Genomic DNA, 55867 nt, shown 5'->3' on the forward strand with positions numbered 1-55867 from the left:
TCGCGTATGTAGATACACAAAAATGCGTTTGGTTCGACGTGACATCAGCGGTCTGCCAGCAATGCGCCACACGCGGTGCGCAAGACCGGGCAAAACTACCACACGAAGCGATAAATATCCGCCTCCCACAGGCCAAATGTTCTGGTTTTTCGGGGGTTTGCAGCAAATTTCGCAAAAAATCGCACAAAAAATGAACAACCCTTGCGTCGACACACATCCATACCCTGCTCAAGCCCCCGGCTGGGTTACACTTGGCCGCTTTGCAGCGCTGTATGTCGCGCCCTATTTTCAGCCGAGAATCCCATGCCGATCCGTCATTGCATCGTCCACCTGATCGACAAGAAACCCGATGGCAGCCCTGCCGTGCTGCACGCACGCGACTCGGAACTGGCCGAGTCGACCGCCATCGAGAACCTGCTGGCCGACCTCAACGACAGCTACAACGCCAAACAGGGCAAAGCCTGGGGCCTGTTCCACGCCGAGTCCGGCGCCCATCCGTTCAGCGGCTGGTTGAAGGAATACCTGGATGAAGGCAAGACCTTCACCGCCTTCAGCCGCGTGGCCGTCGAGCACCTGCAGAAACTGATGGAAGAGTCGAACCTGTCCACCGGTGGCCACGTACTGTTCGCCCACTACCAGCAAGGCATGACCGACTACCTGGCCATCGCCCTGCTGCACCACAGCGAAGGTGTGGCGGTGAACGCCGACCTGGACGTGACCACCTCGCGCCACCTGGACCTGGGCCAGCTGCACCTGGCTGCTCGCATCAACATCTCCGAGTGGCAGAACAACAAGCAGTCCAAGCAGTACATCTCGTTCATCAAAGGCAAGAACGGCAAGAAGGTCTCGGAGTACTTCCGCGACTTCATCGGCTGCCAGGAAGGCGTCGACGGCCCGGGAGAGACCCGCACCCTGCTCAAGGCCTTCAGCGACTTCGTCGAGAGCGAGGACCTGCCCGAGGAAGCCGCCCGCGAAAAGACCCAGACCCTGGTCGAGTACGCCACCAGCCAGACCAAGGCAGGCGAGCCAGTGACCCTGAGCGAGCTGTCGGAACTGATCGACGAGGACCGCCCACGGGCCTTCTATGACCATATCCGCAACAAGGACTACGGCCTGTCGCCGGAGATCCCGGCCGACAAGCGCACCCTGAACCAGTTCCGCCGCTTCACCGGCCGCGCCGAGGGCCTGTCGATCAGCTTCGAGGCACACCTGCTGGGCTCGAAGATCGAGTACGACGAAGAGGCCGGCACCCTGATCATCAAGGGCCTGCCCACCCAGCTCACCGATCAGCTCAAGCGTCGCAAGGACTGAGCCCCGTCCAGGAGGCCACCAGTGCCTCCTTGGCCGACTTGCGCAGCTTCTTCACCAGGCGTTCCTGGCGCAGCGCCTCGGCCTTGTCCGGCCAGGCTTCCACATACACCAGCGCCACTGCCGGGCTGGTGCTGAAGTAACGCGCACCGCGGCCGCTCTGATGGGCATTGAAACGGCGCTCGGGGTTGTCGCTGATGCCGCAGTACAACGAACCGTTGGCGGTGCGTACCAGATAGACATACCAGGGTTTGCGAGAGGTGGGGGTTTCGGTCACGGGCATCTGCGTACAGGGGTGAAGGCGACAGCTTACCCCGTCAACGCCCGGCCTGAAATGCGCGCAGGCCTTTTGCCGCCTGTTGGCGAATCTTGCCCTGTACCAGCGGTGTCCAGCCCAGCAGCAGGCCCTTGGTACCCAGCGCCTGGCGGGCCCAGCGCCACAGGTCGAAATGATCGTGATGCTCGACGATCAACCCGTCGCGGATCACGAAACGTGCCTGAATGTCGTTGACCACCACGCGACCGGTCTGGCTGAACAGGTAGGTGGCCACCCAGTGCGCAGTGGCGCTGCGCTCGTCGGCGCGCACGCTGTCGAAGGTCAGGGAGAAATCCTTGGCGCGACTGGCGAGCATGCGCCACATGTCGGCGGCGTCCTTGCCACGCAGGGTACCGAAGGCCGGGTCGCTGAACACCACCTCGGGGCTGTAGCAGGCGACCATGGCCTCGGCGTCGAGGCGCTGGAAGGCCTGGTAGAAACGTGTGATCAGCGCGATGTTGGCGTCGCTCATGGGCGCGGTCCATTACAGGGGAACGGACGTGAACGATAGGCCGAGTGATGGCTGAAAGCTACGGGTATCTACGGTGCGAATGATGTGCCCCATCGCGGGTCAGGCCCGCTCCCACAGGTGCAGTGCAGACCCGCGATGGCAGCCACGCGAAGTCAGACCCGTTCGCTGACCACACCCACCTGCAACGCCCGCCCGGCCTTGAGCCCGAAACCGATCGCACCCACGCCCAGCACCGCGAAGATCCAGCCCACTGCGTCCCAGCCACCGGTCACGTCATGCACCAGGCCCACCGCGAACGGCCCCATCGAGGCCAGGGTATAGCCGATGCCCTGGGCCATGCTCGACAGGTTGGCCGCCACATGCGAGTCCTTCGACCGCAACACGATCAGGGTCAGCGCCAGGGCAAAGGTGCCGCCCTGCCCGATACCCAGTACCACCGCCCAGCCCCACAGCCCGCCTAACGGGGCATACAGGCAGCCGAACAGGCCGGCCAGGGTCAGCAGCATCACCAGCACGATGGCCAGGCGCTGGTCCTTGCCACGGGTGGCCAGCCACGGCGCGGTCAGGGCACTGGCCAGTTGCACGATCACCGAACCGGACAGCACCAGCCCGGCCTCGGTCGGGCTCAGGCCACGGCCGATCAGAATCGAGGGCAGCCAGCCGAACACGATGTACGCCAGCGACGACTGCAGGCCCATGTACAGGGTCACCTGCCAGGCCAGCGGATCGCGCAGCAGCCCCCTCACCCGATAAGCCACCGCATGCTTGCCATGCCCGTGGCGCGCCTGGGGCAGCCAGAACAGCGCCGCCACCACCGCCGGAATCAGCCAGACACCCAGGCCCAGCGCCCAGCTGTCGTCGAAGTGCTGGCTCAACGGCACGGTGGCGCCGGCCGCCAGGGCCGCGCCCAGGCACAGGGCCATGGTGTACACGCCGGTCAGGGCGCCGGCATGCTTGGGGAAGTCACGCTTGACGATGCCCGGCAGCAGCACGCCAATCACGCCGATGCTGGCCCCGGCCAGGATGCTGCCGGCAAACAGCCCCACACTGCCCAGCGAGCTGCGCAGCAAGATACCGCACGCCAGCGTGAGCAGAATGCCCAGCACCACCCGCTCGCTGCCGAAGCGACGCGCCAGGATCGGTGCCAGCGGCGCGAACAGGCCCAGGCACAGTACCGGCAGCGTGGTCAGCAGGCCGGCCTGCGAAGCACTCAGCCCCAGGCTGTGGGACACCTGCCCGAGCAACGGCGCCATGCTCGACAGCGCCGGGCGCAGGTTCAGTGCCACCAGTACCAGCCCCAGCAGCAACAGCCACGGGCGCTGCAGCACGGCGGGCGGTTGCAGCTGGGCGTCGTCGGCTTCGGCGTCGATCAGGAGTTCTTCGAGCGGCGGGTTGGGTTTGGGCATGGCTGTCTCTGCGTCAGGCTTCATTGATAAGGGTTCTGCTCAGGGCCTTGGCCCGTTCCGGGTCGCGTTGCTCGACCGCCTGCAGGATGTCGCGGTGCAGGTCGAACACGCCCTGGCAACGCGATTCGCGCATGTTGTGGTGCACGGCGCACGCCACCACGGCGGAGAAGTAGCGGTACAGCTCGCTCAATGCCGGGTTGTGTGCGGCGTCCACCAGGCGCTGGTGAAACACCAGGTCGCAGGCCACGTAGCTGTCGAGGTCGTCGTGAAAGTGCTCGGCGCTGTGCTGCAGGGCTTCATGCAGCCCCTTGAGGTCGTCGTCGGTGCGGCGCAGCGCCGCCAGCCCGATGGCCTCGGCTTCGAGGATGTGCCGGGTTTCGCGGGCCTGCTCGAGGCTGCAACGCGACAGCACCTGCACGGTGGCCAGCGGGTCGACATTGGCGCGCAGGTAGGTACCGTCGCCCTGGCGCACTTCGACCAGGCCGCTGAAGGCGAGCACGCGCATCGCTTCACGCACGGTATTGCGGCTGATGCCCAGTTCCAGGGCCAGTTCGGGCTCGGTGGGCAGGCGCTGGCCGACGGCCCAGGCGCCATCGGCGACGCGCTGGCGCAGTTGTTCGACGGCCTGCTCGACAAGGGAGCGTTTGATGAGTTGAGTCATTTGACGTGCTTACATCCAATCATCGGACGAATCTGAGGAACGGAGAATAGCCTGTCGGGCCACGTCGATGCAATCGCCAGCTAGGCGGGCTCCCGCAGGAGCCCGCCTAGCTGGCGATTGCAAGGCGCTATCAGTTCAAGGCGTCAAGCAGCGCCTGGTTCTGCTCGGGCGTACCGATGCTGATACGCAGGAACTGCGCGATGCGCTGCTGCTTGAAGTGGCGCACGATCACGCCCTGCTCGCGCAACTTGGCCGCCAGCGCAGCGGCATCCTGCTCGGGGTGACGGGCAAAGATGAAGTTGGCCGCCGACGGCAGCACCTGGAAACCGCGGTCGGTCAACTGCGCCACCAGCTGCTCCCGGCTGTCGATCACCTGACGGCAGGTCTGTTCGAAATACGCCTGGTCCTCGAACGCCGCCGCCGCGCCGACGATGGCCAGGCGATCCAGCGGATAGGAGTTGAAGCTGTTCTTGATGCGCTCCAGCGCCTCGATCAGGTCCGGGTGGCCGACCGCCAGCCCGACCCGCAGGCCGGCCAGGGAACGCGACTTGGACAAGGTCTGGGTCACCAGCAGGTTCGGGTAGCGGTCCACCAGGCTGATGGCGGTCTGGCCGCCGAAGTCGATGTAGGCTTCGTCGACCACCACCACCGAATCAGGGTTGGCCTGCAGCATCTGCTCGACTGCCTCCAGCGCCAGCAGGCAGCCAGTGGGTGCGTTCGGGTTGGGGAAGATGATGCCGCCGTTGGCGCGCTGGTAATCCTCGACACGAATCTGGAACTGCTCGTCCAGCGCTACCGCCTCATACGGGATGCCGTACAGGCCGCAGTACACCGGGTAGAAGCTGTAGCTGATGTCGGGGAACAGCAGCGGCGCATCGTGCTGGAACAGGCCGTGGAAAATGTGCGCGAGCACTTCGTCCGAACCGTTGCCCAGGAACACCTGGCTGGCCTGCACGCCGTAGTAGCTGGCCACCGCCTGCTTGAGCCGGTCGCCATTGGGGTCCGGGTACAGGCGCAGGTTGTCGTTGAGCTCGCCGCGCATGGCCTCCAGCGCCTTTGGCGAAGGGCCATAGGGGTTTTCGTTGGTGTTGAGCTTGACCAGCTTGCTCAGCTTGGGCTGCTCGCCCGGCACGTAAGGCACCAGGTCCTTGACGAAGGGGCTCCAGAATTTGCTCATGCTCAGTTGCCCTCTTTATCGACAGGGGTGTGATCGCCAAGGATGCGGTATTCGGCGCTGCGTGCGTGCGCGCTCAGGGATTCGCCACGGGCCAGCACCGACGCAGTGCGACCCAGGTCCGAAGCGCCCTGCTCGGAACAGAAGATGATCGAGGAACGCTTCTGGAAGTCGTACACCCCCAGCGGCGAGGAGAACCGTGCGGTACCGGAGGTAGGCAGCACGTGGTTGGGGCCGGCGCAGTAGTCGCCCAGCGCCTCGCTGGTGTGGCGGCCCATGAAGATCGCACCGGCGTGGCGGATCTGCGGCAACCAGGCCTGCGGGTCGGCCACCGACAACTCCAGGTGCTCGGGGGCGATGCGGTTGGCCACCTCGATGGCCTGCTGCATGTCGCGCACGTGGATCAGTGCGCCACGGCCATTGATGGAGGTCTGGATGATCTCGGCGCGGTCCATGCCCGGCAGCAGCTTGTCGATGCTTGCGGCCACGCGGTCGAGGAACTCGGCATCGGGGCTGACCAGAATCGCCTGGGCGTCTTCGTCATGCTCGGCCTGGGAGAACAGGTCCATGGCGATCCAGTCCGGGTCGGTCTGGCCGTCGCACACCACAAGGATCTCCGACGGGCCGGCAATCATGTCGATGCCCACCTGGCCGAACACATGGCGCTTGGCGGTGGCCACGTAGATGTTGCCCGGGCCGACCACCTTGTCTACCTGCGGCACGCTCTCGGTGCCGTAGGCCAGTGCGGCAACCGCCTGGGCGCCACCGATGGTGAACACCCGGTCGACCCCGGCGATGCACGCCGCAGCCAGCACCAGCTCGTTGATTTCACCACGCGGGGTGGGTACCACCATGACCACTTCGGACACCCCGGCAACCTTGGCCGGAATCGCGTTCATCAGTACCGACGAAGGGTACGACGCCTTGCCACCCGGTACGTACAGCCCGGCGCGGTCCAGCGGCGTGACCTTCTGGCCCAGCACGGTGCCGTCGGCCTCGGTGTAGGTCCAGGAGTCCTGCTTCTGCCTTTCGTGGTAGCTGCGCACCCGGCGGGCGGCGGTTTCCAGCGCCTCGCGCTGCGCCGGGGTGATGCGACTCAGGGCCAGCTCCAGGCGCTCGCGCCCCAGGATCAGGTCATCGATGGAGGTGGCCTGGACGCCGTCGAAACGCTGGGTGAATTCCACCAGCGCCGCGTCGCCGCGCTCGCGCACGGCCTTGATGATGTCCAGCACCCGCTGGTTGACCGCATCGTCAGACACGCTTTCCCAGCTCAGCAGATGATCCAGATGTCGGGCGAAATCCGGGTCAGCAGCGTTGAGTCGGCGAATTGCAGTGGACGTGGTCATGGCTAAGGCCTCGGTAAATGGCGGATGCTCAGGCGCCCTAAGCTACCAGTCCATCCGCGCGGGCACCCGAGAAAATTGGCTATGACGCGGATAGACGGGCGCGACAGCGAAGGTCGCGCGCAGAAGTCAGCCGCGGTGTCGCGATTCCACGGCCAGACGCAAGGCGTCGATCAGGCTCTGGATGCGTGCGTGCTGCATCTTCATCGAGGCCTTGTTGACCACCAGCCGGGAGCTGATGGTGGCGATCAGTTCCTGGGGTTCCAGGCCGTTGGCACGCAGGGTATTGCCGGTGTCGACCACGTCGATGATCTTGTCGGCCAGGTTGATCAGCGGTGCCAGCTCCATCGAGCCGTACAGCTTGATGATGTCGACCTGACGGCCCTGCTCGGCGTAGTAGCGCTTGGCGACGTTGACGAACTTGGTGGCCACGCGCAGGCGCCCCTTGGGTTCGGCAGCGCCGATGGCACCGGCGGTCATCAGCTTGCATTGGGCAATCTGCAGGTCCAGCGGCTCGTACAGGCCCTGGCCGCCGTACTCCATCAGCACGTCCTTGCCGGCCACGCCCAGGTCGGCGGCGCCATGCTCGACGTAGGTCGGCACGTCGGTGGCACGCACGATCAGCAGGCGTACATCGTCCTGGGTGGTCGGGATGATCAGCTTGCGGCTTTTGTCCGGATTCTCGGTAGGCACGATGCCCGCCTCTGCCAGCAATGGCAGGGTGTCGTCGAGAATGCGGCCCTTGGACAGCGCGATGGTCAACATGGGAAACGTCAATCCTTAAGCGGCTTTAGCCGCCGGACCCGTGCAGGCGCCCGACGGCAATCGATTCTTGTGGCGCGTCCCTGCGCCGAGTGCAGGGCTAGCCCGGTACGCGACGGATCTTCGCGCCCAGCATCTGCAGTTTCTCTTCGATGCACTCGTAGCCACGGTCTATGTGGTAGATGCGATCGATCAGGGTGTCGCCCTCGGCGACCAGCGCCGAAATGACCAGGCTGGCCGAAGCCCGCAGGTCGGTGGCCATGACCGGAGCGCCCTTGAGGGTCTTGGTGCCGGTGACGATGGCCGTGTTGCCTTCGACCTGGATCTGCGCGCCCATGCGGTGCATCTCGTACACGTGCATGAAGCGGTTTTCGAAGATCGTCTCGATCACCGCGCCGGTGCCTTCGGCAATGGCGTTGAGGGAGATGAACTGCGCCTGCATGTCGGTAGGGAACGCCGGGTACGGGGCGGTGCGCAGGTTCACGGCTTTTGGCCGCTTGCCGTGCATGTCCAGCTCGATCCAGTCTTCACCGGTGGTGATTTCGGCACCGGCTTCCTTGAGCTTCTCCAGTACCGCCTCGAGGATGGTCGGATCGGTGTCCTTGACCTTGACGCGACCGCCGGTCACGGCAGCGGCCACCAGGTAGGTGCCGGTCTCGATACGGTCGGGCATCACGCGGTATACCGCCGAACCCAGGCGCTCGACGCCGTCGATGGTGATGGTGTCGGTACCGGCACCCTGCACCTTGGCGCCCATGGCGTTGAGGAAGTTGGCCAGGTCGACCACTTCCGGCTCGCGCGCGGCGTTCTGCAGCACGCTGCGGCCCTTGGCCAGGGCAGCGGCCATCATGATGTTCTCGGTACCGGTCACGCTGACGGTGTCGAAGAAGAAGTGCGCACCGCGCAGGCCGCCTTCAGGCGCCTTGGCCTTGATGTAGCCGCCTTCGACTTCGATCTTCGCGCCCATCGCCTCGAGGCCGCGGATGTGCAGGTCGACCGGGCGCGAGCCAATGGCGCAACCGCCAGGCAGGGCCACTTCGGCCTCGCCGAAACGGGCGACCATCGGGCCCAGCACCAGGATCGAGGCGCGCATGGTCTTCACCAGCTCATACGGCGCGACCAGGGTCTTGATGGTGCGTGGGTCGATCTCCACCGCGAGCTTCTCGTCGATCACAGGCTCGATGCCCATGCGACCGAACAGCTCGATCATGGTGGTGATGTCGTGCAGGTGCGGCAGGTTGCCGACGGTGACCGGGCCGTCGCACAGCAGGGTGGCCGCCAGAATCGGCAGCGCTGCGTTCTTTGCGCCGGAAATGCGGATTTCGCCATCGAGACGAACGCCGCCAGTGATAATCAGTTTGTCCATTGGAATCTCGCCGCCAAGTTGGCTCAGGTGCGCTCAGCCCAGGCTGCGCTGCTGAAAAATTTCATGGTTACCGCATGGATGCTGCCATCGGTGATCCACGGGTTCAGGTGAGCATAGATCTGCTGCTGACGTTTGACCGGGCTCAGGGCCGCCAATTCGTCACTGATTACGTTCAGCTGGAAGTTGCAGCCTTCGCCTTCAACTTCGACCCGGGTTCCCGGCAACTTTTCTTCAAGGAAGTTCTTAACTTCTACGGCCTGCATGCTCAACCTCAATCGGCGCCCTGTGCGCGCGGGTCGGCCATCATACAAAAAAGCCCCTCGCCTGCGAACCCCGTAAACGAGGACTCTGACAGAGGGGCCCGTCGCGCACCCGTATTTATTGACCGGCCAGCAGCTCGCCGAGCCCGTACACCTGAGCGATTTCGTGCATGCCATGGGGCATGCCGCGCACCTCGATGGTCTTGCCCGCCGCCTGCCCGTCACGGGTGAAGGCCAGCAGCAGGGACAGACCCACGCTGCTGGAAAGCTCCACCGCCGAACAGTCCAGCACCAGCGAAGGCTCGCGACTGGCAGCAATCAGGGCCCTGCCCTGCTTGCGCAGCACCGGGCCGGTGCGGTAATCCAGCACACCGGACAGGCTCAGCACGCCGGGTGCGGCAAGGGAGACTGCCGCACTCATTGGGCCTGCTTCTCGGCCGCTTGCTCGGTGGTTTCCTTGGCCTTGGCCACTTCGCCGGCCCAGCCGTCGATGGTCTTGTCCAGGTCGTTGCCGTTGCGCTGCATGGCGTCGGCGAACTGGTCACGGAACAGCTTGCCGATGTTGATGCCGTTGACGATGACGTTACGCACCTTCCACTCGCCATTGAGCTTGGTCAGGGTGTAGGAAACCGGGTAGACGGCGCCGTTGTTGCCCTTGACCGTCATGTCGACGCTGGCACGGTCGTCGCCGTCCTTCTTCTCGGCGCCTACGGTGATGCCCTGGTTGTTGTATTCCAGCAGGGCGTTGCCATAGAACTGCATCAGGCTGCGCTTGAAGTTTTCCTGGAAGCGCTGCATCTGGGCCGGGGTAGCCTTGCGCGAGTACTTGACCGTCATGATGCTGCGGGAGATGCCATCGGCATCCACCACCGGTCCCAGGTTGGCGTTGAGCGCATCGTAGAACGCGCTGGGGTTGGCCTTGTACTGCTCCTTGTTCGCCTTGAGGTCGGACAGCAGTTGCGTGGTGGTGGTCTGGATCACTTCTTTGGGCGATTGAGTGGCCGCAACGGCCATCAACGGCAGGCTCGCCAGCAATACCAACAGGCCGCGTCGCAGGATGGAAATCATGGAAACTCCTTATTTAGCTTCTTTGCCAACGGTATTGAGCAAAAACTTGCCAATCAGATCTTCCAGTACCAGCGCCGACTGGGTGTCATGGATGGTTCCACCTTCCTTGAGCACCGCCTCCTCACCGCCCACGCTGATGCCGATGTACTTCTCGCCGAGCAACCCGGCGGTCAGGATCGAGGCGGTGGAATCGGTCGGCAGGTTGTCGACGCGTTTTTCCAGCTGCAACGTCACCCGACCGGTATAGGTATCGCGGTCCAGATCGATGGCCGTGACCTTGCCGATGGTTACACCGGCCATGGTCACTTTAGCTCTGACAGTCAAACCGGCGATATTGTCGAAGTAGGCGTAAAGTTTATAGGTATCGCTGCTCGGGCTGGCGGACAGGCCGCTGACGCGCAGGGCCAGCAGAAGCAGTGCCAGGATCCCGGCCAGGAGGAACAGGCCGACACCGATTTCCAGGGTGCGGTTTTGCATCAGAAATCTCCAAACATCAAGGCGGTCAGAATAAAGTCCAGACCCAGGACTGCCAGCGAGGCATAGACCACGGTCTTGGTAGTGGCACGGCTGATCCCCTCTGAAGTGGGCTCACAGTCATAGCCTTGGAATACGGCAATCCAGGTGACGACGAAGGCAAACACGAGGCTCTTGAGCACCCCGTTGAGTACATCGTCGACGAACGAAACGCTGTTCTGCATGTTCGACCAGAAGGAACCTTCATAGACTCCCAGCCAGTCCACCGCCACCCAGGACCCGCCCCAGATGCCGACCACGCTGAAGATCATCGCCAGCAGCGGCAGCGAGATGAAGCCGGCCCACAGGCGCGGTGCAACGATGTACTTGAGCGGGTCGACGCCGATCATCTCCAGGCTCGACAGCTGCTCGGTGGATTTCATGTTGCCGATTTCGGCCGTCAGCGCCGACCCGGCCCGCCCGGCGAACAGCAGCGCGGTCACCACCGGGCCCAGTTCACGCAGCAGGGTCAGGGCAACCATCTGCCCCACCGCCTGTTCCGAACCGTACTTGGTGAGGATGCTGAAGCCCTGCAGGGCCAGCACCATGCCGATGAACACGCCGGACACGACGATGATGGCCAGCGACATCACGCCGACCGAGTACAGCTGCTTGACCAGCAACTGGAACCCGCCGCCAATCCCGCCGCGCCCCACCAGGGCATGCAGCAGGAACAGGCAGGAGCGCCCCAGCACGGCCACCACGTCGATCGCGGAGCGACCAAACAGACGAATACGTTCGAGCAATGACTTTCTGCGCATCAACGCTTCCCCAACAGATCGGCGCGGTAATCAGGCGCAGGAAAATGAAAGGGCACCGGGCCATCCGGATCGCCTTTCATGAATTGGCGGATACGCGGGTTGCCCGACTCCATCAGCTCCTGCGGCGTACCCTGGCCCAGTACCTGGCCGTCCCCCACCACATACAGGTAGTCGGCAATGCTCGCGGTTTCTGCAAGATCGTGCGAAACCACGATGCTGGTGATGCCCAGCGCATCGTTGAGCAGGCGGATCAGGCGTACCAGCACGCCCATGGCGATCGGGTCCTGGCCGACGAAAGGTTCGTCGTACATGAGGATCTGCGGGTCCAGGGCAATCGCCCGGGCCAGTGCCACACGGCGCTTCATGCCGCCGGACAGTTCGTCGGGCATCAGTTCGATGGCGCCGCGCAAGCCCACGGCCTGCAGCTTCATCAGCACGATGTCACGGATCATTTCCTCGGGCAGCTGGGTATGCACCCGCAGCGGGAAGGCGACGTTCTCGAACACGTCGAGGTCGGTGAACAGTGCACCGCTCTGGAACAGCACGCCCATGTGCTTGCGCGCGTCGAACAGGTCGCTGCGCGACAGGGTCGGCAGGTTTTGCCCGGCCACCCACACCTCGCCGCTGGCAGGGCGCAGTTGCGCGCCCATCAGACGCAGCAGCGTGGTCTTGCCGCACCCGGAAGGCCCCATGATGCCGGTAACCTTGCCGCGGGGAATGCGTATGTCGACATTATTGAAGATGCTGCGCGCGCCGCGCTTGAAGGTCACGCCCTTCAATTCGACCGCGTAGGCGTTATCAACGCTCATCTAAACTCCTTGCGATGCAGCCTTTTCACTCAGACGCCAACCTCCTTCATGGAGGCACGCACGCTCCGAGCGGGCCGAACAGGCGGCGAACTATAGCACCGCTGATAGAGCCACCCCAAGGCCATCACCGAGGCTGTTCAGCTCAAGTTAAGGCTCACTTAAGGTTTCTGGCAGAGCATCCTTGCAATCACAGGTGAGGCTTTGGCGCATTACCGCTATAATCCCCGCCTTTTCATCAGGCAATCCGATCTACGACATGAGCCAATCCACCGACCTGATCCAATCCGCACAGCGCACCATCCGTCTCGAGATCGAAGCGGTAGAGGGCCTGCTGGCCCATATCGACGCCGATTTCGTCAAGGCCTGCGAGCTGATCCTGGCCAGCAAGGGCCGGGTCGTGGTGGTGGGCATGGGCAAATCCGGGCACATCGGCAACAAGATTGCCGCCACCCTGGCCAGCACCGGCACCACGTCGTTCTTCGTTCACCCCGCCGAGGCCAGCCACGGCGACATGGGCATGATCACCCGGGACGACATCATCCTGGCACTGTCCAACTCGGGCACCACCAACGAAATCGTGACCCTGCTGCCACTGATCAAGCGCCTGGGCATCAAGCTCATCAGCCTCACCGGCAACCCCGACTCGCCGCTGGCCAAGGCCGCCGAGGTCAACCTGGACGCCCGCGTGGGCCAGGAGGCCTGCCCGCTGAACCTGGCCCCGACGTCCTCCACCACCGCTGCGCTGGTACTCGGCGACGCCCTGGCCATCGCCCTGCTCGAGGCGCGCGGCTTCACCGCCGAAGACTTCGCCTTCTCGCACCCGGGCGGCGCCTTGGGCCGACGCCTGCTGCTCAAGGTCGAGAACGTGATGCACGGCGGTGACGAACTGCCCCAGGTTCAGCGCGGCACGCTGCTCAAGGACGCCCTGCTTGAAATGTCTCGCAAAGGTTTGGGCATGACCGTGGTGCGCGAAAGCGACGGCCGCCTGGCCGGGGTGTTCACCGACGGCGACCTGCGCCGCAGCCTGGATCGCAACATCGACGTGCACACCACGCTGATCGACGAAGTGATGACCGTACACGGCAAGACCGCCCGCGCCGAGATGCTCGCGGCCGAGGCCCTGAAGATCATGGAAGACCACAAGATCAGCGCGCTGGTGGTGGTGGACACGCTCGACCAGCCGGTCGGCGCCCTGAACATGCACGACCTGCTGCGCGCCGGAGTGATGTAAATGAACGACGATCTGCTGCAACGCGGCAAGGCCATCAAGCTGGCGGTATTCGATGTGGACGGCGTGCTGACCGACGGTCGCCTGTACTTTCTCGAGGACGGCAGCGAATTCAAGACCTTCAACACCCTCGACGGCCAGGGCATCAAGATGCTCATGAACTCGGGCGTGACCACCGCGATCATCAGCGGGCGCAAGACGCCGGTGGTCGAACGTCGTGCGAAAAACCTCGGCATCCCGCACCTGTACCAGGGCCGCGAAGATAAACTGGTGGTGCTCGACGACCTTCTTGGTCAACTGGGCCTAAGCTATGAACAGGTTGCCTACCTGGGCGACGACCTGCCAGACCTGCCGGTGATTCGCCGGGTCGGCCTGGGCATGGCCGTAGCCAGTGCCGCTCCGTTCGTGCGCCAGCACGCCCATGGCGTGACCCTTGCGCGCGGTGGCGAAGGCGCAGCCCGCGAGTTCTGCGAACTGATCCTGCAAGCCCAGGGCAACCTGGACGCGGCGAATGCCAACTACCTGTAGAGCGATCCATGTTCAGTAAAAAGATCCGCAATATCGCGCTGTTCAGTGTGATCGCTGCCTTGTTTGCAGCGGTCGGCTACTGGAACATCAGCCCCGAGACGTTCCTCGACGAGCCCGCAGCGCAGGTCGACGAAAGCGCCATCGACTACTACGCCATCAATGCCCACAGCGTGCAGTTTCTGCCCGATGGCAAGCTGCAGTACGAGATGACCGCCGACAAGGTCGAACACCTCAAGGCCAGCGAAGTGACGCTGCTGACCACGCCGGACCTCAACATGTACCGCGGTACCGCCTACCCGTGGCACGTGCAGAGCACCCGCGGCGAGGTCAACCCGGACGGCACCGAAGTGGAACTGATCGACAACGTGCGGGTTGCCCGCACCGACGACCAGAACCGCGAAACCATCATTACCACTACCCGCATGACAGTCTTCCCGCAGAAGCAATATGCGCAGACCGAGCAAGCCGTTAGAATCGACGGCGCCGGTGGCACAACTACGGGCAAGGGAATGAAAGCGTATCTGAAAGACGGCAGGATGAACCTGCTGTCCAACGTAAGAGGACAGTATGAGGCTCGTTAAAACCCTCCCCTTTTTGCTCAGCCTGAGCGCAGCACTGGGAAGCGCGAGCGCCTGGGCCCTGCCGAACGACCGTGATCAGCCTATCCGTATCCAGGCTGACCAGGCTCAACTGGATGACAAGAAAGGCGTTGCCACCTATACCGGTGACGTGATCATCACCCAGGGCTCGATGATGATCAAAGGCAACACCGTGACCATCACCCGCACTGCCTCCGGCGATATCGACGTCGTGACCTCGGTGGGCAACCTGGCCTACTTCGAGCAGCAGCAGAGCGCAGCCAAGCCGGACAAGATGCAGGGCTACGGCAAGACCATTCAGTACAATGCGCCACAGAACCGCATCGTGCTGATCGACCGCGCCAAGGTCATCAATGAAGGCAACACCACCGAAGGCGAGAAAATCGTCTACGACACGGTGAAGCAGATCGCTACCGCTGGTCGCGGTGGCAAAGTCACCGAGTCGCGTCCGCGCATCGACATGGTGATCCAGCCGAAGAAGAAGGCCGAGTAGATGGCAACCCTCAAAGCCCAGCACCTGGCCAAGGCCTACAAAAGCCGGCAAGTCGTGCGTGATGTCAGCCTGTCCATCGACAGCGGCCAGATCGTCGGCCTGCTCGGCCCCAACGGCGCCGGCAAGACCACCTGCTTCTACATGATCGTCGGCCTGGTACAGGCCGACCAGGGCCGCGTGCTGATCGACGACCTGGACGTCAGCCACCAGCCCATGCATGGTCGCGCACGTGCCGGCATCGGCTACCTGCCGCAGGAAGCCTCGATCTTTCGCAAGCTGTCGGTGGCCGACAACATCATGGCGATCCTCGAGACCCGCAAGGAGCTCGACCGCGATGGTCGCCGCAAGGAGCTTGAAAGCCTGCTGCAGGAATTTCACATCAGCCACATCCGCGACAACCTGGGCATGAGCCTGTCCGGTGGTGAGCGGCGCAGGGTGGAGATTGCCCGGGCACTGGCCACCGCGCCCAAGTTCATCCTGCTCGACGAACCTTTCGCCGGTGTCGACCCGATCTCCGTGGGCGACATCAAGCAGATCATCCACCACCTGAAGGCCAAGGGCATCGGCGTGCTGATCACCGACCACAACGTCCGTGAAACCCTGGATATCTGCGAAACCGCCTACATCGTCAACGATGGCCAGTTGATCGCCGAAGGCGATGCACAGACCATCCTGGCCAACGACCTGGTGAAAGAGGTGTACCTCGGCCACGAGTTCCGCCTGTAAGCTGCGGCACATGGCTGAACATGGCGCTGCCTGGGCGCTGGCAAATGGCTCCACCCGGGGTTAATTGTTCCAGCGCTCTAGGCAAACGCTTTGATTTCAGGCATATAATTTGCTTAAAGTTGGCGCCTCTCGCGCCCTTGTAGTAGATGGCGCCTGTGCGCCGGCGAATAAGGTGTTAAGCCCCAGCCATGAAACCATCGCTCGTCCTAAGAATGGGCCAGCAACTGACGATGACTCCTCAGTTGCAACAGGCTATCCGACTGCTCCAGCTCTCCACCCTGGACCTGCAACAGGAAATCCAGGAGGCGCTGGAGTCCAACCCGATGCTCGAACGCCAGGAAGAAGGCGAGGATTTCGACAACAGCGACCCGATGGCCGACAACGCCGAGACCAAGCCGGTTGCCGAACCTCAGGAGAGCAGCTTCCAGGAGTCCGCCCCCACGGTGGACAACCTCGAAGAAGGCGAATGGAACGAGCGCATCCCCAACGAACTGCCGGTCGACACGGCCTGGGAAGACATCTACCAGACCAGCGCCAGCAGCCTGCCCAGCAATGACGATGACGAGTGGGACTTCACCACCCGCACCTCCGCCGGCGAGAGCCTGCAGAGCCACCTGCTGTGGCAGCTCAACCTGGCACCGATGTCCGACACCGACCGGCTGATTGCCGTGACGCTGATCGACTGCATCAACAACCAGGGCTATCTCGAGGAAACCCTCGAAGAGGTGTGCGAGTCGTTCGACCCGGAACTGGACATCGAACTCGACGAAGTCGAGGCCGTGCTGCACCGTATCCAGCAGTTCGAGCCCGCCGGCATCGGTGCCCGCAACCTCAGCGAATGCCTGCTGCTGCAACTGCGCCAGCTGCCGCCGCGTACGCCGTGGATGGCCGAGGCGCAGCGCCTGGTCAGCGACTACATCGACCTGCTCGGCAGCCGCGACTACAGCCAGCTGATGCGTCGCATGAAGCTCAAGGAAGACGAACTGCGCCAGGTCATCGAACTGGTACAGAGCCTCAACCCGCGCCCCGGCTCGCAGATCGAGTCCAGCGAAGCCGAATACGTGGTGCCCGATGTCATCGTGCGCAAGGATTCCGACCGCTGGCTGGTCGAGCTGAACCAGGAAGCCGTGCCGCGCCTGCGGGTCAACCCGCAATACGCCGGTTTCGTGCGTCGCGCCGACACCAGCGCCGACAACACCTTCATGCGCAACCAGTTGCAGGAGGCGCGCTGGTTCATCAAGAGCCTGCAGAGCCGCAACGAGACGCTGATGAAGGTGGCCACGCAGATCGTCGAGCACCAGCGCGGCTTTCTCGACCACGGCGACGAGGCGATGAAACCGCTGGTACTGCACGATATCGCCGAGGCGGTGGGCATGCACGAGTCGACCATTTCGCGGGTGACCACGCAGAAATACATGCACACCCCGCGCGGCATCTACGAACTGAAATACTTTTTCTCGAGCCACGTGAGCACCTCCGAGGGCGGCGAATGCTCGTCCACGGCGATCCGCGCGATCATCAAGAAACTGGTCGCGGCTGAAAATCAGAAAAAGCCATTGAGTGACAGCAAGATCGCTGGTTTACTGGAGGCACAAGGCATCCAGGTAGCCCGTCGCACCGTCGCCAAGTACCGCGAGTCCCTTGGCATTGCACCGTCGAGCGAACGCAAGCGATTGATGTGACATCCCCTGAGATGTGCCACCGCAATTCAGTGGCAGGCGCAACACCTGCCTCTTATGCACCGGCAACAAAAGGAGAAGCTGTATGCAAGTCAATATCAGTGGACAGCATGTAGAAGTCACTCCGCCACTGCGCGAGTATGTCGAGCAGAAGCTGAAACGACTGGAGGGTCACTTCGACAAGATCACCAACGTGACGGTGATCATGAAGGTCGAAAAGCTTCAGCAGAAAATTGAGGCTACCTTGCAGATCCCGGGCGGCGAAGTGGTTGCCAACGCCGAACATCAAGACATGTATGCAGCGATCGACGCCCTTACCGACAAGCTCGACCGCCAACTGAAAAAACACAAGGAAAAACAGCAAAGCCTCCTGCAAGGTGCAGCGGCCCGCTGATCCCCCCCACCCATGATCCGACTAGAAGATATCCTGACCCCCGGCCGTTCCCTCGTGAACGTGCCGGGCGGCAGTAAAAAGCGTGCGCTCGAACAGATTGCCAATCTGATCGGCAAGGAAGTACCCGAGCTGGACACCCAAACCGTGTTCGAGAGCCTGATCGCCCGTGAAAAACTGGGTTCGACCGGCTTCGGCAATGGTATCGCCATCCCGCACTGCCGCTTGAAAGGTTGTGAAAAACCGGTAAGCGCCCTGCTGCACCTGGACGCTCCCATCGACTTCGACGCCATCGATGGCGCCCCCGTCGACCTGCTGTTTCTGCTGCTGGTCCCGGAAGCCGCCACCGATGCGCACCTTGAGCTGCTGCGCCAGATCGCCAGCATGCTCGACCGCAAGGACGTGCGCGACAAACTGCGCGCGGCCACCGATAGCCAATCCCTGTACCAGGTCGTACTGGACGTGCAAAACGGGCACTGAACATGCGCTTGATCATCGTCAGCGGTCGCTCCGGCTCCGGCAAGAGCACCGCGCTCGCGGTACTTGAGGACAACGGCTACTACTGCATCGACAACCTGCCTGCCGGGCTGTTGCCGCAACTGGCCGAAAACGCACTGATCAATACCGAGCTGCTGCAGCCGCTGGTGGCCGTTTCCATCGACGCGCGCAACCTGCCCAGCCACCTGAGCCGCTTCCCCGAGCTGCTGGAGGATGCCCGCAGCAAGCACATCCATTGCGATGTGGTGTACCTGGACGCGGACGAGGAAACCCTGCTCAAGCGCTTCTCGGAGACGCGCCGACGCCACCCGCTGACCAACACGCAACGCTCCCTGGCCGAAGCCATCCGGGTAGAGAGCGACCTGCTGGGGCCGATCGCCGACCTGGCCGACCTCAAGATCGACACCACCAACCTCAACCTGTACCAGCTGCGCGACTCGATCAAGCTGCGTCTGCTCAACCAGCCCGAGCCGGGCACGGCGTTTCTGGTGGAGTCGTTCGGCTTCAAGCGTGGCATGCCGGTCGACGCCGATCTGGTGTTCGATGTGCGCTGCCTGCCCAACCCCTATTGGAAGCCCGAGCTGCGGGATCATTCGGGGTTGGAGCAACCGGTCATCGACTACCTGGCCGCGCAACCGGACGTCGAGGAGATGTTCCAGGACATTTCGTCGTACCTGCTCAAGTGGCTGCCACGGTTCGCCGCCAGCAACCGGGCCTATGTCACCATCGCCATCGGCTGCACCGGCGGTCATCATCGCTCGGTGTACATCACCGAACGCCTGGGCCAGGTGCTGCAACAAACATTGAAGAACGTCCAGGTTCGCCACCGCGACCTCTAGCCCTCAGGATCCCGCCCGCGATGCCCGCAATTGAAATCGAGATTATCAACAAGCTGGGGCTGCACGCCCGGGCAGCGGCCAAGTTCGTTGGCGTGGCGGGCAAGTACCCGTGTTCGGTGCGTGTAGGCCGTACCCCGGAGTCGATGGTCGATGGCAAGAGCATCATGGCCGTGATGATGCTCGCCGCCGGCAAGGGCACGAGCATCCACCTCAAGACCGAAGGCGAACAGGAAGCCGAAGCGCTGCAAGGCCTGGTCGAACTGATCAACAACTATTTCGACGAAGGCGAGTAACCTCGCCTTCTCGCTTCAGGACAACGCGGTATCCATCACCATCATCAGGCAGAACCCGATGCACAGCCCCAGGCTGGCCAGGCGATGATTGCCGTTGCTGCGTGACTCGGGAATGATCTCCTGGGTCACCACCAGCAACATGGCCCCGGCAGCGAAAGCCAGGCCCAGCGGCAGCATCAGTTCGGCGACGCTCACCACCCACGCGCACAGCACCGCCGCCAGTGGCTCCACCAGCCCGGATGCCGCGCCGATCAGAAACGCCTTGAAACGGCCCATCCCCGCTCCAGCCAGCACCAGCGCGATCACCAGCCCCTCTGGCACATCCTGCAGGGCGATACCCATGGCCAGGCTGTCGGCATCCGGCATGCCGCCACCGGCCGACACCCCGATGGCCATGCCTTCGGGGATGTTGTGGGCAATGATGGCAATCACGAACACCCAGATGCGCGCCGGAATCACCGGCCTGCCGGGCACGGCGACCAGGTCGTCCGGTGTTGCGCCCGAGACCCTGCGGTCCACCAGGTAGATGCAGAACGCACCGAACAGCAGGCCGAAGCTGATCAGGCCACCTGCCCCCCATTTGCCGAAGCCGACCGCCTGTGCGGCGTCCAGCCCCGGGATGATCAACGAGAACGCCGTGGCGGCCAGCATCACGCCTGCACCGAACCCCATCAGGGTATCGGCCACGGCCACCGGCATGCTGCGAATCACCAACACCGGCACTGCGCCCAGGGCAGTGCCCAGCGCACACATGGCCCCACCCTCAAGCGCACGCAACATCCGCGGTTCCAGGTCCAGCCAGGCGAAGCCCTGTACCAGCAGCAACGCCGTCCCCACCAACAGCAACAGTGTGCCCAGCGCCAACCTGAACAGGCGCACACCGCCAATGGCCATCACCTCCGAGCGCATGCCGCTAGGACTCACACCAGGGCAGCAACGTAGCGACGCTCTACTTCGGACCAGTTGATCACGTTGTAGAAGGCGCCGATGTATTCGGGGCGACGGTTCTGGTACAGCAGGTAGTAGGCATGCTCCCACACGTCCAGGCCAAGAATGGGCGTATTGCCATTCATCAGCGGGCTGTCCTGGTTGCCGCTGCTCTCTACCACCAGGGTTTTCTGCGGCGTTACGCTCAGCCACGCCCAGCCACTGCCGAAGCGGGTCAGCGCAGCCTTGGTGAACGCATCCTTGAATGCCTCGAAACCGCCCAGCTGGTCATCGATCGCCTCGCCCACCGCGCCGTGGGGCTGACCGCCGCCGCCGGGCGCCATCACCGTCCAGAACAGACTGTGGTTGGCGTGCCCGCCACCCTGGTTGATCACTGCGGCCTGCAGATTTTGCGGCAGGCTCTTGACGCTGGCGACCAGCTGCTCGATCGGCCACTCGGCGTATTCGGTGCCCTCGATGGCGGCATTGAGGTTGTTGATGTAGGTCTGGTGGTGCTTGCTGTGGTGAATCTGCATGGTCTGGGTGTCGATGTGCGGTTCCAGCGCATCGTAGGCGTACGGCAATGCAGGCAAGGTATGCGGCATATCAGTGGGTTCCATAATGAAGGGCTGGGGGCTGTAGTTGTTCCTGGCCGGCAAACAGCGCCGGCTGCGCCCCCTGGCGGTAGAGCAGGCGTTCGGTACGGGGGTACTGGCCATACTCGCTGATGAAATTGAGCAGTTCGGTGTAGGTCTTGCTGCTCTGGCGCAGCGCCGCATCGCGCAGCAACGGCGAAAGGCGCTGATCCTGGCTGGCCTGCAACAGGCGCTGGTGGATGGCGCACAGGTACTCGGCGCTCTCCTGCGGCTGCTTGAGGCGCAAATGCAGGTCGGCCAGGTTGTGGTGCGAAATCACACAGGCGGCCACCGCCTCGTCGGCGTCCTGCCAGCGCTCGAACAACACCTGGGCCAAGGCCAGGGCCTGCAAGTACAACTCGCGGGCATCCACCAGATCGCCCTGTTGGAACAGGCGGTTGGCTATTTCAGTGGTGCGTTTCCAATGCTGCATGACAGAAACCTCCGAAGCGGTGGGCGGTGTCAGATACCGCCGGCCGTGAGTTTTTCAGGGTCGAGCAGGACTTCCAGCTGGCTGCGCGGCAGGTCGGTGTGTTCCAGCGCAACCTCGATGATCGGGCGCCCCTGCTTGTAGGCGGTCTTGGCGATTTCGGCAGCCTTCTGGTAGCCGATGATCGGGTTCAGCGCGGTCACCAGGATCGGGTTGCGCGCCAGGGCTTCCTTGAGCTTGGGTTCGTTGACCTTGAAGGTGGCGATGGCCTTGTCGGCCAGCAGACGGCTCACATTGGCCATCAGCTCGATGCTGCCCAGCAGGTTCTGCGCAATGATCGGCAGCATCACGTTCAGTTCGAAGTTGCCCGACTGGCCCGCCACGGCGATGGCCGCATCGTTGCCGATGACCTGCGCGGCCACCATGGCGGTGGCTTCCGGAATCACCGGGTTGACCTTGCCCGGCATGATCGAGGAGCCAGGCTGCAGCCCTTCAAGCTGGATCTCGCCCAGCCCGGCAAGCGGGCCGGAGTTCATCCAGCGCAGGTCGTTGGCGATCTTCATCAGGGCCACGGCGGTGGCCTTGAGCTGGCCGGAAACAGCCACGGCGGTGTCCTGCGAGCCGATCAGGGCAAACAGGTTTTCCCCCGGCACGAACTGCACCCCGGTCAGGCCGCTCAGTTGCTGGCTGAAGCGCGCGGCGAACGCGGGGTGGGCGTTGATCCCGGTGCCCACCGCAGTGCCGCCCTGGGCCAGGGCCTGCAGGCTTGGCAGGGTGTCGTTCAAGTGACCGATGCCCGCCTTGACCTGTGCCGCCCAGCCGCCCAGCACCTGGCTCATGCGCACGGGCATGGCGTCCATCAGGTGGGTGCGACCGGTCTTGATGAACGGGTGCACCTGCTCGGCCTTGTGCTCGATCACCTGCACCAGGTGCCTGAGCGCCGGCAGCAGTTGTTCGTGCAGGGCCAGCGCGGCGCTCACGTGGATGGTGGTGGGGATGATGTCGTTGCTGCTCTGGCCGCAGTTGACATGGTCATTTGGGTTTACCGTGTCGCCCAGCACACGGCTGGCCAGGGTCGCGATCACCTCGTTGGCATTCATGTTGGAGCTGGTGCCGGAGCCGGTCTGGTACACGTCGACCGGGAAGTGCTGCATGAAATCGCCAGCCAGCAACTGTTCCACGGCGGTGACGATGGCAGCGCCCTGTGCCTGGCTGATCTGCTCCAGCTCGACGTTGGCCTTGGCGGCGGCGGCCTTGGCCAGCAGCAGGGCCCGGATGAACTGGGTCGGCATGCGCTGCTGGCTGATCGGGAAGTTGTTCACCGCGCGCTGGGTCTGGGCGCCATACAGGGCCTCGGCCGGCACCTGCAGCTCACCCATGCTGTCACGCTCGATACGGGTATTACTCATCATCAAGTCCTTGCATCAGTTCAGCGAAAGAAATCGAAGGCAGCAGCGTGCAGTTCGCCAGTTGCAGGGCGAAGGGCTGCCAGCGCTGGCCGTGCTCGCCGCCGTCGAGCTTGCGCAGCTGCAGCAGCGGCTTCCAGGCCTGGTCCAGGCACAAGCAGCGCCAATGCCACGGCAGCATGCGGTCGCACGCGGTGTCGAGCAGCAGGCGGAAGGAAGTCAAGGCGACGGTCCAGGCCGAGGTCTCGGTGCAGCAGACCAGGTAGCGACCTTCGGCCAGGTAGTGTTCGATCAGGCGCGGCTCGTCGGGCTCGAGGGCACAGCGAATTCGCCGGCTCAGCCAGCGCCAGTTTTCGAGGTAGGGCAATTCGTGAAGGACAGGTCTCATGAACATCATCGCCTAGATAATGATAGTCATTATTAAGTGATAATCAGAATCAGTTCAAGTGCGACCAAAGGCGAAAAGCAAAAAGCCCGGCACGGGGCCGGGCTTCGATGTGTAACCGGAGGTGGCCCCTTCGCCGGCAACGCCGGCGCCTACGGGGACCGCGCACAGGCCGGCGGTGTCAGCTGCCGGCGACCGTCATGCGCTCGATCAGCACCGAGCCTGTGTGAATATTGCTACGGGTTTCAAGATCGTTGCCGATAGCGACAATCTGCTGGAACATGTCCTTCATGTTGCCGGCAATCGTGACTTCCTGAACCGCAAACTGGATCTCGCCGTTCTCCACCCAGTACCCCGCTGCGCCGCGCGAATAGTCACCGGTCACCATGTTCAAGCCATGCCCCATCAGCTCGGTCACCAGCAACCCGCGCCCCATGCGGCGCAGCAATGCAGCCTGATCTTCGACCCCATGCGTGACGAACAGGTTGTGCACGCCACCGGCGTTGGCGGTGCTTGGCAGCCCCAGCTTGCGTCCGGAATAGGTGCTCAGCACATACGACACCAGCTCGCCATTTTCGACGAACGGCTTGGCATAGGTCGCCAGGCCGTCCCCATCGAACGAGGCACTGCCCAGGGCACGCTGCAGGTGCGGCCGCTCGTCCAGAGTCAGCCAGCTGGGGAACAGGCGCTGGCCCATGCAGCCTTCCAGAAACGACGACTTGCGGTACAGGTTGCCGCCGGAAATCGCCGACAGGAAACTGCCGAACAACCCGCCGGCCAGCTCCGCCGAGAACAGCACCGGTACCTCGCAGGTCGGCACCGGACGTGCGCCCAGGCGCGCCGCCGCACGCTGCGCAGCGCGACGCCCGATGCTCTGCGGATCGGCCAGCAGCTCGCCCTGGCGGTTCACGTCATACCAGTAGTCACGCTGCATCTGCCCGTCACCTTCGGCGATCATCACGCAGCTCAGGCTGTGGCGGGTGGAGGCGTAGCCACCGATGAAGCCGTGGCTGTTGCCGTACACCCGGCATCCCTGGTGGGTGCTGAGTGTGGTGCCATCGGCGTTCTTGATGCGGGCATCGGTGTCGAACGCCGCAGCTTCGCAGGCCAGGGCCTTTTCGATGGCCTGCTCGGGGGTGATGTCCCAGGCGTGATAGAGGTCGAAATCCTGCAGGTCACGGGCCATCAGGGCCGGGTCGGCCAGGCCCGAGCATTCGTCCTCGGAGGTGTGCTTGGCGATGGCCAGGGCCGCCGCCACGGTTTCGCGAATGGCATCGCTGCCACTGGCCGAGGTGCTTGCCGAGCCCTTGCGCTGGCCCACATACAGGGTGATGCCGAAGCCCTGGTCGCGGTTGAACTCCACCGTCTCCACCTCGCGCTGGCGCACCGAGGTCGACAGCCCCTGCTCCAGCGATACGGCCACTTCGCAGGCGCTGGCGCCCTGGCGCCGGGCTTCGGCGATGATCTGTTCGACCTGTTCCTGCAACGCCGGCAGGGCCTGCGGACCTACGCTCTGGACTGCACTCATGGTTTTCTCCACTCAAATTCTGCGTTCGGCTCGGGTCAATCTACGACCGGACCGGACAAGCGGCCCCCGACTGGTTATCATGGCGGCGATTCTCAGCGGACTGCCCCCATGGTTGATTCTTACGACACCGCCTTCGACGGCGAAAAAAGCAAAACCCAAATCAAGCGCGAGATGCAGGCGCTGGTTGATATGGGCGAGCGCCTTACCACGCTCAAGCCCGATATCCTGGCCAAACTGCCCTTGACCGACGAACTGCGCGCGGCCCTGGAAGAGCACAAGCGGCACACCGCGAACGAAGCCAAGCGCCGTCACAAGTCGTTCATCGGCAAGCTGATGCGCGACCAGGACATCGACGCGATCCTCGCGCTGCTCGACCAGCTCGACGCCTCTTCGCGCCAGTACAACGAACGCTTCCACAACCTCGAACGCTGGCGCGACCGGCTGATCGGCGGCACCGACGACGTACTGGAGAAGTTCGTCCAGGAATACCCGGACGCCGATCGCCAGCAGCTGCGCTCGCTGATCCGCCAGGCCCAGCACGAGCTGGCGCGCAACAAGGCGCCCACCGCCAGCCGCAAGATCTTCAAGTACATCCGCGACCTCGACGAAATCCAGCGCGGCCTGCGCTGATTCTCGCCACCGGGCAGGCACCCTGCCCGCCCGGTTTCATGCTCATGCGCCCGTGCCACCCACGGTGATCGCATCGATCTTCAGGGTCGGCTGGCCAACGCCCACCGGCACCGACTGCCCATCCTTGCCACAGGTACCCACACCACTGTCCAGCGACAGGTCGTTGCCGACCATCGACACCCGGCTCATGGCCTCGGGGCCGTTGCCGATCAGCGTCGCACCCTTGACCGGCGCGGTGATCTTGCCGTCTTCGATCAGGTAAGCCTCGCTGGTGGAGAACACGAACTTGCCGCTGGTGATGTCCACCTGGCCACCGCCGAGGTTGGCGCAGTAGATGCCACGCTTGACCGAGGCGATGATCTCAGCCGGGTCGCTTTCGCCGGCGCGCATGTAGGTGTTGGTCATGCGTGGCATCGGCAGGTGCGCATACGACTCGCGCCGCCCGTTGCCGGTGACTGCCATGCCCATCAGGCGGGCATTGAGCTTGTCCTGCATGTAGCCCTTGAGAATGCCGTTCTCGATCAGTGTGGTGCATTCGGTCGGGGTGCCTTCGTCATCCACGCTCAACGAACCGCGGCGCCCTTCGAGGGTGCCGTCGTCGACGATGGTGCACAGGCTGGACGCGACCTTCTCGCCCAGGTGGCCACTGTAGGCCGAGCTGCCCTTGCGGTTGAAATCGCCCTCCAGGCCATGCCCGACCGCCTCGTGCAGCAGCACACCGGACCACCCGGCGCCCATCACCACCGGCAAGGTGCCGGCCGGTGCCGGAATGGCCTCAAGGTTGACCAGTGCCTGGCGCAGCGCCTCGCGGGCAAAACCCATCACCCGCTCGTCGGTGAAGTAGCGGTAGTCGGTGCGCCCGCCGCCGCCATGCCCGCCACGTTCGCGACGGCCATTCTGCTCGACGATCACACTGACGTTGAAGCGCACCAGCGGCCGCACGTCGGCCGCCAGGCTGCCATCGGCAGCGGCCACCAGAATGCGCTCCCACACCCCGGCCATGCTCACGCTGACCTGCTGGATACGCGGGTCCAGGGCACGCGTGGCCACGTCGACACGCTTGAGCAGCTCGACCTTCTCGGCGCGGCTGAGCACATCCAGCGGGTTGCCCGGCGCATACAGCGCGGTCACGTCCTGGCTCTTGAAGGCCTGCACGCTGCCATTCTGGCCGGCGCGGGAAATGGAGCGCGCGGCGCGTGCAGCGGAAGTCAGGGCTTCGAGGTTAATCGCGTTGCTGTAGGCAAAGCCGGTCTTTTCACCAGACTGGGCGCGTACCCCGACCCCCTGGTCGAGGTTGAAGCTGCCTTCCTTGACGATGCCGTCTTCAAGCGCCCAGGACTCTGAAATCTGGCCCTGGAAGTACAGGTCGGCGGCGTCGATTCCCGGCCCGGCCAACTCGCCCAGCACCGATTGCAGGCTGTCGAGGGTCAGGCCGCCCGGCGCCAGCAGGTGATCGCTGACAGTGGATAACAACTCGCTCATAGTCACTCCGAGGTGTGCGCAGGCCGCAATGCGTCCTGCGAAAAAAAGCGCCGGTGCGAGGCCACCGGCATCCGCGCCCGAATGGACGCCTGTTCGCTGCTGTCGCGGGGCGCCAGCAGCACCGCTTCACCGCTGGCCTGCTGGGCAACGATACGCCCCCAGGGGTCGACGATGGCGGCATGGCCATGGGTTTCCCGTGGCCCCGGGTGCGTGCCGCCCTGGGCGGCCGCCAATACGTAACACTGTGTCTCTATGGCCCTGGCGCGAATCAGCACGTCCCAATGGGCCGCACCGGTTACTGCAGTAAAGGCTGCCGGTGCACTGATCAGTTCGGCTCCGGCCGCACGCAGCGCGCTGTACAGCTCGGGAAAGCGCAGGTCGTAGCACACGCTCAGGCCCAGGCGCCCCACCGGGGTATCGGCCACCACCACCCGCGCGCCGTGGGCATAATCGTCCGACTCGCGGTAGCGGCCACGGTTGTCGGCCACATCCACATCGAACAGATGCAATTTGTCGTAGCGGGCCACCTGCTCGCCGTGCTCGTCGACCAGCAGGGAGCAGGCATGGGCTTTGGCCTCGGGCCGGTCGAGCGGCGGCAGCGGTAAGGTGCCCGCTACAATCCATAACCTGAGGTCGCGGGCCGCCTGTTTCAACCAGGGCAGGATCGGCCCCTCCCCCAGCGCCTCGGCCCGGCCGATGGCGGCGCTGTCGCGCCGGCCCATGGCAGCGAAGTTTTCCGGCAGCACCGCCAGCCGCGCGCCCCCTTCGGCAGCCCGCTCCAGCAGGGCACGGGCCCGCGCCAGGTTGCCCGGCACATCGTCCTGGCTGACCATCTGAATAACCGCTGACGTCATGTCCATGTTCTAGCGCGACTTCTCGAAAGGTTTGATAAAGCTAATCTTAGGCTCTTTCCACGGGCCCTCGACGCGGTAATGCACACTGGCATAGCGCGCCACCCGATCCCCCAGCAGCCGGTCCACCAGGAACAGCGCCCCGCCCACCGCTGGCGCGCCCACGATCAGCGCCGCCAGGGGCAGGTTGTTGGTCACCGGCAAGGTCACCTGCAAGGTCGCATCGACCCGGTCCCGAACCATGTCCAGGGTGCCATCAAGCTCGAGGTTACTGGACGGGCCGGTCAGGGTGATCGGCTCGCGCGTCACATACACCCCCTCGCTTGCCACCAGCAGGCCCTTGACCCGGTCGTAGCTCAGGCCCTTGTCGAGCAGGTCGGAGAAGTCCAGGCGCAGGCGCCGGCCGATCGAGTTGAAATTGAGCAGGCCGAACACGCGCAAGGCCTGCGCCCCGCCTTCCACTTCGACGAACTGCCCCTTGCGCAGCAAGGCATCGAGGTTGCCGGAGAAGTGCTTGAGGCTGACCCAGGCCGGCGACCCCTGCCAGCGTCCGTCCACGTCCAGGCGGAAGTCGCGGCTGGTCACCGTCGGCGCGAAGCCCCAGGCGGTCAGCACATCGGCCAGGTTCTTGCCTTCCAGGCGCCCCTTGTACCAACTGTCGCTGCGCCCCGGCGTGCCTTCCCAGGTGGCGGTGCCATCGATCGCCAGGCCCTTGAGGTTCAGGTCCAGGTCGTTCAAGGCCACGCCCTTGGAGGTGGGACGGGTTTTCAGCGCGACGCTGCCGAGCAGATCATCGCCAAGGAACAGCCTGCCGATGCTCAGGTCGATCGCCGGGATCTTGCGCGGGTCGACATCGGCCAGCGGGTCCGGTCCGTCCACTGCGCTGGCGTCGGCCGGGTCGGACGGCGGCAGGTGGAGGGTCGGCAGGTTGATCACGATCGGGGCGCCCTTGGCATCGGGCAGCCGGGCCGTGCCGATGACCTCCTTGCTGTCCAGGCGCAGGTTCCAGAAGTTGCTCCCGCGGTCCAGGCGTACCACTGCCTGGTTGAGGGTCTGGCCAAAGCCCTTGAGCTGGCCGATGCTCACGTCCACGCTGTTGAGCACCTGCCGGGCATTGCCCCCCGGATCGTCACCGGCCATCTGCTCGAACTGCTTCTGCCAGGGCTCAATGTCCAGCTGGGCGAGCCGGCCACGCACCCGCAGGCCCTGACCGGCCGGCAGTTGCGCCGTGCCGTTGCCCAGCAGCAGCTCACCGCGCCCCTGGCCGAGCTTGCCGGCAGGCGCGGCATAGGCCAGCCTGGCGACGTCGGCGTAGGCCACATCGAAGCGCTGTTGCGGCCCTTGCAGGTTCATCTTGAACTGCGTGGCCCGGGTTTCGCTGACCGCCTTGCCGAACGGCGCCGGCAGGTCCACTTTCAGGCCCTTGAGGGTAGAGTCGATGCTCAGCTGGTTTTCGCGGCTGCCGACACTGACCTGCAACTGGTAGGGGATTTCTCCGGAGGCTGGCAAGGGCTGGGTGAATTTCAGCCAGTCGGTCAGCGCCTTCAAGGCGATCTGGCCCTTGGCGGCGATACGGGTCTGCAGTTGCCCAGGCTGCCCCTCGGCAAAGATCTGTGCGCTGATGGGCTTGTCGAAGGCGCGCGCGGTGATGTTCTGGCCGCTGAGCCCCTTGTCGAAGTCGAAGCGGAAAGTGCCGTTCAACTGGCTCAGCTCCAGCGGCGGTTCACTCAGCTTCAGGCGCGCCTGTTCGGTGCTGAAATCCACCAGCACCTTGGGCTGCTGGCCGTGCTCCAGGGGGATATCGAGCTTGAGCTTGCCCTGCAGCGGGCCCTCGCCTTCCCAGCCGGCGAAGGTCGGGCCGGTACCGATCGGCGCGTCCTGCAGGATCTTCACCCCGTCGGCCAGGCGCCCGTCGAACTCTCCGTCCAGGTACAGGTGGGTATGCTCGCCTTCGTTCACATGGGGAATGTTCACGTCCACATTGCGCACCCGGGTGCCGAGCAACTGGCCGCTGCGCGCCTTGACCCGCACACCGGTGTCCTCGATGAACACGTCGCCATCGACCTTGCTCACGTGGGGCCAGCCGGGCTGGAAGTCCAGCTCGGCGTCATGCACCTTGAAGAACAGGCTGATGCTGCGCGACTCGGGGGTCGCGCCGTGGTGCAGCGAGCCCTGGTACTGGAAGTAGCCTTCATCCACCGCGCCCTTGAGGATTGCGGTGCGCAACCAGTGGTCCAGCGCAGGGCTGAGCACTTCGGGCAGGTACTTGGCGGTGTAGCGGCCATCGCCGTCGACCAGGCCCACACGCAGGTCCATGTAGTCTTCGCGTGCATCGTCGAACAGCAGCCGGATCAGGAAGTCGCCGGCAATCCTGCCCTCGTCACCCAGCACCTTCAGGTACGGCGCAACCAGGGTGAAACCCTCGGAGTCCAGTCGCCAGGTCAGGCGTGCATTGGCCTTCAGGTAATGCCAGGGGTCGGCGAAGATCGGCGTCAGGTGCAGCATGAACTTGTCGGTGTCCAGGCGCAGCTCGCCCTGGCCCAGGTCGCCGCTGATGCTGCCGCTGACATTTCCGGCAGCGGGGGCGCCGTGGTAGGCATTGAAGCCGACGCGGTCCAGGTTGGCTGCAAAGCTCAGGCGCTGATCACCTTCGGCCCTGGGCCGCACGTCCAGGCGCACATTGCGCAGGCCGCCGGTGACCTTGAGGCCCTCGACCACGGCCATGCCCGCCTCCGGCAGCGGCGCGAGCGCCTGAATCAGCGGGGTCAGCGGGGTCAAATCGAGGCGGTCGGCCTGGATCGCCCACACTTCATCGGCCGGCTCGGTGGCGGCGCTCTGCCTGAGTTGAACGTGGGATTCCCAGCGGGTGTCGCCCAGGCTCATGGCGAGGGAATCGAGCACCACGTCAAAGCCCTTGTCGCTACGCCTGAACCAGGCATTGAGCGCCAGGTTCTCGACCTTTACCGCCTTGCGACCGGCATGCGCACCCTTGAGCTGGGGCGCGTTGAGGCGCAGCGTCGCGGTCTGCAACTGGCCTTTGCCCCACCCTACCCAGGCCTCGCCACCGGCACGCAGTTCGCTGGCCGTGTACGGGCCCAGCAGCCGCGCCGGCACCCATTTGGCCCAGTCGCTTTGTGGCAGGCTGAGGTAGGCATCCACCGCACCGTCGCGCCACTGGTCGGCGCGCACGCGGCTGCGCAGGCTCAGGCTCATCGGCTGGCCGTCGGGCAGGGTCAGGCGCGCATCCAGGCGCTGGCGCACGCTGCCGGTCTGCAGCCCGAGGCTCACATAGGTCAGGGTCATCGGCTCATGCGCGAACGGCTCCAGGGTCACCTGGCTGTCGAGCACCGACACCTTCGCCACCACCTGGCTGCGTTCGAGCAACTGCTGTACATCCAGTGGCTGATCGTCCTGCACCGGCAGCCCCTTGAGGCTCCAGTGACCGTTTTCATCTTCGTGCAGGTTCAGTTGCAGGCCGCCCAGTTCGACCTGGGCCAGGCGGACCTGACGCTGCATCAGGCTGGCCCACAGGTCGGGCACCACCTTGACCTCGTCCAGGCGCAAGGCGCCGGCGCCTTCGCCCAGCTGCACGTCGCGCACGCGCAACACCGGCGCAAGACCGCTCCAGCGGCCTTCCAGGGCACCGATATGCACCGGCATGCCCAGTGCGGCCTCGGCCTTCTGCTCCACCTCGGCGCGGTACTCGGCAACCAGTGGCACCAGCTCGCGGCCAAGGCTGACGTACAACGCCACCAGCACGGCAAGCAAGGCGCACAGGCCAAGCCCCCAACGGGTCAAGATGCCCAGAACGCGGATCAGACGCTCCATGGCAAGGGCTCCCCGTGTGGTCCGTTAACTATGGCCCGGTACGCGCAGTTTTCCAGCGCAGGGTAGGTTTCAACGCGAGTCAGAGCAGCACCACATCGTATTGTTCCTGGGAATACATGGACTCCACCTGGAAGCGGATGGTTCGCCCGATGAATGCCTCCAGCTCCGCCACGTTGCCCGATTCCTCGTCGAGCAGGCGGTCCACCACCTTCTGGTTGGCCAGCACCCGGTAGCCTTCGGCCTGGTAGGCGCGGGCCTCGCGCAGGATCTCGCGGAAAATTTCGTAACAGATGGTCTCAGGGGTCTTCAGCTTGCCGCGGCCCTGGCAACTGGCGCATGGTTCGCACAGCACCTGTTCAAGGCTTTCGCGGGTGCGCTTGCGGGTCATCTGCACCAGCCCCAGCTCGGTGATGCCGATGATGTTGGTCTTGGCGTGATCACGTTCCAGCTGTTTTTCCAGGGTACGCAGCACCTGGCGCTGGTGTTCTTCGTCTTCCATATCGATGAAGTCGATGATGATGATGCCGCCGATGTTGCGCAGGCGCAGCTGGCGGGCAATCGCCGTGGCAGCCTCCAGGTTGGTCTTGAAGATGGTCTCTTCGAGGTTGCGGTGGCCGACGAAGGCCCCGGTGTTGACGTCGATGGTGGTCATCGCCTCGGCCGGGTCAACCACCAGGTAGCCGCCGGACTTGAGCGGCACCTTGCGCTCCAGGGCGCGCTGGATCTCGTCCTCGACGCCATACAGGTCGAAGATCGGCCGCTCCCCCGGGTAATGCTCCAGACGGTCGGCGATTTCCGGCATCAGCTCGGCGACGAACTGCGTGGTCTTCTGGAAGGTTTCCCGTGAATCGATGCGGATCTTCTCGATCTTGGGGTTGACCAGGTCGCGCAGGGTACGCAGGGCCAGGCCCAGGTCTTCGTAGATTTCGGTGGGTGCGCCAACGGTCTTGATCTGGGCCCCGATCTGGTCCCACAAGCGACGCAGGTAGCGGATGTCCATGACGATCTCGTCGGCGCCGGCGCCCTCGGCCGCGGTGCGCAGGATGAACCCGCCGGCGTCCTGGATGTTTTCCTGGGCGATGCAGTCGGTGACCACCTGCTTGAGCCGCTCGCGTTCGCCTTCGTCCTCGATCTTCAGCGAGATGCCCACATGGCTGGTACGCGGCATGTACACCAGATAGCGCGACGGGATCGACAGCTGGGTAGTCAGGCGTGCGCCCTTGGAGCCGATCGGGTCCTTGGTCACCTGCACCACCAGGCTCTGGCCTTCGTGCACCAGGGCACTGATGGTCTCGACACTGGCGCCTTCGCGCTGGGAGATTTCCGAGGCGTGGATGAACGCCGCGCGCTCCAGGCCGATATCGACGAACGCCGCCTGCATGCCGGGCAGCACCCGCACCACCTTGCCCTTGTAGATGTTGCCGACGATGCCCCGCCGCTGGGTGCGCTCGACGTGCACCTCTTGAAGAACACCGTTCTCCACCACCGCCACGCGTGATTCCATCGGCGTGATATTGATCAGAATCTCTTCACTCATGGCAGGCTCTCGTCAAAGGTCTTCAGCTAATGATGGATTGCCCGGCGGTCGCTGGCGAGCAATTAAAGGGGTACGGGCAGTTCCTCGCTCAACGGGGCGGCAGGCCTTGCCAGCAGGGAATGGCAAATTGCTCCAGCAGCTCGGCGGTTTCGCTCAGCGGCAAGCCGACCACCGCCGAGTAGCTGCCCTGCAGCGCCTTGACGAAAATTGCCGCCAGGCCCTGAATCGCATAGCTGCCGGCCTTGTCCTGCGGCTCGCCGCTGGCCCAGTAGGCCAGGGCCTGTTCGGGGCTGATGGGGCGCAGGCTGACGCGGCTGGCAACGTTCACGCTCAGGCAGCGCTCGCCATCGGTCACCGCCACTGCCGTCAGCACGTCGTGCTCGCGTCCGGACAATGCGGCCAGCATGGCCAGGGCGTCGGCCTGCCCCTGCGGCTTGCCGAGGATCTGCCCGTCGAGCACCACCGCAGTGTCGGCGCCCAGTACCGCCAGGTGCCCTTCCACGCCGCTGGCGCGCAACACCGCCAGGCCGGCAGCCGCCTTCTCGCGCGCCAGGCGCTCGACATAGGCGTCAGCCGGTTCGGCATCCAGAGGGGTTTCATCGATGCTGGCGGCCACCGGGGTGAACGGCACGCCGATCTGGGAGAGCAGCTCACGTCGGCGTGGCGAACCAGAGGCCAGGTACAGCGGGGTCATGTGACGTCTCCGTGTCAGCGTCGGTGGGCAACGCGAATCAGTTGATACTCAGGCGTCGGCGCAGGCCGCGCAAGGCGAAGCTGATCCAGGGCCACAGCAGCGCACTGATCACCGCCGGCCACACCAGCGCCAGGGTCGGCTGGCGATTGCCGGTCAGGGCGCTGAGCCACAGCTGAACCAGCTGGGCCAGGCCGAAGATCACCAGAATCACCAGGCTCTGCTGCCACATGGGGAACATGCGCAGGCGTTGCTGCAGCGACAGCACCAGGAAGGTGATAAGCACCAGCACCAGGGCGTTCTGCCCCAGCAGCGTGCCGTACAGCACGTCCTCGGCAAGCCCCAGCACGAATGCGGTGGTCATGCCGACCTTGTGCGGCAGGTGCAGCGTCCAGAAGGCCAGCAGCAGGGCCAGCCACAGCGGACGGAAAATCTCCATGAACGGCAGCGTGGGCCACACGCTCAGCAGCAGGCCGATCAGGAAGGTCAACCAGACCACCCAACCGTTGCGGCTACGGGTACTGCTCATCAGTGTCTCTCCCGAGAAGTGGCCGGGGCGGCTGCAGGGGCAGCGGGCGCGGCGGCAGGAGCAGGTGCAGGGGTTGGCGCAGGCGTGCCCGGCGCAGCGGGTGCGGCAGGTGCGCCCGGCGCGGCAGCCGGCATGCTGCCATCGATCGGGCTCTGCGCCTGGCGATCAGCCGCTTCCTGAGCCTGCGCGGCATCGGCGGCGCGCTGTTCGGGGGTGCGGCTGTCGGAAAACACCAGCAGCATGTAGCGGCTGCGGTTGAGCGCCGCGGTCGGCACCGCCCGCACGATGGCGAACGGCTGCCCGGAGTCGTGGATCACCTCGCGCACCGTGGCCACCGGGTAGCCGGCCGGGAAGCGCTGGCCCAGGCCGGAACTGACCAGCAGGTCGCCTTCCTTGATGTCGGCGGTGTCGGCCACGTGGCGCAGTTCCAGGCGTTCGGGATTGCCGGTGCCGCTGGCAATCGCGCGCAGGCCGTTGCGGTTGACCTGCACCGGAATGCTGTGGGTGGTGTCGGTGAGCAGCAGTACCCGCGAGGTGTACGGCATCAGCTCGACCACCTGGCCCATCAGGCCACGGGCGTCGAGCACCGGCTGGCCCAGCACCACGCCGTCGCGTTCGCCCTTGTTGATCAGGATGCGGTGGGTAAAGGGGTTGGGGTCGACGCCGATCAGCTCGGCCACCTCGACCTTCTCGTTGACCAGCGCCGAGGAGTTGAGCAACTCGCGCAGGCGCACGTTCTGCTCGGTCAGGGCCGCCAGCTTCTGCAGGCGACCTTGCAGCAGCAAGGCTTCGGTCTTGAGTTTCTCGTTCTCGGCGATCAGCTCGGTGCGGCTGCCGAACTGGCTGGCCACGCCCTGCCACATGCGTTGCGGGAAGTCGCTGATGGTATAGGAAGGCATCAGCACCAGCGCCATCTGGCTGCGCAGCGGCTTGAGCAAGGTAAAGCGGGCGTCCACCACCATCAGGGCGATAGACAGCACAACCAGCACAAGCAGGTGCACGCCCAGCGAAGGGCCTTTGGCGAAAAGCGGTTTAATAGGCCGCTCCTCGAAGATTCAGGGGGTCATTCATACGGCAACGCACCGGCCTGCTTGCAGGATGGATGGAAACGACGCCCACACGCGCCACCAGCACATACAGGTAGCACTGTGGGCGCTACCTGTAAACCGGGGGACGGGGTGGGCGGTCAGCAAATCACTCGCTGGAGAGCAGGTCCATGGTGTGTTTGTCCATCATCTCCAGCGCGCGACCGCCGCCACGGGCGACACAGGTCAGCGGGTCTTCGGCGACGATCACCGGCAGGCCGGTTTCCTGGGCCAGCAGCTTGTCCAGGTCGCGCAGCAGCGCACCACCACCGGTCAGCACCAGGCCGCGCTCGGCGATGTCCGAAGCCAGCTCCGGTGGCGATTGCTCCAGGGCGCTCTTGACCGCCTGCACGATGGTCGCCAGCGATTCCTGAAGGGCTTCGAGCACTTCGTTGGAGTTCAGGGTGAAGGCACGTGGCACGCCTTCGGCCAGGTTGCGGCCGCGTACGTCGACTTCACGCACTTCGCCGCCCGGGTAGGCAGTACCGATTTCCTGCTTGATACGCTCGGCGGTGGACTCGCCGATCAGGCTGCCGTAGTTGCGGCGCACGTAGGTGACGATGGCCTCGTCGAAACGGTCGCCACCCACACGCACGGATTCGGCGTACACCACACCATTGAGGGAGATCAGTGCGATTTCGGTGGTACCACCACCAATATCGACGACCATCGAACCACGGGCTTCCTCGACCGGCAGGCCGGCACCGATGGCGGCGGCCATCGGCTCTTCGATCAGGAACACTTCACGGGCACCGGCACCGAGGGCCGACTCGCGAATGGCGCGGCGCTCTACCTGGGTCGACTTGCACGGAACGCAGATCAGCACGCGAGGGCTGGGCTGCAGAAAACTGTTTTCGTGAACCTTGTTGATGAAGTACTGCAGCATCTTTTCGCAGACGCTGAAATCGGCGATCACGCCGTCCTTCATCGGACGAATGGCAGCGATGTTGCCGGGCGTACGGCCGAGCATGCGCTTGGCCTCGGTGCCGACAGCGACGACACTTTTCTGGTTGCCGTGAGTACGAATGGCCACAACCGAAGGCTCATTCAGGACGATACCGCGCTCACGCACGTAAATAAGGGTGTTGGCAGTGCCCAGGTCGATGGAAAGATCGCTGGAAAACATGCCACGCAGTTTCTTGAACATGGGAAAGTGACCCTAGGCAACGCGTGGGTAAAAAAGTGCGGCAAACTCTAACAACGGCGGGGATTTTGGGCAAGGCGCCAATATGTTAAATTGGCAGTTTTTCCGAGCAAGCCAGCACACAATCGCGGCCTTATGACCGTAAATCTGCCAGCATGTTCCTCATTCGCGGACCAATTCCGTTTTTTGTTTTCCCCTGGAGATCCCCATGGCGCTTGAACGCTGCGACGTGGAAAAGATCGCTCACCTGGCCCGCCTGGGCCTCAATGAAGCCGATCTTCCGCGCACTACCGATGCCTTGAACAGTATTCTGGGTTTGGTCGACCAGATGCAAGCGGTCGACACCACTGGCATCGAGCCATTGGCCCACCCCCTTGAAGCCCGTCAGCGCCTGCGTGCCGACGTGGTAACAGAAAGTAACCAGAGAGACAGCTACCAGGCCATCGCCCCGGCGACCGAAAGCGGCCTGTACCTGGTTCCTAAAGTCATCGAGTAAGGGAATAGAGCCTGCCATGCATCAACTGACCCTGGCCGAGATCGCCCGCGGACTCGCCGACAAAGCCTTTTCTGCCGAAGAGCTGACCCGCACGCTGCTGGCGCGCATCCAGCAGCTCGACCCGCAAATCAACAGTTTCATCAGCGTCACCGAAGACCTGGCCCTGGACCAGGCGCGTGCCGCCGACGCCCGCCGCGCTGGCGGTGAAACCGGCGCCCTGCTGGGCGCCCCCATCGCCCACAAGGACCTGTTCTGCACCCAGGGCGTGCGCACCAGCTGCGGCTCGAAGATGCTCGACAACTTCGTCTCGCCGTATGACGCCACCGTGGTCAGCAAGCTGGCCGAGGCCGGCATGGTCACCCTGGGCAAGACCAACATGGACGAGTTCGCCATGGGTTCGGCCAACGAATCCAGCCACTACGGCGCGGTGAAGAACCCGTGGAACCTCGAACACGTGCCGGGCGGTTCGTCCGGCGGTTCGGCCGCCGCCGTGGCCGCGCGCCTGCTGCCGGCCACCACCGGCACCGACACCGGTGGTTCGATCCGCCAGCCGGCGGCGCTGACCAACCTCACCGGCCTCAAGCCGACCTACGGTCGCGTGTCGCGCTGGGGCATGATTGCCTACGCCTCCAGCCTCGACCAGGGTGGCCCGCTGGCGCGTACCGCCGAAGACTGCGCGCTGCTGCTGCAGGCCATGGCCGGTTTCGACGCCAAGGACTCCACCAGCATCGACGAACCGGTGCCCGATTACAGCGCCCCGCTCAACGCCTCGCTGCAGGGCCTGCGCATCGGCCTGCCGAAGGAGTACTTCGGTGCCGGCCTGGACCCGCGCATCGCCGACCTGATCCAGGCCAGCGTCAAGGAGCTGGAAAAGCTCGGCGCGGTGGTCAAGCAGATCAGCCTGCCGAACATGCAGCACGCGATCCCTGCGTACTACGTCATCGCCCCGGCCGAAGCCTCGTCCAACCTCTCGCGTTTCGACGGCGTGCGCTTCGGCTACCGCTGCGAAGACCCCAAGGACCTCACCGACCTGTACAAGCGTTCACGCGGTGAAGGCTTCGGCCCCGAGGTGCAGCGGCGCATCATGGTCGGCGCCTACGCGCTGTCGGCCGGCTACTACGATGCCTACTACCTGCAGGCGCAGAAGATCCGCCGCCTGATCAAGAACGACTTCATGGCCGCCTTCGAAGAGGTCGACGTGATTCTCGGCCCGACCACGCCCAACCCGGCCTGGAAGCTTGGCGCCAAGAACAGCGACCCGGTCGCCGCCTACCTGGAAGACGTCTACACCATCACCGCCAACCTCGCCGGCCTGCCAGGCCTGTCGATGCCGGCCGGTTTTGTCGACGGCCTGCCGGTCGGCGTGCAACTGCTGGCCCCGTATTTCCAGGAAGGCCGCCTGCTCAACGTCGCGCACCGCTATCAGCAAGTGACTGATTGGCACACCCGCGCACCTACCGGCTTCTGAGGGACAGACACATGCAATGGGAAGTTGTGATCGGGCTGGAAATTCATACCCAGCTCGCCACCCAGTCGAAGATTTTCTCCGGCAGCGCCACCACGTTCGGCTCCGAGCCGAACACCCAGGCCAGCCTGATCGACCTGGGCATGCCCGGCGTACTGCCGGTGCTCAACGAAGAAGCCGTGCGCATGGCCTGCATGTTCGGCCTGGCGATCGACGCCGAAATCGGCGAGCACAACGTGTTCGCGCGCAAGAACTACTTCTACCCCGACCTGCCCAAGGGCTACCAGATCAGCCAGATGGAGCTGCCGATCGTCGGCAAGGGCTACCTGGACATCGCCCTTGAAGACGGCACCGTCAAGCGCATCGGCATCACCCGCGCACACCTGGAGGAAGACGCCGGCAAGAGCCTGCACGAAGACTTCAGCGGCGCCACCGGCATCGACCTGAACCGCGCCGGCACGCCGCTGCTGGAAATCGTCTCCGAGCCGGAAATGCGCAGCGCCAAGGAAGCCGTGGCCTACGTCAAGGCGATCCACGCACTGGTGCGCTACCTGGGCATCTGCGACGGCAACATGGCCGAGGGCTCGCTGCGCTGCGACTGCAACGTGTCGATCCGGCCCAAGGGCCAGGTCGAGTTCGGCACCCGCTGCGAGATCAAGAACGTCAACTCGTTCCGCTTCATCGAGAAGGCGATCAACACCGAGGTGCAGCGCCAGATCGAACTGATCGAGGATGGCGGCCGGGTGATCCAGGAAACCCGCCTGTACGACCCGAACAAGGACGAGACCCGCTCCATGCGCAGCAAGGAGGAGGCCAACGACTACCGTTACTTCCCCGACCCGGACCTGCTGCCGGTGGTCATCGAGCCGGCGTTCCTCGACGCCATCCGCGCCACCCTGCCCGAACTGCCGCCACAGAAGCGCGAGCGCTTCCAGAGCCAGTTCGGCCTGTCGGCCTACGACGCCAACGTGCTGGCCTCCAGCCGCGAGCAGGCCGACTACTTCGAGCAGGTGGTCGGTGTGTGCGGCGATGCCAAGCTGGCGGCCAACTGGGTCATGGTCGAGCTGGGCAGCCTGCTGAACAAGCTGGGCCTGGAGATCGACCAGGCGCCGGTCAGCGCCGCGCAACTGGGCGGCATGCTGCAGCGCATTCTGGACAACACCATCAGCGGCAAGATCGCCAAGGTGGTGTTCGAGAAGATGGCCGCCGGTGAAGGCGATGCCGACCAGATCATCGAGGCCGAAGGCCTGAAACAGGTGACCGACACCGGCGCGATCGAGAAGGTGCTGGACGAAGTGCTGGCGGCCAACGCCGAGCAGGTCGAGCAGTACCGCGCGGCGGACGAGGCCAAGCGCGGCAAGATGTTCGGCTTCTTCGTCGGCCAGGCGATGAAGGCGTCCAAGGGCAAGGCCAACCCGCAACAGGTGAACCAATTGCTCAAGAGCAAGCTCGAAGGCTGAACCGCGTCGCCTGCATTCGCCGGCAACGCCGGCTCCTACAAGGACGCACCAATCCCTGCAGGAGCCGGCGTTGCCGGCGAAGGCCACACCACGGAGTAACCGGATACATGTGGCGTCCCCTCAGCGCACTGCTCGCGCTTTTCACCCTGCTCGCCGGCTGTGCCAGCCACACCCTCGACCCCCGCGGTTACGACCAGACCGGCACCGCCTCCTATTACGGTTCCCGCCATCACGGCAAGCGTACCGCCAGTGGCGAACCCTTCGACCAGCACGGCCTGACCGCCGCCCATCGCAGCCTGCCCTTCGGCACCCGCGTGCAGGTCACCAACCTCGCCAACGACCGCCGCGTCGTGGTACGCATCAACGACCGCGGCCCGCATACCCGGGGTCGACTCATCGACCTGTCACGCGCCGCCGCCGACCAACTGGGCATGCTCCGTAGCGGAACCGCGCGGGTACGGGTACAAAGTCTCAGCAACTGACCCTGCTTCGGAGCACGACCATTTTCGACCTGGCCGCTTTACCCACCTTCAGCCTGCTGCAACTGGCCCTGGGCCTGCTGCTGCTGATCACCGGCGCCGAACTGCTGGTGCGCGCCGCCCTGCGCCTGGCCGCCAGCCTGCAGGTGCGTCCGCTGATCATCGGCCTGAGCCTGGTGGCCTTCGGCAGCAGCGCCCCGCAACTGACCGTAAGCCTGCAGGCGGCCTACACCGGCGCACCCGACGTGGCGGTGGGCAGCGTGATCGGCAGCAACATCTTCAACGTGCTGGTCACCCTGGGCCTGGCCGCCCTGATCATCCCCCTGCGCGTTTCGCGGCAACTGGTACGCCTGGATATCCCGCTGATGATCGGCGCCAGCCTGCTGGTGTACCTGCTGGCCCTGGACGAACGCATCGGCCGCCTCGAAGGCGCCCTGCTGCTGCTCGGGCTGGTTGCCTACCTGGCCATCCTGTGGCACCAGTCACGCCACCACGCACGCACCTACCCCGCCCCCGGCCCGCGGCCGCAGCGTGGCGTCGGCTTCTGGTTCGGCACCCTGGCACTGATGCTCACCGGCCTGGGCCTGCTGAGCCTGGCCGGGCACCTGTTGCTGGAGGCAGCAGTGGAAGTGGCCGTCGACCTGGGCCTGTCGGAGCGGGTGATCGGCCTGACCGTGGTGGCGGTATGCACCTCGCTGCCGGAGCTGGCCACCTCGCTGATCGCCGCCTTGCGCGGCGAGCGTGAAATCGCCGTGGGCAACGTGATCGGCAGCAACCTGTTCAACCTGCTGGCGGTGCTCGGGCTGACCGCGCTGGTGGCCCCGGTGCCGCTGTCGATCTCGCCCAACGCGCTGGCCTTCGACCTGCCGGTGATGCTCGGCGTGGCCGTGCTGACCCTGCCGGTGTTCTATTCCGGCTACCGCGTCACCCGCGCCGAAGGTCTGGTGTTCCTGTGTCTTTACCTGGCCTATGGTCTGCACGTGGTGGCCTTCACCACCGGCATGCCGCTGGCCAACCGTCTGGAGCAGCTGATGCTGCTTTATGTCCTGCCGACGCTGGCGGTGGTGCTGATGTACACCACCGTGCGCGCCTGGCGCCGCCAACACTAAGGAAAACAACATGGGCGAGAGCAACAAAACCGGCGAACAGGTTCGCCGCCAGGTCATGGGCGATGCATTCGTGGACCGTGCACTGGGCAATGCCACCGAGTTCACCGAGCCGCTGCAGGCGTTCGTCAACGAGCACGCCTGGGGCAGCGTGTGGAGCCGCGAAGGCCTGCCGCTGAAAACCCGCAGCCTGATCACCCTGGCGGCGCTGACCGCGCTCAAGTGCCCGCAGGAGCTCAAGGGCCACGTGCGTGGCGCCCTGAACAACGGCTGTACGGTGGAAGAGATTCGCGAGGCGTTGCTGCATTGCGCCGTGTACGCCGGCGTACCGGCGGCGATCGATGCGTTTCGCGCCGCCCAGGAAGTGATCGACAGCTACCAGCAGGGCTGACCGATCACCCCGCAGGGCCGTCAGCCGGCGACGGCGGCGGCCTTCTGCCCCTTCTTCTTGAGCCAGAACGCCACGCCCAGGGTGGCGATCCAGGCCGGAATCAGCAGTACCGAGATGCGGATCGGCGGGGTCAGGTACATCACCACCAGAATCAGCACGATGAACGCCAGGCACAGGTAATTGGTCACCGGGTGCCCCCAGCTCTTGTAGAAGGTCGACTCGCCGGCAGCGATCTTGGCCTTGCGAAATTTCAGGTGGGTGATGCTGATGCTCGCCCAGTTGATCACCAGTGCCGACACCGCCAGCGCCATCAGCAGGCCGAAGGCTTCGCCCGGCATCAGGTAGTTGATCAGCACGCACAGGCCGGTGGCCACCGCCGATACGCCCAGCGCCGCCAGCGGCACGCCACGACGGTTGATCTTGAGCAGTGCGCGCGGCGCATCACCCTGGCTGGCCAGGCCGAACAGCATGCGGCTGTTGCAGTACACGCAGCTGTTGTACACCGACAGCGCGGCAGTCAGCACCACCACGTTGAGAATGGTGGCCACCAGGTTGCTGTCCAGGTTGTGGAAGATCATCACGAACGGGCTGCCGCCCTGCACCACCTTCTGCCAGGGGTACAGCGACAGCAGCACCGCCAGTGCGCCGATGTAGAAGATCAGGATGCGGTACACCACCTGGTTGGTCGCGCGTGGAATGCTGTAGCGCGGGTTGTCCGCCTCGGCCGCGGTGATGCCGACCAGCTCCAGCCCGCCGAAGGAGAACATGATCACCGCCATCGCCATCACCAGCCCGGTGATGCCATTGGGGAAGAACCCGCCGTACTGCCACAGGTTGGCCACGCTGGCATCCGGCCCGCCGCTGCCGCTGGCCAGCAGCCAGGCGCCGAAGCCGATCATGCTGACGATGGCGATCACCTTGACCAGCGCGAACCAGAATTCCAGCTCGCCGTACACCTTGACCTGGGTGAGGTTGATCAGGTTGATCGCCACGAAGAAGATCGCTGCAGTGGCCCAGGTGGGAAAGTCCGGCCACCAGTACTGCACGTAGATACCCACCGCCGTCAGCTCGGCCATGCCCACCAGCACATAGACCACCCAGTAGTTCCAGCCCGAGACGAAGCCAGCGAACTCGTTCCAGTAGCGGTGCGCAAAGTGGCTGAAGCTGCCCGCCACCGGTTCCTCGACCACCATCTCACCCAGCTGGCGCATGATGAAAAAGGCCATCAGGCCGGCGATGGCGTAGCCCAGCAGCACGGCAGGGCCTGCCATCTGGATGGTCTGGGCGATGCCCAGGAACAACCCGGTGCCGATGGCGCCGCCCAGCGCGATCAACTGGATGTGACGGTTCTTCAGGCCGCGATGCAAACGCTCGGGCGTGATCTGGTCTTGCATGAAGTGTCCTCAGGCAGGGAGGCCGTTATTTTGAGTGTGGGCGACAGGATCTAGATCCAGCCGCCCCACTGCAAGATAAATATGCCGATATTCGTCGTAACTGCGGCCATCAGCGTGGTAATCACGATGATCGAGGCGGCCAGCTGGTGATTGCCGTTGGCCGCGCGCGCCATCACGTAGCTGGACGCGGCGGTGGGGCTGGCGATGTACAGGAACAGCACCCCCAGCTCCGCGCCGCGAAAGCCGCACAACCAGGCACCGAAGGTGGTCAGCAGCGGCAGCCACACCATCTTTACCAGGCTGGCACTCAGCGCCATGCGCCCGCTGGCGTGCAACGAGGCCATCGACAGCGTGCCGCCGATGCAGATCAGCGCCAGCGGCAGGGTCATCTGCGCCAGATAGTCACCGGAGGTCAGCAGCCAGTTGGGCAGCCCCACCTTGGCATACGCCAGCACGCCGGCCACCAGCACACTGATGATCAGCGGGTTGCGCAGGATGCTCTTGAGGATGCTCCAGGGGTCGGACTTGATGGTCGGGCTGTACACCGCCAGCACCACGGCCGACAGCGAGTTGTAGAGCAGGATCACCAGCCCGGCCAGCACCGCGCCGATGGAGATGCCATGATCGCCGTACATGCTCCCGGCCAGCGCCAGGCCGATGACCGCATTGTTGCCGCGAAAGCCGCCCTGGGCGTAGATGCCGCGATCTTCACGGGGGCAGCGCCAGATCGCGATCAGCCAGGCCAGGCCGAAACTGCCCAGGGTGGCGACGGTGAAGTACAGCAGCAGCGAGGGCTGGACCGCCGCCTCGAGATCGGCGTGGTAGATGCCCAGAAACAGCAGCGCCGGCATGCTCACGTTGAACACCAGGGCCGAGGCGGTCTGGATGAAGCTGTCGTTGATGGCGTTGATGCGGCGCAGCAGCACGCCCATGAACATCATCGCGAACACCGGCGCGGTGATGTTCAGGGTCTGGAGAAAAAGGGCGAGCATGCAGGTGGTCCCGTCGGCGTCGTTAGGGAGCTAATCATACGTCAACCTTGGGGCTGCCACGCAGCCTCTTCGCCGGCCTTGCCGGCGAAGAGGCCCTGAGGTTCAGCGCCGAACCGGGCGCTTCTGCAATTTGCGCTGCAGGGTACGCCGGTGCATGCCCAGCGCCCGCGCCGTGGCCGAGATATTGCCCTCATGCTCGGTCAGCACACGCTGGATGTGCTCCCACTGCAGGCGGTCCACCGACATCGGGTTTTCCGGTACCAGCGTGTCCAGGTCGGCGTGCTCGGACGCCAGCGCCGCCAGCACGTCGTCGGCATCGGCCGGCTTGCACAGGTAATTGCAAGCGCCGCGCTTGATCGCCTCCACCGCGGTGGCAATGCTCGAATAGCCGGTGAGGATCACCACGCGCATCTCCGGGTCCAGTTCCAGCAGCTTGGGCAGCAGCACCAGCCCGGAGTCGCCCTCCATCTTCAGGTCCAGCGTGGCGTAGTCCGGCACGTCCTGCTGGGCAATCTGCAGGCCCTCTTCGGCAGAACCCGCCGTGCTCACGCGAAACCCGCGCCGGCTCATGGCCCGGGCCATCACCCGGGTAAACGTGGCGTCGTCATCCACCAGCAGCAGGTGCGGCAGCTCTTCGCCTTCAGCCTGAATTTCATCACTCATCACACGTCTCCTCGCGCGTCACGCGGCAGGCGCAGCTCGGTGAGCGTACCGCCTTCCTCATGACTATAGAGTTTTACCGAGCCGCCAGCACGGGTCACGCTGGCCTTGCTCAAGAACAGGCCCAGGCCGAAGCCCTTGCCCTTGGTGGTAAAGAAGGGTTTGCCGATCTGCTCGGCGATCGCCACCGGCACGCCGGGGCCATGGTCGCGAATGCTGATCACGATGTCCTCGGCGTCCCAGTCCAGGTACACCTCCAGGTCATTGGGGCAGGCATCGGCTGCATTGTTCAACAGGTTCAGCAGGGCCTGGGTCAGGTCCGGCGGCGGCGCCAGGCGCGGCACCGTACCCTGGCCCAGGCGCTGGAAGCGATAGCTGGCCTCGGGGCGCATCAGGTGCCAGCGGTTGAGCGCCTCGTCCAGCCAGAAGCTCGCCTCCTGCTCTTGCACCGCCATGCGCCGGTTGGCCTCGGCGGCGCGCACCAGGTTCTGCAAGGTGTGCTTGCACTGCTTGACCTGCTCCTGCAGCGTCTCCAGGTCTTCCTGCAGCAGCGGGTCGGTGTGGTCCTGGCGCATCTCGTTGATCAGCACGCTCATGGTCGCCAGCGGCGTACCCAGCTCATGGGCGGCACCGGCGGCCTGGGTGGCCACGGCCAGCAGTTGCTGGTCGCGCAGGCCTTCCTCGCGGCGCTGGGCCTGGAACTGCTGCTGGCGACGCAGCTCTTCGGCCATCTTGGCGGCAAAGAAGGTGATCACCCCGGCGGCCAGGGCAAAACTCAGCCACATGCCGTAGATCTGCATCTTCTCGCGGGCCATGGGGAAGGTTTCGAGCGGGAAGTACTGCACCAGCAGCAGGGTGTAGGCCACCAGCGCAATGCCCGACAGAATCAGCGAATACAGCCATGGCAGCGTCACCGCGGCAATCGCCAGGGGCACCAGGTAATAGGACACGAAGGGGTTGGTCGAGCCCCCGGAAAAATACAGCAGCGCACTGTGGATCAGCAGGTCGCAGGCCAGCTGCACCGCATACTCCAGCTCGGTGACCGGCAGCGAGGTGCGCAGCCGGATGGCCGTGAGCACGCACAGCACCATGGAGAACCCCAGGGTGATGCTCAGCGCCAGCCACGGCAGTGGCAGCAGTTCGGTCCAGTAGGCGACCGCCACCGAACCGGCCTGGGCGGCCAGCACCAAGGTGCGGATGAAGGTCAGGCGCCAGAGGTTCTGACGTGTGGCAGACAGCATGAGTACGGGGGCGAGCATGAGCTCTCCTGATGAGTGCTCCAGGTGAATCGTGGCGAGTATACCCAAGCTGCACCCCGCGCTGCAGCAATGCGGCAAAGCGCCACAGGCACACCGGCATCGATGATGGCTTTTTGAACCTCGTCGGTTTGTGCGAGTCTGATGGGGTCTGCGTGGTCGGGATCGACCGCCGCCACGCCTCAATTTCAAGGAGTTGCCCATGCACACTGTGTCTCGCGCCAGTACCACCCTCGTCCTCGCGACCGGCCTGTTTGCCAGCTTTGCGGCACTGGCCGACGAGCCTCGCTACAACCAGGTTTCACTGCGCGCCGAAGCCAGCAAGGAAGTCGCCCGCGACCTGATGGTCGTGACCCTGTACACCGAGGCGCAGAACACCGACCCGGCCAAGCTGGCCAACGAGATCACCACCAGCATGAACAAGGCGCTGGAAAAGGCCCGTGCGGTCAAGGACGTCAAGCTCAGCCAGGACAGCCGCAACAGCTACCCGATCTACGACAACAAGAACCAGAAGATCACCGGCTGGCGCGAACGTGCCGAGCTGCGCCTGGAAAGCGCGAACTTCCCGGCGCTGTCCAAGCTCACCGGCGAGCTGCTGCAGGACCTGAAGATGGGCGGGATGGATTTCGCCATCGCCCCGGCCACCCGCAAGAGCAGCGAAGACGCCCTGCTCAAGGATGCCATCGACGCCTTCAAGGCCCGCGCCCAGCTGACCACCGAAGCCCTCGGCGGCAAGGGCTACAAGGTGGTCAACCTGAACCTCAACAGCAGCGGCTACCCGCACCCCTACGCCCGCGGTGCCATGATGATGAAGGCCAGCATGGACGCCGAAGCCGCGCCAAGCCCGGAAATCGAAGCCGGTACCAGCCAGGTCAGCCTCAGCGCCGACGGCACCATCGAAGTGCTGATGCCCTGATTCACCCGCGGGCAACGCCTGCATCGCTGTCAGCTATGGTTTGAGGGTCGCGCTGGTCAACAGGCCAGCCTCCCTGCCCGCCGAGCGGCCCCACTGGCCGCCCGGCGCACCAATGACATCGATGAGGCCAACAATGCTCAAACACGCGGTCCTTCCCTACCTGCTCGGCGCAGGCCTGCTGGCCGGCGCACCGCTGGCCCATGCGGCCAGCAACCTGGTGTTCTGCTCCGAGGGCAGCCCGGCGGGCTTCGACCCGGGCCAGTACACCACCAGCACCGACTTCGACGCCTCGGCCGAGACCGTCTTCAACCGCCTCAGCCAGTTCGAACGCGGCGGTACGGCGGTGATCCCCGGGCTTGCCACACGCTGGGACATCAGCGACGACGGCCTGAGCTACACCTTCCACCTGCGCGAAGGCGTGCAGTTCCACAGCACCGACTACTTCAAGCCCAGCCGCCCCTTCAACGCCGATGACGTGCTGTTCACCTTCAACCGCATGCTCGACAGGAACCTGCCGTTTCGCAAGGCCTACCCCACCGAGTTCCCCTACTTCACCGACATGGGCATGGACAAGAACATCGTCAAGCTCGAAAAACTCGACGAACACACGGTCAGGTTCACCCTGGCCAGCGTGGACGCCGCGTTCATCCAGAACATGGCCATGAGCTTCGCCTCGATCCAGTCCGCCGAATACGCCGAGCAACTGCTCAAGCAGGGCAAGCCGGCCGACATCAACCAGAAGCCGATCGGCACCGGCCCCTTCGTGTTCGCCAAGTACCAGAAAGACGCGCAGATCCGCTTCAAGGGCAACAAGGCCTACTGGCAACCGCAGGACGTGAAGATCGACAACCTGATCTTCGCCATCACCACCGACCCGTCGGTGCGCATGCAGAAGCTCAAGAAGAACGAATGCCAGATCACCCTGTTCCCGCACCCGGCCGACCTCAAGTCGCTGGAAGCGGACCCCAACCTGAACCTGCCGCACCAGGCCGGCTTCAACCTGGGCTACATCGCCTACAACGTGACCGACCCGATCAAGGGCACCACCGCGCCCAACCCCATGGCCCAGCTCAAGGTGCGCCAGGCCCTGGACATGGCGGTGAACAAGCAGCAGATCATCGACGCGGTGTACCAGGGCGCGGGGCAGCTGGCAGTCAATGCCATGCCGCCCACCCAGTGGAGCTACGACGACACCATCAAGGACGTGCCCTACGACCCGGCCAAAGCCAAGGCGCTGGTGCAGGAGGCCGGGGTCAGGGAGGGCACCGAGATCACCCTGTGGGCCATGCCGGTGCAACGCCCCTACAACCCCAACGCCCGGCTCATGGCCGAGATGATCCAGGCCGACTGGGCGAAGATCGGCATCAAGGCCAGCATCGTCAGCTACGAGTGGGGCGAATACATGAAGCGTGCCAAGGCCGGTGAGAACGGCGCCATGCTGATCGGCTGGAGCGGCGACAACGGCGACCCGGACAACTGGCTGGGCACCCTCTACGGCTGCGACGCGGTGAACGGCAACAACTTCTCCAAATGGTGCGACCCCGCCTACGACGCGCTGATCAAGCAGGCCAAGGCCACCCCCGACCAGGCCCGACGCACCGAGCTGTACAAGCAGGCGCAGCACATCATCAAGGCGCAGGTGCCGATCACCCCGATCGCCCATTCCACGGTGTACCAGCCGATGCGCAAGACCGTGCAGGACTTCAAGATCAGCCCCTTCGGCCTGAATGCCTTCTACGGCGTAAGCGTCAGCCAATAGACACCCAACGCGATGTTTAGCCTGTCCCTGCGGGCGCCGAGCTCATCGGTGCACGCGGGGCACTGATACCTGCTTGAAAGTTACGACACCACACCAAGATTTTTCCCACGCCTCACACCCACTTCCTTACCTTCACGCCCGCCGCCCGCGTCCCTACCGTGGAGCGCGTGGTGGTGCTGGCACCCTGCTGTCGCCGCGCCCCCACGCCTCGTACAACAACAAAGGAATGGGACCGCATGCGTATTTCTCCGGTTTTCGCCGCACTGCTGGGCCTGGGGGCACTGGCCTATGGCCCGACAGCCCTGGCCAAGGGCAACCTGGTGTTCTGCTCCGAGGGCAGCCCGGGCGGCTTCGATATCGCCCAGTACACCACCTCCATCGAAAACGACGCCGCCGAGCCGCTGTACAACGGCCTGGTGGAATTCGAACGCGGCGCCACCCGCGTCATCCCCTCGCTGGCGACCGGCTGGGACGTTTCCGATGACGGCCTGACCTATACCTTCCGCACCTTCCGCCTGCGCCAGGGCGTGAAGTTCCACGCCAACAAGGACTTCACCCCCACCCGCGACTTCAACGCCGACGACGTGCTGCTCACCTTCCAGCGCATGCTCGACCCACAGCACCCGTTTCGCGTGGCCTACCCGGCCGAGTTCCCCTACTTCGTCAGCATGGACCTGGACAAGAACATCGCCCGGGTCGAAAAGCGCGACCCCTACACGGTGGTCTTCACCCTCAACAGCGTCGATGCCGCCTTCATCCAGAACCTGGCCATGGGCTTTGCCTCGATCGTCTCGGCCGAATACGCCACCCAGCTGATGGCCAGCGGGCGGCTCAGCGACTTCGACCAGAAGCCGATCGGCACCGGCCCCTTCGTGTTCCAGCGCTACCAGAAGGATGCGCAGATCCGCTACCGGGCCAACCCCGACTACTGGGACCCGCAGCAGGTCAGGCTCGACCAGCTGATCTTCTCGATCAACACCGACGCCTCGGTGCGGGTGCAGAAGCTGCGCAAGGGGGAATGCCAGGTCACCGTCAACCCGCGCCCCGCCGACCTCAAGGCCCTGGCCGCCGACCCGAAGATCAACATGCTCGACCAGCCCGGCTTCAACCTGGGCTACATCGCCTACAACGTGCAGCACCCGCCGTTCGACCAACTGCAGGTGCGCCAGGCCATGGACATGGCGGTGAACAAGGCGGCCATCGTCAAGGCGGTGTACCAGGATGCCGGCCAACTGGCCGTGAACTTCATGCCGCCCAGCCAGTGGTCCTACGACCCGAGCATTCGCGATGCCGGCTACGACCCCGACAAGGCCCGCGCCCTGCTGGCGGCCGCCGGGGTCAAGCCCGGCACGCCCATCACCCTGTGGGCCATGCCGGTGCAGCGCCCTTACAACCCCAACGCCAAGCTGATGGCCGAGATGCTCCAGGCCGACTGGGGCAAGGTCGGGCTGGACGTGAAGATCGTCAGCTACGAATGGGGCGAGTACATCAAGCGCACCAAGAACGGCGAGCACGACGTGATGCTGCTGGGCTGGACCGGTGACAACGGCGACCCCGACAACTGGATGGGCACCCTCTACAGCTGCGGTGCCATCGGCAGCAACAACGTGTCGATGTGGTGCGACCCCGAATACGACGCCCTGGTGCAGCAGGCCAAGCGCATCACCGACCCCGCCGCGCGCACCGCGCTGTACCAGCAGGCCCAGCAGCGCATGAAGCAGCAGGTGCCGATCACCCCGGTCGCCCACTCCACCGTGCATCAACCGCTGAGCGTCCGGGTACAGGACTTCAAGGTCAGCCCGTTCGGGCGCAACAGTTTTTCGGGCGTCAGCGTCGACTGACCTCTGCCCGCCCCCTCCCAAGGTTCACCGCCGCACCCGCCGGGCTCACGAGGCCCGGCGGCTAATAAAAACATGCAAAGGAGCATCACCTTGAGACCTACCCGACACGCAGCACTTTGCCTGGCCCTTGGCGGCCTGAGCGCGCTGGCCCAGGCCGAGCCCGTCAGCCAGGATTTCGTTGCGCTTACCCTGCGCACCACCTCCGACCAGGCCCAGGCCAGCGGCTTTATCGACGGCCAGCGCCTGTCCGGCTCGACCCGCAACTGGTACGCCCACGAGCACGCCACCCGCGGGCCACTGTGGTCGTACAGCAAGCGCGACGGCAGCCGCCACCCCACCAGCAGCCGCGACAACTGGGTCCAGGGCACCCTACTCAACTACACCTCCGGCTTCACCGAGGGCACCGTGGGCCTGAGCACCGAAGTGGCGCTGTACAACGCGGTGGCCCTGCAGCGCGGTCGCGCCAGCGTGGCCGGGCCGAACAACCGCACCCTCACCCACGGCGACGGCGAGGTGCTCAACCAGTGGAGCAAGGTCGGCCTGGCCAACCTCAAGGCCCGGGTGTCCAACACCACCCTCACCGCCGGCCGCCAGTCCATCGACACCCCGGTGATCGCCTACATCGGCAGCCGCGCACTGCCCTCCAGCTTCCAGGGCGTGAGCCTGCACAGCGCCGAGTTCGACAACCTGAACTTCGACCTGGGCACCTTCGACCGCGTGTCGATGCGTACCGAGCAGGGCCAGAGCAAGTTTCGCTCCGAGTATGGCGATTCCCGCCAGTTCACCGACCGGGTCAGCATGGCCGGGGTCAACTACCAGCCGCTGCAGAGCCTGAGCACCAGCCTCTACGTGTCCAAGGTCGAGGACCTGTGGAACCAGTACTACTTCGGCGCCAACCACCTGCTGGGCGACAACGCGGTGCTGGGCCTGAACACCGGGCTCAACTACTACAAGACCCGCGACGCCGGCCGGAGCAAGCTGGGCGCCATCGACAACGACACCTTCAGCCTGTCGCTGGCCCTGACCCACCAGGCGCACACCGTGTCGGTCGCCTACCAGCAGGTCAACGGCAACGAGTACTTCGACTACCTGCACGACACCAACGCGATCTTCCTGGCCAACTCGCTGCTGTCGGACTTCAACGGCCCCAACGAGAAATCACTGCAGATCGGCTACGTGCTGAACATGGCCCCCTTCGGCGTGCCCGGCCTCAAGTTCAACCTGTACAACGCCCGCGGCTGGGGCATCGACGGCACCCATTACAAGGGCGGTGGCTACGACGTGAAGAATCTCGACGGCGAGCACCACGACGAATGGGGCATCGGCACCAGCTATGCCGTACAAGGCGGCGCGTTCAAGGACACCACCGTGCGCGCCACCTACACCACCCACCGCGCCAGCAAATTGCAGGGTGACGGGAGCCTGAACGAGGTGCGCGTGGTCACAACCATTCCGTTCAACATCCTCTAGGGCGGCAGGTCGCGGCCGATTCGCCGAATCGGCCGCGATGGCTACGCTGGTTTAATCGAATGCAGGGAAGTGTCATGAAACAGTCAACCCTACAGGCTGCCCTTGCAGCCATCCTGTTGAGCGCCGCAGCCCCGCTGATGGCCAAGCCCCTGGTGGTGTGCACCGAGGCCAGCCCCGAGGGCTTCGACATCGTGCAGTACACCACGGCCGTCACCGCCGATGCCGCCGCAGAAACCCTGTTCAACCGCCTGGTGGACTTCAAGCCCGGCACCACCGAGGTGCAGCCGGCCCTGGCCGAACGCTGGGAGGTCAGCCCCGACGGCCTGACCTACACCTTTCACCTGCGCAGCGGGGTCAGGTTCCACACCACCGACTACTTCACCCCCACCCGCGACCTGAACGCCGACGACGTGCTGTGGAGCTTCCAGCGCCAGCTCGACCCCGCCCACCCCTGGCACGACAAGACCAGCATCGGCTTCCCCTATTTCGAGAGCATGGGTTTCCAGCACCTGCTCAAGTCGGTGGAAAAGCTCGACCCGCACACCGTGGCGTTTCACCTGACCCGCCCCGAGGCACCGTTTCTGCGCGACCTGGCCATGGCCTTCACCTCGATCTATTCCGCCGAATACGCCGACCAGTTGCTCAAGGCCGGCACCACCGCCGAACTCAACAGCAAGCCGGTCGGCACCGGCCCGTTCATCTTCCAGCGCTACAACAAGGACGCGCAGGTGCGCTACAGGCCCAACCCGGACTACTTTCGCGGCAAGCCGCCGAGCGATGCGCTGATCTTCGCCATCACCCCCGACAACAACGTGCGCCTGCAGAAGCTGCGCGCCAACGAATGCCAGGTGGCGCTGTACCCCAAGCCCGACGACATACCCGGCATCAAGGCCGACGCGCGCCTGAAGGTGGCCGAAATGGAGGCCCTGACCACCGGCTACATCTCGCTCAACACCGAGCACAGGTACCTGAGCGACGTGCGCGTACGGCGCGCCATCAACCTGGCCTTCGACCGCGAACACCATGTCGAGCAACTGTTCGGCAAGGGCAACGCCCTGCTGGCGGTGAACCCCTACCCGCCGACCCTGATGGGCTACAACAGCCAGAACCGCAACCCGCCCCGCGACCTGGACCAGGCCCGCGCGCTGCTCAAGGAGGCCGGCGTACCCGAAGGCACCGTGCTCACCCTGTTCACCCGCAACGGCGGCGGGCCCACCAACCCCAACCCGCGCCTGAGCGCCGAGATGCTTCAGGCCGACCTCGCCCAGGTCGGCCTGAAGGTCGACATCCGCGTGATGGAATGGGCCGAGATGCTGCGCCGCGCCAAGGCCGGCGAAGCCGACATGGTGTCGGCCGGCTGGGCGGGCGACAACGGCGACCCGGACAACTTCCTGACCCCGCTGCTCAGCTGCGCCGCAGCGAAGAATGGGGAAAACTACGCACGCTGGTGCAACCCGCGATTCCAGGTGCTGATCGACCACGCCCGCGAAACCGCCGACCCCGATCAACGCGCCGCACTCTATGTCCAGGCACTGGCGGTGTACGATGAGGCCAAACCGTGGATCAACATGGCCCACCCGAAGGTGTTCACCGCCCTGCGCGAGAACGTCGAGGGCTACGTCATCAACCCGATGACCAACAACAACTTCGCCACCACGCGGGTGAAGTAGAACGATAACGCTTGCAGCGCCCGCCCCCGGGCGCTCGCAGGCATGCCTTAGGCTGATGAGGTACACCACACGATGTTTAGTTTTATTGCACGGCGTCTGGGCCTGTTGATCCCGTCGTTCTTCGGCATCACCCTGCTCACGTTCGCGCTCATACGCCTGATCCCCGGTGACCCGGTGGAGGTGATGATGGGCGAACGCAGGGTCGACCCCGAGATGCACGCCCAGGCCATGGAACGGCTCGGCCTGAACAAGCCGCTGGCGCAGCAGTACCTGGACTACGTCGGCAAGCTGGCCCAGGGCGACCTGGGCGAGTCGCTGCGTACCCGCGAAAGCGTGTGGCACGAGTTTCTCGCGCTGTTCCCCGCCACCCTCGAACTGGCCATGGCCGCGCTGCTGTTCGCCGGCATCGTCGGGCTGCTGGCCGGGGTGATCGCCGCGCTCAAGCGCGGCTCGCTGTTCGATCACGGGGTCATGGGCATCTCACTGGCCGGCTACTCGATGCCGATCTTCTGGTGGGGCCTGATCCTGATCATGTTCTTCTCGGTCGGGTTGGGCTGGACGCCGGTGTCCGGGCGCATCGACCTGCTCTACGACATCGAGCCGACCACCGGCTTCATGCTCATCGACACCCTGCTCAGCGACGAGGAAGGCGCGTTCAAGGACGCGTTGATGCACCTGATCCTGCCGGCCATCGTGCTCGGCACCATCCCGCTGGCGGTGATCGCACGCATGACCCGCTCCTCGATGCTCGAAGTGCTGCGCGAGGACTACATCCGCACCGCACGGGCCAAGGGCCTGTCGCCGGCACGGGTGGTGTTCGTGCACGGCCTGCGCAACGCGCTGATCCCGGTGCTCACGGTGGTCGGCCTGCAGGTCGGCACGTTGCTCGGTGGCGCGGTGCTTACCGAAACCATCTTTTCCTGGCCGGGCATCGGCAAATGGCTGATCGAAGCCATCGGCGCCCGTGACTACCCCGTGGTACAGAACGGCATCCTGTTGATTGCCTGCCTGGTGATCCTGGTCAACTTCGTCGTGGACATCCTCTACGGCCTGGCCAACCCACGCATCCGACATCAGCGCTGAGGCCTTCGCTCATGACCAATCCGCTTGCAAAGACCACTGCCGTCGACGCCGCGCCGCTCGACCAGAGCCTGCTCTACCCCTCCCCCTACAAGGAATTCTGGCACGCCTTCTCGCGTAACAAGGGCGCGGTGGCCGGCCTGCTGTTCATGTGCCTGATCGTGTTCTGCGCGCTGTTCGCCCCGTGGGTGGCGCCGCACAACCCCAGCGAGCAGTACCGCGACTTCCTGCTGACCCCGCCGGTATGGCTCGAAGGCGGCCAGTGGCAGTTTCTGCTGGGTACCGACGAGCTGGGCCGCGACCTGCTCTCGCGGCTGATCCAGGGTTCGCGCCTGTCGCTGCTGATCGGCCTGTCGTCGGTACTGATCTCGCTGATCCCGGGCGTGCTGCTGGGCCTGCTGGCCGGGTTTTTCCCGCGTCTGCTTGGCCCGTCCATCATGCGCCTGATGGACGTGATGCTGGCGCTGCCCTCGCTGCTGCTGGCGGTGGCCATCGTGGCGATCCTGGGCCCTGGCCTGATCAACACCGTGATCGCCATCGCCATCGTCTCGCTGCCGGCCTACGTGCGCCTCACCCGCGCCGCGGTAATGGGCGAGCTGAACCGCGACTACGTCACCGCCGCACGCCTGGCCGGGGCACGCCTGCCGCGCCTGATGTTCGTGACCGTGCTGCCCAACTGCATGGCGCCGCTGATCGTGCAGGCCACTCTGAGTTTCAGTTCGGCGATTCTCGATGCCGCCGCGCTGGGCTTCCTGGGCCTGGGCGTGCAACCGCCGACCCCGGAGTGGGGCACCATGCTGGCCTCGGCCCGCGACTACATCGAACGCGCCTGGTGGGTGGTCAGCCTGCCG

57 protein-coding genes (1 of these 57 running past the window's edge) are annotated in these 55867 nt (G+C 64.7%); 25 read left to right on the plus strand and 32 right to left on the minus strand.

Annotated elements, in window-relative coordinates; all coding sequences use genetic code 11:
- The first annotated feature begins 303 nt into the window (after nucleotides 1–303).
- Nucleotides 304–1311, plus strand: coding sequence for a nucleoid-associated protein YejK (gene yejK, locus NP552_RS06265; RefSeq protein WP_274096554.1), 1008 nt, complete (start codon nucleotides 304–306; stop codon nucleotides 1309–1311).
- Here the strand turns inward: yejK and NP552_RS06270 are convergent.
- From NP552_RS06270 to NP552_RS06335, 14 genes are all read right to left on the minus strand, one after another.
- A complete protein-coding gene (locus tag NP552_RS06270; protein WP_229589547.1) occupies nucleotides 1292–1585 on the minus strand; it encodes a GIY-YIG nuclease family protein in 294 nt (97 codons plus the stop codon). The two genes, yejK and NP552_RS06270, sit on opposite strands and share 20 nt — an antisense overlap.
- Before the next feature lie 40 nt (nucleotides 1586–1625).
- Nucleotides 1626–2096 carry a nuclear transport factor 2 family protein gene (locus tag NP552_RS06275; protein ID WP_043862441.1) on the minus strand — a complete coding sequence of 157 codons (471 nt, stop codon included), beginning with the start codon at nucleotides 2094–2096 and terminating at the stop codon, nucleotides 1626–1628.
- A gap of 152 nt (nucleotides 2097–2248) precedes the next feature.
- On the minus strand, nucleotides 2249–3526 hold the full coding sequence (locus tag NP552_RS06280; RefSeq protein WP_415377378.1) for a CynX/NimT family MFS transporter: 1278 nt from the start codon (nucleotides 3524–3526) through the stop codon (nucleotides 2249–2251).
- Nucleotides 3516–4163, minus strand: a complete 648-nt coding sequence (locus tag NP552_RS06285) for a FadR/GntR family transcriptional regulator (protein WP_043862443.1) — start codon at nucleotides 4161–4163, stop codon at nucleotides 3516–3518. The genes NP552_RS06280 and NP552_RS06285 overlap by 11 nt, the downstream gene beginning before the upstream one ends.
- A 130-nt stretch (nucleotides 4164–4293) precedes the next feature.
- Nucleotides 4294–5340, minus strand: coding sequence for a histidinol-phosphate transaminase (gene hisC / locus NP552_RS06290; RefSeq protein WP_043862444.1), 1047 nt, complete (start codon nucleotides 5338–5340; stop codon nucleotides 4294–4296).
- Between the two features lie 2 nt (nucleotides 5341–5342).
- Nucleotides 5343–6683, minus strand: a complete 1341-nt coding sequence (hisD, locus tag NP552_RS06295; protein ID WP_043862445.1) for a histidinol dehydrogenase — start codon at nucleotides 6681–6683, stop codon at nucleotides 5343–5345.
- Between the two features lie 126 nt (nucleotides 6684–6809).
- Nucleotides 6810–7445: an ATP phosphoribosyltransferase gene (hisG, locus tag NP552_RS06300; protein WP_043862446.1), complete on the minus strand. Its 636-nt coding sequence runs from the start codon at nucleotides 7443–7445 to the stop codon at nucleotides 6810–6812.
- A gap of 97 nt (nucleotides 7446–7542) precedes the next feature.
- Complete coding sequence (gene murA / locus NP552_RS06305; RefSeq protein ID WP_043862447.1) at nucleotides 7543–8808, minus strand: UDP-N-acetylglucosamine 1-carboxyvinyltransferase; 1266 nt, start codon at nucleotides 8806–8808, stop codon at nucleotides 7543–7545.
- Between the two features lie 23 nt (nucleotides 8809–8831).
- Nucleotides 8832–9071 carry a BolA family protein gene (locus NP552_RS06310; RefSeq protein ID WP_010223373.1) on the minus strand — a complete coding sequence of 80 codons (240 nt, stop codon included), beginning with the start codon at nucleotides 9069–9071 and terminating at the stop codon, nucleotides 8832–8834.
- A 115-nt stretch (nucleotides 9072–9186) separates the two neighbouring features.
- Nucleotides 9187–9489 carry an STAS domain-containing protein gene (locus NP552_RS06315; protein WP_274096556.1) on the minus strand — a complete coding sequence of 101 codons (303 nt, stop codon included), beginning with the start codon at nucleotides 9487–9489 and terminating at the stop codon, nucleotides 9187–9189.
- Nucleotides 9486–10136 (minus strand): MlaC/ttg2D family ABC transporter substrate-binding protein, encoded by a 651-nt coding sequence (locus tag NP552_RS06320; RefSeq protein WP_043862449.1) that lies wholly within the window; start codon nucleotides 10134–10136, stop codon nucleotides 9486–9488. The genes NP552_RS06315 and NP552_RS06320 overlap by 4 nt, the downstream gene beginning before the upstream one ends.
- 9 nt (nucleotides 10137–10145) lie before the next feature.
- The gene (gene mlaD / locus NP552_RS06325) at nucleotides 10146–10613 is read right to left on the minus strand and encodes an outer membrane lipid asymmetry maintenance protein MlaD (RefSeq protein ID WP_043862450.1); all 468 of its coding nucleotides are present in this window, start codon (nucleotides 10611–10613) and stop codon (nucleotides 10146–10148) included.
- The gene (gene mlaE / locus NP552_RS06330; protein ID WP_043862451.1) at nucleotides 10613–11410 is read right to left on the minus strand and encodes a lipid asymmetry maintenance ABC transporter permease subunit MlaE; all 798 of its coding nucleotides are present in this window, start codon (nucleotides 11408–11410) and stop codon (nucleotides 10613–10615) included. Before mlaE ends, mlaD begins: the two co-directional genes overlap by 1 nt.
- Nucleotides 11410–12219, minus strand: a complete 810-nt coding sequence (locus NP552_RS06335; protein WP_274096557.1) for an ATP-binding cassette domain-containing protein — start codon at nucleotides 12217–12219, stop codon at nucleotides 11410–11412. The genes mlaE and NP552_RS06335 overlap by 1 nt, the downstream gene beginning before the upstream one ends.
- Nucleotides 12220–12475: 256 nt before the next feature.
- Between NP552_RS06335 and NP552_RS06340 the strand changes: the two genes are divergently transcribed.
- The 10 genes from NP552_RS06340 to NP552_RS06385 all read left to right on the plus strand — a co-directional run bounded on the left by NP552_RS06340 (nucleotide 12476) and on the right by NP552_RS06385 (nucleotide 19493).
- Nucleotides 12476–13450 carry a KpsF/GutQ family sugar-phosphate isomerase gene (locus tag NP552_RS06340; RefSeq protein WP_043862453.1) on the plus strand — a complete coding sequence of 325 codons (975 nt, stop codon included), beginning with the start codon at nucleotides 12476–12478 and terminating at the stop codon, nucleotides 13448–13450.
- A complete protein-coding gene (locus NP552_RS06345; RefSeq protein ID WP_043862454.1) occupies nucleotides 13451–13975 on the plus strand; it encodes a KdsC family phosphatase in 525 nt (174 codons plus the stop codon).
- 8 nt (nucleotides 13976–13983) lie between these two features.
- The gene (gene lptC, locus NP552_RS06350) at nucleotides 13984–14556 is read left to right on the plus strand and encodes an LPS export ABC transporter periplasmic protein LptC (RefSeq protein WP_043862455.1); all 573 of its coding nucleotides are present in this window, start codon (nucleotides 13984–13986) and stop codon (nucleotides 14554–14556) included.
- Nucleotides 14543–15067, plus strand: coding sequence for a lipopolysaccharide transport periplasmic protein LptA (gene lptA, locus NP552_RS06355; RefSeq protein ID WP_054916380.1), 525 nt, complete (start codon nucleotides 14543–14545; stop codon nucleotides 15065–15067). Before lptC ends, lptA begins: the two co-directional genes overlap by 14 nt.
- Entirely contained in the window at nucleotides 15068–15793 is a 726-nt protein-coding gene (lptB, locus tag NP552_RS06360) for an LPS export ABC transporter ATP-binding protein (protein ID WP_043862457.1), read from the plus strand.
- A 188-nt stretch (nucleotides 15794–15981) separates the two neighbouring features.
- Complete coding sequence (locus NP552_RS06365) at nucleotides 15982–17475, plus strand: RNA polymerase factor sigma-54 (protein WP_043862458.1); 1494 nt, start codon at nucleotides 15982–15984, stop codon at nucleotides 17473–17475.
- Nucleotides 17476–17557: 82 nt separating this feature from the next.
- Nucleotides 17558–17866 (plus strand): ribosome hibernation-promoting factor, HPF/YfiA family, encoded by a 309-nt coding sequence (gene hpf / locus NP552_RS06370; protein WP_043862459.1) that lies wholly within the window; start codon nucleotides 17558–17560, stop codon nucleotides 17864–17866.
- A gap of 12 nt (nucleotides 17867–17878) precedes the next feature.
- Nucleotides 17879–18343, plus strand: a complete 465-nt coding sequence (gene ptsN, locus NP552_RS06375; RefSeq protein WP_043862460.1) for a PTS IIA-like nitrogen regulatory protein PtsN — start codon at nucleotides 17879–17881, stop codon at nucleotides 18341–18343.
- 2 nt (nucleotides 18344–18345) lie between these two features.
- The gene (rapZ, locus tag NP552_RS06380) at nucleotides 18346–19200 is read left to right on the plus strand and encodes an RNase adapter RapZ (RefSeq protein ID WP_043862461.1); all 855 of its coding nucleotides are present in this window, start codon (nucleotides 18346–18348) and stop codon (nucleotides 19198–19200) included.
- A gap of 20 nt (nucleotides 19201–19220) precedes the next feature.
- Nucleotides 19221–19493 carry an HPr family phosphocarrier protein gene (locus tag NP552_RS06385; RefSeq protein ID WP_043862462.1) on the plus strand — a complete coding sequence of 91 codons (273 nt, stop codon included), beginning with the start codon at nucleotides 19221–19223 and terminating at the stop codon, nucleotides 19491–19493.
- Nucleotides 19494–19508: 15 nt separating this feature from the next.
- Here the strand turns inward: NP552_RS06385 and NP552_RS06390 are convergent, their stop codons facing one another.
- From NP552_RS06390 to pmbA, 6 genes are all read right to left on the minus strand, one after another.
- Entirely contained in the window at nucleotides 19509–20402 is an 894-nt protein-coding gene (locus tag NP552_RS06390) for a ZIP family metal transporter (RefSeq protein WP_058541430.1), read from the minus strand.
- 11 nt (nucleotides 20403–20413) lie between these two features.
- A complete protein-coding gene (locus NP552_RS06395) occupies nucleotides 20414–21025 on the minus strand; it encodes a superoxide dismutase (RefSeq protein WP_043862464.1) in 612 nt (203 codons plus the stop codon).
- 1 nt (nucleotide 21026) lies between these two features.
- A complete protein-coding gene (locus NP552_RS06400) occupies nucleotides 21027–21488 on the minus strand; it encodes a tetratricopeptide repeat protein (protein ID WP_043862465.1) in 462 nt (153 codons plus the stop codon).
- Between the two features lie 29 nt (nucleotides 21489–21517).
- Nucleotides 21518–22894 (minus strand): class II fumarate hydratase, encoded by a 1377-nt coding sequence (locus NP552_RS06405; RefSeq protein WP_274096558.1) that lies wholly within the window; start codon nucleotides 22892–22894, stop codon nucleotides 21518–21520.
- A complete protein-coding gene (locus tag NP552_RS06410; protein WP_043862467.1) occupies nucleotides 22887–23288 on the minus strand; it encodes a hypothetical protein in 402 nt (133 codons plus the stop codon). Before NP552_RS06410 ends, NP552_RS06405 begins: the two co-directional genes overlap by 8 nt.
- A 169-nt stretch (nucleotides 23289–23457) precedes the next feature.
- Nucleotides 23458–24804, minus strand: a complete 1347-nt coding sequence (pmbA, locus tag NP552_RS06415) for a metalloprotease PmbA (protein ID WP_043862468.1) — start codon at nucleotides 24802–24804, stop codon at nucleotides 23458–23460.
- A 108-nt stretch (nucleotides 24805–24912) separates the two neighbouring features.
- Here pmbA and yjgA point away from each other — a divergent pair, with 108 nt between their 5' ends.
- Nucleotides 24913–25434, plus strand: a complete 522-nt coding sequence (gene yjgA / locus NP552_RS06420; RefSeq protein WP_043862469.1) for a ribosome biogenesis factor YjgA — start codon at nucleotides 24913–24915, stop codon at nucleotides 25432–25434.
- Nucleotides 25435–25476: 42 nt separating this feature from the next.
- On the opposite strand, the gene tldD is transcribed toward yjgA, so the two are convergent.
- The 8 genes from tldD to mreB all read right to left on the minus strand — a co-directional run bounded on the left by tldD (nucleotide 25477) and on the right by mreB (nucleotide 36584).
- Nucleotides 25477–26916, minus strand: a complete 1440-nt coding sequence (gene tldD / locus NP552_RS06425) for a metalloprotease TldD (RefSeq protein ID WP_043862470.1) — start codon at nucleotides 26914–26916, stop codon at nucleotides 25477–25479.
- Nucleotides 26917–26918: 2 nt separating this feature from the next.
- Nucleotides 26919–27770 carry a carbon-nitrogen hydrolase family protein gene (locus tag NP552_RS06430; RefSeq protein ID WP_054916383.1) on the minus strand — a complete coding sequence of 284 codons (852 nt, stop codon included), beginning with the start codon at nucleotides 27768–27770 and terminating at the stop codon, nucleotides 26919–26921.
- Between the two features lie 9 nt (nucleotides 27771–27779).
- Entirely contained in the window at nucleotides 27780–31595 is a 3816-nt protein-coding gene (locus NP552_RS06435; protein ID WP_088515327.1) for a YhdP family protein, read from the minus strand.
- Nucleotides 31596–31674: 79 nt separating this feature from the next.
- Nucleotides 31675–33132 carry a ribonuclease G gene (gene rng, locus NP552_RS06440; protein ID WP_043862473.1) on the minus strand — a complete coding sequence of 486 codons (1458 nt, stop codon included), beginning with the start codon at nucleotides 33130–33132 and terminating at the stop codon, nucleotides 31675–31677.
- 88 nt (nucleotides 33133–33220) lie between these two features.
- The gene (locus NP552_RS06445; protein ID WP_043862474.1) at nucleotides 33221–33826 is read right to left on the minus strand and encodes a Maf family protein; all 606 of its coding nucleotides are present in this window, start codon (nucleotides 33824–33826) and stop codon (nucleotides 33221–33223) included.
- A 37-nt stretch (nucleotides 33827–33863) separates the two neighbouring features.
- Nucleotides 33864–34352: a rod shape-determining protein MreD gene (gene mreD, locus NP552_RS06450; RefSeq protein ID WP_043862475.1), complete on the minus strand. Its 489-nt coding sequence runs from the start codon at nucleotides 34350–34352 to the stop codon at nucleotides 33864–33866.
- On the minus strand, nucleotides 34352–35341 hold the full coding sequence (gene mreC / locus NP552_RS06455) for a rod shape-determining protein MreC (RefSeq protein WP_373870457.1): 990 nt from the start codon (nucleotides 35339–35341) through the stop codon (nucleotides 34352–34354). The genes mreD and mreC overlap by 1 nt, the downstream gene beginning before the upstream one ends.
- Before the next feature lie 205 nt (nucleotides 35342–35546).
- Complete coding sequence (gene mreB / locus NP552_RS06460; RefSeq protein ID WP_008371426.1) at nucleotides 35547–36584, minus strand: rod shape-determining protein MreB; 1038 nt, start codon at nucleotides 36582–36584, stop codon at nucleotides 35547–35549.
- A 205-nt stretch (nucleotides 36585–36789) separates the two neighbouring features.
- On the opposite strand from mreB, the gene gatC reads away from it, so the two are divergent.
- The 6 genes from gatC (at nucleotide 36790) to NP552_RS06490 (ending at nucleotide 41978) form a co-directional block, all read left to right on the plus strand.
- On the plus strand, nucleotides 36790–37077 hold the full coding sequence (gene gatC, locus NP552_RS06465) for an Asp-tRNA(Asn)/Glu-tRNA(Gln) amidotransferase subunit GatC (RefSeq protein ID WP_043862477.1): 288 nt from the start codon (nucleotides 36790–36792) through the stop codon (nucleotides 37075–37077).
- A gap of 16 nt (nucleotides 37078–37093) precedes the next feature.
- Nucleotides 37094–38545 (plus strand): Asp-tRNA(Asn)/Glu-tRNA(Gln) amidotransferase subunit GatA, encoded by a 1452-nt coding sequence (gene gatA, locus NP552_RS06470; protein ID WP_043862478.1) that lies wholly within the window; start codon nucleotides 37094–37096, stop codon nucleotides 38543–38545.
- Nucleotides 38546–38556: 11 nt separating this feature from the next.
- Nucleotides 38557–40002, plus strand: a complete 1446-nt coding sequence (gene gatB / locus NP552_RS06475) for an Asp-tRNA(Asn)/Glu-tRNA(Gln) amidotransferase subunit GatB (RefSeq protein WP_054916385.1) — start codon at nucleotides 38557–38559, stop codon at nucleotides 40000–40002.
- Nucleotides 40003–40109: 107 nt separating this feature from the next.
- A complete protein-coding gene (locus NP552_RS06480; protein ID WP_043862480.1) occupies nucleotides 40110–40484 on the plus strand; it encodes a septal ring lytic transglycosylase RlpA family protein in 375 nt (124 codons plus the stop codon).
- A gap of 62 nt (nucleotides 40485–40546) precedes the next feature.
- Entirely contained in the window at nucleotides 40547–41590 is a 1044-nt protein-coding gene (locus NP552_RS06485) for a calcium/sodium antiporter (RefSeq protein ID WP_043862481.1), read from the plus strand.
- A gap of 10 nt (nucleotides 41591–41600) precedes the next feature.
- Nucleotides 41601–41978, plus strand: a complete 378-nt coding sequence (locus tag NP552_RS06490; RefSeq protein WP_043862482.1) for a carboxymuconolactone decarboxylase family protein — start codon at nucleotides 41601–41603, stop codon at nucleotides 41976–41978.
- 20 nt (nucleotides 41979–41998) lie between these two features.
- Here NP552_RS06490 and NP552_RS06495 read toward each other — a convergent pair whose 3' ends face one another.
- From NP552_RS06495 to NP552_RS06510, 4 genes are all read right to left on the minus strand, one after another.
- Entirely contained in the window at nucleotides 41999–43372 is a 1374-nt protein-coding gene (locus tag NP552_RS06495; protein WP_043862483.1) for an amino acid permease, read from the minus strand.
- 50 nt (nucleotides 43373–43422) lie between these two features.
- On the minus strand, nucleotides 43423–44364 hold the full coding sequence (locus NP552_RS06500; protein WP_274096559.1) for an AEC family transporter: 942 nt from the start codon (nucleotides 44362–44364) through the stop codon (nucleotides 43423–43425).
- A 102-nt stretch (nucleotides 44365–44466) separates the two neighbouring features.
- Nucleotides 44467–45027 carry a response regulator transcription factor gene (locus NP552_RS06505; RefSeq protein WP_043862485.1) on the minus strand — a complete coding sequence of 187 codons (561 nt, stop codon included), beginning with the start codon at nucleotides 45025–45027 and terminating at the stop codon, nucleotides 44467–44469.
- Nucleotides 45027–46283 carry an ATP-binding protein gene (locus NP552_RS06510; RefSeq protein ID WP_054916388.1) on the minus strand — a complete coding sequence of 419 codons (1257 nt, stop codon included), beginning with the start codon at nucleotides 46281–46283 and terminating at the stop codon, nucleotides 45027–45029. The genes NP552_RS06505 and NP552_RS06510 overlap by 1 nt, the downstream gene beginning before the upstream one ends.
- 199 nt (nucleotides 46284–46482) lie before the next feature.
- Between NP552_RS06510 and NP552_RS06515 the strand changes: the two genes are divergently transcribed.
- The 7 genes from NP552_RS06515 to NP552_RS06545 all read left to right on the plus strand — a co-directional run.
- A complete protein-coding gene (locus NP552_RS06515) occupies nucleotides 46483–47196 on the plus strand; it encodes an SIMPL domain-containing protein (RefSeq protein WP_043862487.1) in 714 nt (237 codons plus the stop codon).
- A gap of 133 nt (nucleotides 47197–47329) precedes the next feature.
- Nucleotides 47330–48955, plus strand: coding sequence for an ABC transporter substrate-binding protein (locus NP552_RS06520; protein ID WP_274096560.1), 1626 nt, complete (start codon nucleotides 47330–47332; stop codon nucleotides 48953–48955).
- Nucleotides 48956–49191: 236 nt separating this feature from the next.
- Entirely contained in the window at nucleotides 49192–50796 is a 1605-nt protein-coding gene (locus tag NP552_RS06525) for an ABC transporter substrate-binding protein (RefSeq protein ID WP_274096561.1), read from the plus strand.
- A gap of 72 nt (nucleotides 50797–50868) precedes the next feature.
- A complete protein-coding gene (locus NP552_RS06530) occupies nucleotides 50869–52266 on the plus strand; it encodes an OprD family porin (RefSeq protein ID WP_274096562.1) in 1398 nt (465 codons plus the stop codon).
- 74 nt (nucleotides 52267–52340) lie between these two features.
- Nucleotides 52341–53936: an ABC transporter substrate-binding protein gene (locus NP552_RS06535; protein WP_054916391.1), complete on the plus strand. Its 1596-nt coding sequence runs from the start codon at nucleotides 52341–52343 to the stop codon at nucleotides 53934–53936.
- Nucleotides 53937–54008: 72 nt separating this feature from the next.
- On the plus strand, nucleotides 54009–55019 hold the full coding sequence (locus NP552_RS06540) for an ABC transporter permease subunit (RefSeq protein WP_043862492.1): 1011 nt from the start codon (nucleotides 54009–54011) through the stop codon (nucleotides 55017–55019).
- Nucleotides 55020–55030: 11 nt separating this feature from the next.
- A protein-coding gene (locus tag NP552_RS06545; RefSeq protein ID WP_253087176.1) for an ABC transporter permease subunit crosses the window boundary here: on the plus strand, nucleotides 55031–55867 show its 5' portion. Its footprint extends 93 nt past the window's final position; only the first 837 of its 930 coding nucleotides appear in the window; the start codon lies at nucleotides 55031–55033; the stop codon falls past the right edge of the window.

It is taken from the genome of Pseudomonas sp. 8209, assembly GCF_028682105.1.
Taxonomy (GTDB): Bacteria; Pseudomonadota; Gammaproteobacteria; order Pseudomonadales; family Pseudomonadaceae; genus Aquipseudomonas; species Aquipseudomonas palmensis.

Bases quoted from the DNA above. Each gene is read 5' to 3' on its own strand.
- NP552_RS06490 (WP_043862482.1), top strand. From the start codon at position 41,601: ATGGGCGAGAGCAACAAAACCGGCGAACAGGTTCGCCGCCAGGTCATG.
- lptA (WP_054916380.1), top strand. From the start codon at position 14,543: ATGAGGCTCGTTAAAACCCTCCCCTTTTTGCTCAGCCTGAGCGCAGCA.
- pmbA (WP_043862468.1), bottom strand. From the start codon at position 24,804: ATGAGTGCAGTCCAGAGCGTAGGTCCGCAGGCCCTGCCGGCGTTGCAG.
- yjgA (WP_043862469.1), top strand. From the start codon at position 24,913: ATGGTTGATTCTTACGACACCGCCTTCGACGGCGAAAAAAGCAAAACC.
- NP552_RS06430 (WP_054916383.1), bottom strand. From the start codon at position 27,770: ATGACGTCAGCGGTTATTCAGATGGTCAGCCAGGACGATGTGCCGGGC.
- NP552_RS06405 (WP_274096558.1), bottom strand. From the start codon at position 22,894: ATGAGTAATACCCGTATCGAGCGTGACAGCATGGGTGAGCTGCAGGTG.
- NP552_RS06445 (WP_043862474.1), bottom strand. From the start codon at position 33,826: ATGACCCCGCTGTACCTGGCCTCTGGTTCGCCACGCCGACGTGAGCTG.
- rng (WP_043862473.1), bottom strand. From the start codon at position 33,132: ATGAGTGAAGAGATTCTGATCAATATCACGCCGATGGAATCACGCGTG.
- lptB (WP_043862457.1), top strand. From the start codon at position 15,068: ATGGCAACCCTCAAAGCCCAGCACCTGGCCAAGGCCTACAAAAGCCGG.
- rapZ (WP_043862461.1), top strand. From the start codon at position 18,346: ATGCGCTTGATCATCGTCAGCGGTCGCTCCGGCTCCGGCAAGAGCACC.
- NP552_RS06540 (WP_043862492.1), top strand. From the start codon at position 54,009: ATGTTTAGTTTTATTGCACGGCGTCTGGGCCTGTTGATCCCGTCGTTC.
- NP552_RS06395 (WP_043862464.1), bottom strand. From the start codon at position 21,025: ATGCCGCATACCTTGCCTGCATTGCCGTACGCCTACGATGCGCTGGAA.
- NP552_RS06495 (WP_043862483.1), bottom strand. From the start codon at position 43,372: ATGCAAGACCAGATCACGCCCGAGCGTTTGCATCGCGGCCTGAAGAAC.
- NP552_RS06320 (WP_043862449.1), bottom strand. From the start codon at position 10,136: ATGATTTCCATCCTGCGACGCGGCCTGTTGGTATTGCTGGCGAGCCTG.
- mlaE (WP_043862451.1), bottom strand. From the start codon at position 11,410: ATGCGCAGAAAGTCATTGCTCGAACGTATTCGTCTGTTTGGTCGCTCC.
- NP552_RS06515 (WP_043862487.1), top strand. From the start codon at position 46,483: ATGCACACTGTGTCTCGCGCCAGTACCACCCTCGTCCTCGCGACCGGC.
- mlaD (WP_043862450.1), bottom strand. From the start codon at position 10,613: ATGCAAAACCGCACCCTGGAAATCGGTGTCGGCCTGTTCCTCCTGGCC.
- NP552_RS06335 (WP_274096557.1), bottom strand. From the start codon at position 12,219: ATGAGCGTTGATAACGCCTACGCGGTCGAATTGAAGGGCGTGACCTTC.
- NP552_RS06345 (WP_043862454.1), top strand. From the start codon at position 13,451: ATGAACGACGATCTGCTGCAACGCGGCAAGGCCATCAAGCTGGCGGTA.
- gatB (WP_054916385.1), top strand. From the start codon at position 38,557: ATGCAATGGGAAGTTGTGATCGGGCTGGAAATTCATACCCAGCTCGCC.
- ptsN (WP_043862460.1), top strand. From the start codon at position 17,879: ATGATCCGACTAGAAGATATCCTGACCCCCGGCCGTTCCCTCGTGAAC.
- NP552_RS06530 (WP_274096562.1), top strand. From the start codon at position 50,869: ATGCAAAGGAGCATCACCTTGAGACCTACCCGACACGCAGCACTTTGC.
- NP552_RS06390 (WP_058541430.1), bottom strand. From the start codon at position 20,402: ATGCGCTCGGAGGTGATGGCCATTGGCGGTGTGCGCCTGTTCAGGTTG.
- hisG (WP_043862446.1), bottom strand. From the start codon at position 7,445: ATGTTGACCATCGCGCTGTCCAAGGGCCGCATTCTCGACGACACCCTG.
- tldD (WP_043862470.1), bottom strand. From the start codon at position 26,916: ATGAGCGAGTTGTTATCCACTGTCAGCGATCACCTGCTGGCGCCGGGC.
- hisC (WP_043862444.1), bottom strand. From the start codon at position 5,340: ATGAGCAAATTCTGGAGCCCCTTCGTCAAGGACCTGGTGCCTTACGTG.
- NP552_RS06480 (WP_043862480.1), top strand. From the start codon at position 40,110: ATGTGGCGTCCCCTCAGCGCACTGCTCGCGCTTTTCACCCTGCTCGCC.
- NP552_RS06285 (WP_043862443.1), bottom strand. From the start codon at position 4,163: ATGACTCAACTCATCAAACGCTCCCTTGTCGAGCAGGCCGTCGAACAA.
- NP552_RS06410 (WP_043862467.1), bottom strand. From the start codon at position 23,288: ATGATGTTCATGAGACCTGTCCTTCACGAATTGCCCTACCTCGAAAAC.
- NP552_RS06435 (WP_088515327.1), bottom strand. From the start codon at position 31,595: ATGGAGCGTCTGATCCGCGTTCTGGGCATCTTGACCCGTTGGGGGCTT.
- NP552_RS06275 (WP_043862441.1), bottom strand. From the start codon at position 2,096: ATGAGCGACGCCAACATCGCGCTGATCACACGTTTCTACCAGGCCTTC.
- NP552_RS06525 (WP_274096561.1), top strand. From the start codon at position 49,192: ATGCGTATTTCTCCGGTTTTCGCCGCACTGCTGGGCCTGGGGGCACTG.
- NP552_RS06310 (WP_010223373.1), bottom strand. From the start codon at position 9,071: ATGCAGGCCGTAGAAGTTAAGAACTTCCTTGAAGAAAAGTTGCCGGGA.
- yejK (WP_274096554.1), top strand. From the start codon at position 304: ATGCCGATCCGTCATTGCATCGTCCACCTGATCGACAAGAAACCCGAT.
- hpf (WP_043862459.1), top strand. From the start codon at position 17,558: ATGCAAGTCAATATCAGTGGACAGCATGTAGAAGTCACTCCGCCACTG.
- mreB (WP_008371426.1), bottom strand. From the start codon at position 36,584: ATGTTCAAGAAACTGCGTGGCATGTTTTCCAGCGATCTTTCCATCGAC.
- NP552_RS06505 (WP_043862485.1), bottom strand. From the start codon at position 45,027: ATGAGTGATGAAATTCAGGCTGAAGGCGAAGAGCTGCCGCACCTGCTG.
- gatC (WP_043862477.1), top strand. From the start codon at position 36,790: ATGGCGCTTGAACGCTGCGACGTGGAAAAGATCGCTCACCTGGCCCGC.
- mreD (WP_043862475.1), bottom strand. From the start codon at position 34,352: ATGAGCAGTACCCGTAGCCGCAACGGTTGGGTGGTCTGGTTGACCTTC.
- NP552_RS06280 (WP_415377378.1), bottom strand. From the start codon at position 3,526: ATGAAGCCTGACGCAGAGACAGCCATGCCCAAACCCAACCCGCCGCTC.
- NP552_RS06520 (WP_274096560.1), top strand. From the start codon at position 47,330: ATGCTCAAACACGCGGTCCTTCCCTACCTGCTCGGCGCAGGCCTGCTG.
- NP552_RS06315 (WP_274096556.1), bottom strand. From the start codon at position 9,489: ATGAGTGCGGCAGTCTCCCTTGCCGCACCCGGCGTGCTGAGCCTGTCC.
- gatA (WP_043862478.1), top strand. From the start codon at position 37,094: ATGCATCAACTGACCCTGGCCGAGATCGCCCGCGGACTCGCCGACAAA.
- NP552_RS06400 (WP_043862465.1), bottom strand. From the start codon at position 21,488: ATGCAGCATTGGAAACGCACCACTGAAATAGCCAACCGCCTGTTCCAA.
- NP552_RS06535 (WP_054916391.1), top strand. From the start codon at position 52,341: ATGAAACAGTCAACCCTACAGGCTGCCCTTGCAGCCATCCTGTTGAGC.
- NP552_RS06365 (WP_043862458.1), top strand. From the start codon at position 15,982: ATGAAACCATCGCTCGTCCTAAGAATGGGCCAGCAACTGACGATGACT.
- hisD (WP_043862445.1), bottom strand. From the start codon at position 6,683: ATGACCACGTCCACTGCAATTCGCCGACTCAACGCTGCTGACCCGGAT.
- NP552_RS06340 (WP_043862453.1), top strand. From the start codon at position 12,476: ATGAGCCAATCCACCGACCTGATCCAATCCGCACAGCGCACCATCCGT.
- NP552_RS06500 (WP_274096559.1), bottom strand. From the start codon at position 44,364: ATGCTCGCCCTTTTTCTCCAGACCCTGAACATCACCGCGCCGGTGTTC.
- NP552_RS06510 (WP_054916388.1), bottom strand. From the start codon at position 46,283: ATGCTCGCCCCCGTACTCATGCTGTCTGCCACACGTCAGAACCTCTGG.
- NP552_RS06385 (WP_043862462.1), top strand. From the start codon at position 19,221: ATGCCCGCAATTGAAATCGAGATTATCAACAAGCTGGGGCTGCACGCC.
- lptC (WP_043862455.1), top strand. From the start codon at position 13,984: ATGTTCAGTAAAAAGATCCGCAATATCGCGCTGTTCAGTGTGATCGCT.
- murA (WP_043862447.1), bottom strand. From the start codon at position 8,808: ATGGACAAACTGATTATCACTGGCGGCGTTCGTCTCGATGGCGAAATC.